Consider the following 56,864-nt stretch of genomic DNA (forward strand, 5'->3'; position numbering starts at 1 on the left):
GCGTTCAAGAAAATTCTTCTATGCTGATGGTGGATGGAATAGGATTGTATGGATGCCAAAAGACTTGAAAGAGAGAGTAAAAGATGCAATTCCACCTGAATTACATGATAAAATTGCAACTGAAGAAGATGCAACCAATACAGAAGAACTTAAGAAATTTCTATTAGAAAAGAATCATCCACTTGCATCTAAGATAAGAGAGATGGAAAAGGCCGTTGAAATGGAGGCTGAAGCTGAAGAAGTGCCGGCACAACAACCAGTACAAATGCCAGCTATGCCTCAATGGATTCCACAAGTTCCCGCTCAACCAGTACAAATGCCTATGATGCCTGCACAAGTTGGCTTCAAAATAACTTTGAAGGGTGTCAGAATAAAGATAAACAAATTGATAGTCAAAAAAGCTGGTGGGAAGTAACTTGACTAATGAGGAAAAGCAAGAGGAAGAATTTGCTAACTCTTTAATTCAATTAATTTCTAATTTATTGAAGCAGAATTATATTGTTGAATTAAATGGTGTTGAAATTAAAGCTGAGAAGCTAATTATTACGCCATCGGAGAGTCAGGAATGAACAGGCAGAATAAGAATAAATATCTGAAGGATCTGTTAAATTTGCTTTCTGATGCAGAGGAATTGGAGTTAACAGACGTTATTATTGATGCTGATGAGCTAGTGGTAACTTATATTCCTCCACAAGCTCCACAAATGCCTGGATACTTTAAACTTTCCTTAGAACCTCTAACTGGTGCTGGTAAAATAGAATTTCTAGTTGAATCATCCCCATTTGGATTGAGATTGCTATCTCCAGTACCTCCTCCATCTATAGAGAAACCCAAGGTTATAGAACTTATTAAAGTCCCATTCAAGTATCCTAAGCTTAAATTTACTGGTAAGATTGCTGAGGTAGTTATTGGAGCCACTAAAAGTGAGGGAGGTACCAGAAGCTATACTGTTAAAATTGGAGGTGCCACTACTCCTCCATACTTCCTATTCGCTGATATACCGCCTAATCCTATTGCAACATCCTTAGATGTTTTCGATATGCCCCGTGCTCCTAGACCAGTAAGAGAAATGTATGGAGATGCAATTGAAATTCCTTCTGAATGGGCTAGAATGGCAGTGGAAAAATATGGCGCACAATTAATTTCTTTTCATTTAATAAGTACTGATCCTGGAATAGAAGACACTCCGATTAATGAAGCTGCTAAGAATGTTGAGGAAGTTTTACAAGCAGTTAAGGTTCCATTGATAATTGGTGGTTCAGGCAATCCTATTAAAGACGTTGAATTGTTTACTAAACTTGCAGAAATTACTGCCGGTGAGCGAGTTGTTTTTAACTCAGTTACCTTGGATATGGATATTGAAAAAACAGTTAAACCCATAAATGATTTTGGCCATGATTTAATAGCATTAGCTTTCATTGACATTAATCAAGCTAAGGATTTATGTAGGAAGTCTTTAGAGGCCGGATTACCTAAGGATCGTTTAATTCTTGATCCAACAACTGGTGCTTTAGGATATGGAATAGAGTATTCATTTAGTGTTATGGAGAGAATTAGGCTTTCTGCTTTGATGGGTGAGGAAGTACTTCAAGTTCCTATGTGCTCAGCTTCATCCAATGCCTGGGCTGCCAGAGAGGCTTCGTCAAAGGCTCCACATTTAGGACCTAGATCTATTAGAGGCCCATTGTGGGAGGCCATAACTGCAATTATAGCAATGCTTGCAGGAACTGATTTGTTCATGATGCTTCATCCAAAAGCCATGCAGACTCTTAAATCATTTGCTAAAGCATTAGAAGCTGTCCGTAAACCTTTGCATGAATTACCCTATGAGGAGTGGATAACAACTATTTTTTAGGTGATTGAAATGCCTAAGAGATTAAATCCTCTTCATGTTTATAGATTTCTTCCCAAGACTAATTGTGGTGAATGTGGAGAAAAAAGTTGCATGGCCTTTGCTAGTAGATTAATTGAACGGGAGGTATCTATTGAGAAGTGTACTCCTCTTTTTAAAGAGAAAAAGTATGCTTCTAAGCTGAAGGAACTATTAAAACTTTTAAGACCTGCAGTTAAGGAAGTGACATTTGGCGTTCCACCGATTCAAATAAAAATTGGTGGTAAAGACGTAATTTATCGTCATGAATGGACTTGGCGTTTTCAAACAGCCTTAATAATTGATGTACATGATGAAATGAATAATGAAGAATTGAAGAAGAGAATTGAATTTGTGGACAACTTCGTGTATGTGCGAATTGGTAGGGAGTTAAGACTTGATGGCTTTGCTATTAAATGTGTATCTGGTTCTGCAGAGAAATTTGCTAAAACTGTAGCAAGAGTTATGGAGTTAACACAAAAGCCGTTTATTTTGTGCTCTTATGATCCTGAAATTCTTGAAGAAGCATTAATTGTATCAAGAAATAGAAAACCATTGATATATGCCGCCAATGAGAAAAACTGGAAGGATGTAGCTTCATTATCTATTAAGTATGAGTGTCCACTTGTAATTTCGACTCCAGGGAACTTGGAGATGTTAAAGTCTCTCTCAACTTCAATAAAGGAGCACTATAATCAAGATGAAATAGTTCTTGATCCTGGAACTTACACCAATTCATCAATAATAGATACGATTAGTGTTTTTACTGCATTAAGATATGCTGCAATTAATGCAGGGGATTCAGCTTTAGGTTATCCCTTATTAGGTGTTCCAGCGGTAGCATGGTTAGCTAGAGAAAAATCCCCTGAGGAAAAAGCCTTTATGGAGGCAGTTCTAGCATGTAGTCTAATGGCTAGATATGCTGATATACTAATATTGCATAGCATAGATGTGTGGTCCATTCTACCATCAATAGTGTGGCGCGACTGTGTGTATACTGATCCAAGAGTTCCACCTTCAGTTAAGCCAGGGTTATATGAAATAGGTAAACCAAATGAAAATTCACCGCTATTAGTTACAGGTAATTTCGCTCTAACCTACTATCTAGTTAAAGATGATGTTGAGAAGGCAAAGACTGATGCATGGCTACTAGTAATTGATACTGAAGGTACAAGTGTTCAGTCAGCTGTAGCTGGTAAGAAGTTTACTTCAGACAAAATAGTTGAATTAATTGAAGAATATAATTTAGCTGAAAAGGTGAAGCATAATAGCATTATATTACCTGGATATGCAGCACGTTTAAGTGGTGAACTTGAAGATATGCTTAAAGATTGGAAAGTATTTGTTGGTCCCAGAGATTCAGCTGGTATTAAAAAGTTTCTAGAGAAAATATGGATTCCAGAGATATTTGGTGAAAGTAAGGGAGAAGCGTGAGTTAATGATTAATTTGAAATTATTAATATTACCGCTTCATAATCAAAAATTAGCTTCTCAAGTTAGTACGTGTAGCAAAGAGTATGTTGAGTCATCTGCCGTGGCATTTTTATCTCCATTTGATATGAAAAAATTAAATCTTAAGGATGGAGACTGCATTGAACTATCCTTCCTCGGGGTTAAAGTGGTAGTAAGAGTCTTCGAATTAGAGAAGTTGAATAAGGGTTTTATTGTGTTACCTCCAAGTCCATGGGCTATGTCTCTTTTGCCTCCTATTATTAATAGTGAGGGTCAGCCGGTTTATGGGAGAATTACTGTTACAGTTAAGCCAGCAAATTGTCCTCCAACTTTCATAGATAATTTAGTTTAGATTAGAGTTTCTTTCAATTTATCAATTCTTCCTAGTTCTATTAATGCTCTCATCTTTCTAGACTTCAAATTAGCTATAAGTTCATCTATTATTTTTCTTGCAACTTCAAATTCTTTCGGTTTAGGTGGAACTGGTGCTGGTGGAGGAATTTCAATTATTCTTGGAGGCGGTCTAATATTCCTTACATATACTTTGGGTGGTGGTGGAGAATATTCTGCAATAACCTTATTTAGATGTTTGATTATCGATTTTGACCATAAATTATCGATATCTTTTATTTTAATTTCTTTTATAGTGATATAAATTACATTTTCTGGGCATGCTTCTTGGCATGCTCCACAGTATATGCAGCTTTTCTCTGAAATTTCTATACCTTTTCCTTTCTTGGGCACATAAATGGAATTTGCGGGGCATATATTCACACAGTTTTTACAACCAGAAGGGTCACATTTGTCTAAGTTTACTAGCTTAATTTCACCTCTTATTGCTCTTTCAACTTTTAATGCTTCTACTGGACACTCTTCTTCACATAATCTACAATATATGCATTTTTCTTCATTGATGGTTATTTTTCCCTCTATTTTTGGTTCTAAAATCTCTCTGGGAGCTGAAGCTTCACACTTAACTTTTATTGCTTCTACTGGGCAAATTTTTTCGCATAACTTGCAGTAATCGCATTTTTCTTCATCGATTAGTATTCCTAGACCGGCTTTAAATAGTGGTGGCTTTGGTTCTGTCCAAACAATTTTTATTGCGTTACAAAGTAGCTCGCATAGACCGCAATATATGCATTTTTCTTCATTGATGCTTATTTCACCTTTAGCCCAAACTTCATCGCTTTCATATTTTACTAATTCCTCCTTTTCAAGTACCCTTATTTTTGCTTCGATTGCTTCTTTTGGACATATTTTTTCACATAAGAGGCATGGTATACATTTCTCCTTATCTATTTGAATATCGCCTTTAACCTTTACATATTCTGGTTTCCCCTCAAATTCTAATGTTAATGCATTTAAAGGGCATATTGCTGAGCATATTGGGCATGCTATGCATTTTGTTTCATCAATAATTATTAATGGAGCTTCCATTTCGCCTGAAGCTACTTCTCTTATTGGCCCAAGCATTATTGCTTCTAATGGGCATACTTTAATGCATAATCCGCATCCATTGCATTTTTCTTGGTGAAATTTTAGTTTTTTAATTAGTTTTTCTGCTTTCCATTCATATTCCATTATATGGTCTATGGATGTTAATTGTAGGGTTGGTTTCTCACTGTTCAATGTACATCCCCTTTTAATTCGCTTCCTAGTGGGCCTATCTCCTTGATTTTCTCAACAAATTTTATAATCTCTTTTGCTACTTCTTCTCCCTCTGAAGCTGCTGCACCTATAATCTTTACTCGTTCTGAATTTATTTTCATAATTTTTAGTGCCTCTTTTAGTGTCTCTATTTTTCTATTTGCTCTTTTTCTTCCAGTTCTATAGTGACAGTCTTGTTCTCTACATCCTATTACTAGGACTCCATCTGCACCATATTTAAGCGCTTCCAGTATGTGTATTGGATTTACTCTTGCTGAGCATACTACTTCTATAACTCTGGTTCCGGTTGGATATGGTATTCTGTTTATTCCTGCAAAGTCTAATGCTTCATAGCCACACCATTTACATGCAAATATTATTATTAATGGGAATTCTTTTTTTTCTTCCAGTATCGCTTTTATCATTTCAGATATTGCTTCATTGCTTAGTTCTACTGTTGGTATTAATGCTCCAGTTGGGCATGTGGCTATACATGCTTGACATCCCATACATGCTTCTTCAATTATCTTAATTCCTTCTCTAGTCATTTTAATTACGTTGTGCTCGCAAGCTAATATGCATAATCCACAGAGAATACATTTTTTGTTGTCTACCCTTGGAGCTTGAACTTCAATTTCCAATTTGTCTTCCATTAGTAATGAGGCTGCTTTAGATGCTGCTAATCCTGCATGGGATACTGTGTCAGCAATGTCTTTGGGTCCTTGGCATGATCCAGCTAAGAAAATTCCATGTATAAATGTTTCAGAGGGTCTCAATTTAGGATGATATTCCATGAAAAATCCTTCTGGGCTTAATGGTATACGTAGGATTCTAGATAATTTTTTATTATCTTCAGCTGGTTTAACTCCTGCTTCTAAAACTACGAGGTCAACATTTATTTGGAAAAGTTCATTTATAGTATTGTCAAAAAATGTTAATTGAATTGAACCATCGTCATTTTCCTTAATTTCACTTGGAACTCCCCTTATGAAATGAATATTTTCTTTCTTTCTAATTCTCTGATAGAACTCTTCGAAACTTTTTCCAGGAGCTCTAATGTCGATGTAAAAAACATATACTTCAACTTTAGGGTTTAATAGTGACAGGTAACATGCATGTTTTAATCCAGCCATACAGCCAAATCTACAACAATATGGTAGGTATCTTTCATCTCTACTCCCTGCACATAAGATTATAGCAGCACGTTTTACTTTTTTCCCATCTGAAATTCTGACTACCCTCCCCCTCGTCGGTCCATCTGGGTTAACTAATCTTTCGAGTTCTATTCCTAATATGACATTTTTAAATCTGCCATAACCGTATTCAGCTAATTCTTCTCTACTAAGCAGACTATATCCAGTGGCGATTATTATGGCTCCAACATTCAACTTGATTTCTTCTTCTTTCTGATTAAAGTCTATTGCTTCCTTATCACATACGCCTATGCATGACATGCATCCAATACAATTTTCAATGTCAATGTAGGGTGCTACTGGAACTGTTTCAGAGACTGGCTTTACTATTGCTTTTCTAAATCCTAGTCCATGATTGTATTCACATGGTAATTCTATTGGACAAACATCTAGACATTTATTACATCCGTTACATTCACTTTCATCAACATATCTTGGTTTTTTAATGATTTTCACTCTATAACTTCCTGGTGTACCTTGAACTTCTTTTACTTCACTTAAAGTGTAAACTCTTATTTTAGGATGTGAATAAGCTTTAGATAATAATGGCCCCAATATGCATATGCTACAGTCTAACGTTGGAAATACCTTGTCTAGTTTAGCCATATGGCCTCCCAGAAATCCTGTTTTCTCTATTAAGTAAACTTGAATATTTTTCTCAGCTAAGTCTAATGCAGCAGTTATACCTGCAACTCCTCCTCCAATTACTAATGCACTTCTAGTTACTGGAACCTTAACTGTATATTTTGGAGTTAGGTATGGTGCTATAGCTAGACCTGCCCTAATTAGATCAAGTGCTTTTTTAGTGGCTTGTTCCGGGTTTTGCCAATGAACCCAACTGCATTGTTCTCTAATGTTAATTACCTTTACATAGCCACCATTTAATCCAGCCTTTTCGGCATTTTCTTTAAACAGTTTCTCATGTAAATGTGGTGTGCAAGAGGCAATTATAATTCTACTTGGTTTTTCTTTTGTAATGATTTCTCTTATTTTTAATAATCCGTCTTCACTGCACCAATGGTCATGAATGTGGCATGCGACGTTTTTTATTTTTGAGATTTCACTAATTATTTTGTCAATGTTTATTACTCCTGCTATGTTTGTCCCGCATTTGCAGATTAGCAGTGCTATGTTATTTCTATTCAACATAATCACCTAAATATTTTGTAGAAGTTTCTTGAGTATTGTTTTCTCACTTTCAACAGGAGGTAGTGGTTTTATGAAGGGTGTTAATTCAATTTCTATACCGTCTGTTCTATAGATCTTTCCGCAATCTTCAATTCCCAGAATTGATCTCGGAATCTTAACTTTAGCTATTTTTGATGTTAATGTTTTTCTTTCACCAATATATATTGTTGGAATTTTTTTAAGTCTTCTAGCTATTGATAGGGGTATGTGAGTGTAGAGATCGCTTTCAACGATTAATGCGGCATCAATTTCATTATTTAAGAGTTTTGTGAATGCATTCGTTATTGAAGGCTCATGTGTGGGATTTCCATCATTAAAGTCGATTGCATGGGGTGCCCCTAATATTTCATATGGAATTAATGCTACACCTAGTGAGTTGACTTCCTCAGCCAATGGGCTTATCGTACTCATTAATCCGGCTGACATAATATCCTTCATCAACTCTACAATTTCTCTATAAATTTCTGCTGCCATAATATTTGTTAGTATATGGTTTCCAACAAATATTGATATGAAACTCGATTTTTTTATATCATCCAGTAAGAGTAGCCATGATTCGATGGTTAACCAGGAATTTTTTTCACCGATAATTTTTCTATCAGCTATTGTTTTTCTAAGTTTTCTGATGAATTTCAGTTCTTCACCTGGTGTTAATGTTATTTTATAGTGCGCTATTTTCATTGAATTGTTTTCCCAATAGTCGACCATTAGTATTGTTCGACTTTCTCTTCCGGTTTTTATTACTTCTCCTCTCGGATAAATGGCATATTTACTTGCATGTCTTAAATGAGTATTCGATAAGTCTATAAAAAAGTACATTATAAAATCTGATTTATCTAAAACATCCTCAAATGTTATTTTTTCTGCTTTGACTTCTTCAATTATTGGTATATGGTAATGACATATACTTGGAGGTGTATCAAATACTCCATTAACCTTCCTTGCTAATTCAAGTCCTAACCTAATAGCTTCATTAGAACTATTTGCAAAGCCATAGATTAATGGTTTTTTGGCGGATGATAATATTTCTACTGCCTTTTCTATTGCTTTGTCAATGTTTTCTTCGCTTCCTTCAAGTCTATTTGTCATGATCTCTTTAATTCGCTTGGCTCCGTGGCTACATGCTCCCCAAACATTAGTAATCTTATTTTCATCTTCGATGTCTAATACTAAGTCATTACATGCTAATGAGCAACCTGTACATACTATATTTCCAATTCTCCTCATGCCACCACCTTAATGGCATCGCTTAAACATACTTGTTCACATATCCTACAATTAGTCCTGTGAGGTGGATATCTTCTACATTTTTTAATGTTCAGTATTTTTATTTTCCCATTAACTACTGTGAATACGACTTCACTTGATGTTGGATTCTTTCCTCTTCCTACTTCTGGGTCAATATTTACATTGGCTGGGCAAGCTATAATGCAGTTTCCACATCCTATACATTTTTCATCATCGATTTTGATTAATGTTTCAGCTGCTTCATATAATGGTTTGAGTATTTCTTCAAGTTTAGCTTTATTTTCCCTATATTTTTCTTCCCTAAATAGTGGCTTGCATTCTTCAAGCTTTACTTCCCTTTGTAAAAGTTTGATTGAAAACGCCATACATGTATATCCACATTCTTTACAATTTGTCTTTGGTAAAAACCTATATATTAACATTGGATTTAGCTTTTTACTCATAACACCGCATCCCTACTTAATTTGATGTATCTATAAAACTACTATTATTCAATTTTAAATGTTGCTACTGCACAAAAAATTAAAATATATTTAATGCAATTGCAAAGTGATGTTATATGTGTGAGTTTAAAGTTTTCATAAGAGATGATGCTGAGTCCAAGAAAGTTGCTGAAGACATTATTCTAGTGAAGCTTCATGGAAGTACACTAGTGCTTAGAGATATTATTGGTCAAGAGATTCAGCTTAAGTCTGCCATTATCACTGAAGTAAACGTGCCTAAGGAAACCTTAGAGTTATATTCAAATCCACTGATAGGTAGAATTCTAAGTTTTATCAATAAATATGAGGAATGTGTTAAGACCAATACTTATAGTGAAGATTTAGAGGAAATTTGGGAGGAAATCAAAGCTGAAGGTTCAAGGATGATAAGGAGCTTGTGGATAAAATTAAAGGGATAGTTGTTTAACTATTTTATTTTTTAATTCATAAATTGACTTGACAGCTAATGACTTAGGTGCATAGTCAATTATAGGAGTTCTTGTCATATCTGCAATTTTTATTCTGTTGTCATATGGAATTAAGTGGAATAATTTTAAGCCATATTTTTCTAATTTTTCTCTTACAAATTTCTCTTCTTCTTCATTGCTAATCTTGTTTGCAATAACACTTATTTCCTTAACTTCTATGTCTAACGCGAGTTTTTCAATTCTTTTTGCTGTTTCAATGGATTTAATGCTTGGTTCAATAACTATTAGCATTAAATCAACTCCTTTAGCAGTTCCTCTAGCTAAATGCTCGATTCCTGCCTCCATATCTAGTATGACTACTTCTCCTCTCTTGAGGATTAAGTGTCTAAGTAAAGCTCTCATAAGAGCATGAGCTGGACAAAGGCATCCTATGCCTCCATCTCGAATTGTTCCCATTACGAGTAGTGTAACGTTATCTGGACATTGTACTCCATATTGTTCGATAATGTCATCGACTTTAGGGTATAATTTGAAAAATCCTGCTTCAAGTGAACCTGGATAAACTTCCATTTTTTTCTTTAATAGCTCCCTGTTGACTGATAATGGTGTGATTTTGCTTGCTTGCTTTTCATTTAGTCCAAGTGTATATGCTAAATTGGTATTGGGATCCATATCTACTGCAATAACTTTTAAACCGCCTCTGCCCATAAGCCTGGCTAGGGTCCCTGCAATAGTTGTTTTACCTACTCCTCCTTTACCAGTTACTGCTATTTTCATCTTGCTTTCCTCATATTTTCATGGCGCTTTATAGCTATTAACATGTTTTGTTGCGATATTTATGGCTAGGATTAAGTATTTAAGAAATATTTCCCCACTTTTTAGGGGTTGTTTAAATGGTAATAAAAGAGGTTGTTTCAAAATTTACTCCTGAACAGAGAGAGAAAATAGGTACAATCCTAATTGACATCATCTTAAAATCAAAAAAGGGGTCAGAGTTATGTAGCAGTGATGCAAGGAAGCTAATAAGACTTTGGCAGGAGGATTTGCTTTTCACTGAAAATGGATTATCGTTTCTTCTAGGAGTGGTAAAGAAACTAGAGCCTGAGAAAACTATTGAAAAATTGAATAGTAAAGGATTTAGTAAATTGGCTGAAGTTTTGAGGGAGGGTTAGGTATGGTATGCTTTGGCGTCGAGTTTGTACCTTATGAACCTTTCTGGAAGACTACTTTTTATGCTATTCAAGCTGAGAAGAGGGGTTTTGACTATATTTGGATTACTGATCACTATAACAATCGTAATGTCTATGTTACATTAACTTCGGTGGCTTTACATACAAGTAAAATTAAGCTTGGAATTGGGGTTACAAATCCTTATCTTGTTAACCCTGTTTTAACTGCCCAAGCTGCAGCATCTATAAGTGAAATTGCTCCAAATAGAGTAGTGCTTGGAGTTGGCCCTGGTGACAAAACTACCTTAGCTAGTCTTGGTGTTGAAATGACTCTTCCAGTCGCAGCAGTAAAGGAATGTGTTTTGATTGCCCGTTCACTTTTCCAGACTGGTAAGGTTAAATTTGAAGGAAAGGTCTTCCATATTCCAAAGGCAAAGTTTAATTTTAAGGTTGCTGGTGAAATTCCAATTTTTATTGGGGCACAAGGTCCACAAATGTTGAGATTAGCAGCGAAGTATGGCGATGGGGTCCTAATTAATGCTTCTCATCCTAAGGATGTTGAGGCAGCTATGAGACATATAGCTAAAGGTGCTAAACGTGCTGGTAAGTCTTTGGAGGAACTGGAAATAGCTGCTTATACTTCCCTCTCTATTGATGAGGATTATGAGAAAGCATTTAGTGCAGCTACTAGAGTTGTAGCCTTTATTGTTGCAGGTAGTCCTGACTTCATATTGAAGCGTCATGGAATCGACATTGATAAAGTGGATGAAATTAAAAGGGCTTTAAGTGAGGCTCGATGGAAGGATGCATTTTCTATGGTTGATCAGAAAATGATAGATGCATTTTCAATTACAGGAACTCCGGAAATTTGTGTTAAGAAAATTGAGGAGTTAATTAAATTCGGCGTTACTCAAGTAGTAGCTGGGTCACCAATAGGCCCAAATGTACGAAAATCAATAGATTTATTCAGTGGAAAAGTGATGTCAATTTTTAAATAAGTTTTCTTCGAGTTCTTTCCCTAACAATTTCCTTTAATTTTTCTTTTAAGTTTAATGCTCTTAAAACAGTCTCTATCCCAATATATGTAGCCCAGTGAATTATAGTGTCTCCTAATTCATAGTCATGTGCTGTTGACGCTATACAATATGATTGATTTAGTGAAGCTATATACCCACATAGCTTATCAATAGATTTTCCTTCTAGATTGACTTCATAGTTAAGTAGCATTCTTGCAATATACCAAGTCGCACCGCATGGTGCTGAGGTTTTTATTTCAATTTCTTTAATTTTTATTTTATCTCCACTTTTTACTGTCTCTAGTTTTATGAATGGTATACCTACTCTATACTTCATAATGAACTTGGTTATAATGGGTTTATCTTTTTTAGGCAATAAAAAACAGGGTGGCTTTGGATTGTCAAATTCTATTCCAAGTTCTTTACATTTTTCTTTAACTTGTTTAGAGACTCCTAATGGTGCATCTTGAGGGTTGTTTCTCAGGATTAATAATGCCCTGATTCCTGATTTCTTAAGTATTTCTGGGAGAGTTAAATAAATGTCGTTATGGAGTCCTGTGGCTATAGCTATTTCCGCTTTAGGAAGTTTTTCACCTATTACTTGCTCTGGCTCTTCTATTATTTCTGGAAGTTCATATACACTTGGAATTTTTACTACATTGATGTTCTTTTTAAAGGAGTATTTCCCATATTTACATTTTACTCCAATACATCTAGTAGAGCAAACATTACAGTGTCCTGGTGTGTTTCTTAGATTTTCTATTATTTTTTCTCCATAGTTCTCAGAAATTATTATGCAAATTTTCATGTCATTTTGCAATGTGTCTATACTTGCTTCTCCAATGGTGAATCCGGGCAGTTTATTTAGTTTAAGTAATTCATCATCAGCTATATTATCATAATCATAACATATCAAGGTTGACACCTATCTTAGGATTTTCTCTTAAGTCTCTTCTCTATGGTTTTTTCAAGTTCTTTATTTAGGCCTAAAGCCCTCAAATATGCTTCTCTTTCAATGTATGAGCCCCAATGTAATATGGTATCGCCAAGCTCAATATCATATTTCATTGATCCGATACATGGTGCTGCATGATGGTGAAGTGCTATAAAATCATACAATTTTTCAAGTTCTCTTTCGTTGAAATCTTTTATTTCATAATTTAACATTTGTCTTGCTACATACCATGTAGTTCCACATGGAGCTGAGATGTAGACTTTTATGACTGTTATTTTTTCGATGTTGGCAATTTTGGTTGTTTCTATTTCTATTAATGGTTTCCCTAGTCTGAAGTCTTTTATAAATTGGTCTATTGTCTTTTTATTGCATGGTCTAAGTGTACAGGATGGTTTTGGAGCTTCAAATTCAATTCCATATTCTCCACATTCTTCTTGAATGCTCCTTACAACACCATAGGGTGCATCTTTGGGATCTTCACGAAGTATTATAAGTGCTTTAATATCGCTTTTTCTTAGAAGATTTGGTAATTCGATGTAAATGTCACTGTGAAGTCCAGTGGCTAGAACGATGTCTGCATTAGGTAGTCTTTGCGGTAGATAATTATACGGATTATCTATTACATCTGGTAGTTCTTGAGGTTTTTTCATTTCAATTACAAGTTCAATATTTTCAGCAAATCCATATTTGCTATACTTACATTGTCTTTCAATGCAGAGATGGCCGCAACTAATACAGTGTCCAGTACTGTTAATCATGTTTTCAAGGACTCTTAGTCCATAATCTCCACTAAAGATCAATATTACTTTTAGATTGCTCGGTCCCCAGACTTCTCTCTCACTGAATTCCCCCACTATCACAGCCTTTTCATTTAGTAATTCGAGTAGCTTCATATCTCTTTGCATTTCTTCCTTTATGATATCACTGATTGTCTTTCTCATTCTTAATTAACCTCACAATTACTATTGGCTTATGTTTGATTGACAATAGCATTTTCCATGTTACTTCATTTGGGTTAACATGGAATCTTTCAGCTATTTCCCATGCAGTAGCCCCTGCACCGCTTCCTCTAATTTTGTCAGCTAAATCTGCAACTCTAAGTATTTCATCAGTATTTAGCTTGACTCCTACAGCTGCAATTGGAGTTGCACGTATTTTCCATTTCAAACTTCTACCTATGATCAGGGCTATTACTCCGAAAAATGGTTTTATGCCTTTAATTGCATTGGGTCTTGAAGTGATGTGTAGTCTGCCAAATGAATATGTTTTATCACTATCAACTATCAGTATGCCAACTTTTTTCCCTGTTTCTTTGTAAATTTTTCTCCAAATTTCCTTAGCTACTTCTATTGAATTTTCGAGAGGAAGACATGCGTAGCTGTATGGTACGTTAGTTAAGTCTATTCCTCCTTCTGAATAATGTTTTAATGCTTGAAATGGTCCTGAAAGTCTGAGGCATATTTGTTTATGGACAGCTCCTTCTTTTATTGGATAGTTTCTGAGGAAATTTATTGTTCTGAGTTTGAATTTACATAATGGACCTAAAATATATGCCCAAATAATTCTCATTAAGATGTAAGTTATAATCATGGAGAATAGGCTTGGCTTGATTTTATTTTCGTCAATTAATCTTCCTTGAGCAACTGCTAGTGCTTTTTCAGATATTACGATGATGTCGCCGTCTTGTGCAATTTTATCAGCAATATAAACTATGTACTTATATATGTTCTCTCCAGGGAGCCAATACTTAGTCTTTACAGCTTTGCCCTTTAATTTCAAGATCATTTCTCCTAATGTATGTTTCATTGAATTGAAAATCGGTTGAACATAAAAGTTTTACTTGTTATTTTTGAAGTGATGGGTCATTTCCAGTAAATTTTCTAAGTCGAACAATTTAGGTATTTATTTAATTATTGTAGTCATGAGGGATTATAGTCATTGTATTTTCTTATAATAAGTGTAGGTGACTAACATCATGACAATAGGATAATCCATTAGTAGAGCTCTCTATTTCAACTTTTGTTAAGAATATTTAACAAACTTTTTGTTTTTAATTAAATTGTTTACTCATAAGTTTTCCAGTTAGACTGTTATTTTAATTCATATTAATTGTTGTATTTAGGTGATAGTATTATAAATTCGGAGATAATTCTATGTATAATTGGTGAGGTGTGTTGAGGCCTATAAGTGTTGATGATTTAGTTAAATTGACCTTTGTCTCTGATCCTCAAATTGCTCCTAATGGAAGTAAAGTTGCCTTTGTTGTGACTAGAATGAATCTTGATGAGGATGAGTATGTTAATAGGATTTGGATTGCTGACTTAGAATCAAATGATGTTTATAGTTTAACGAATGGACCAAAAGACACTAATCCTAGGTGGAGTCCTTCAGGGAAATATTTAGCATTTACTTCGAGGCGTACGTTAAAGAAGGAGGAACGTGGAAGTGAGTTATGGATTATCCGCTTAGATGGTGGTGAACCGAGATTACTTGTGAAGAGAAAAACTGCAATTAGCCGAATTGAATGGCTTCCAGATGAAAATAAGTTGGCTATGCTATCAGATGTCGGTGAGTTGCAGGAAGATGTTAAGGTTATAGATAGATTGCTTTTCTGGTTTAATGGAAGAGGTTTCATTAACACTTTGCGTAGACACTTATTCATTGTTGATGTAAATAGCGGTGAGTTAAATCAAATTACTGAGGGGGAATTTGATGTAAATTACTTTGCAATAAGTCATAAGGGAGATAAGATTGCATATATAGCAAAGTTAGAGGATTCAAAGCCCTATATAACTGACATTTTTGTGTATGATTTGAAGAGTAGTGAGAAGGTTAAGTTGACTGTCTCAAATATGAATATTGATTCATTGTCATGGAGTCCTGATGATCGTAAATTAGCTTTTAGAGGTCATAATTTTAGGCGAGGAACAATTAGTCATAGACACATTTATACTATTGAAATTGAAAGTCGCAAAATTTCTGATTTAACTAGCAATTTAGATAGGAATACTGTTAATAGTTTAAATAGTGATGTTAGAGGGCCTGGTCGAGAGAATGGCCCCATATGGGTTGATGATTATATTTATTTCATCATTCATGATAGTGGCTCTGTTAATCTTCATAGAATTAATACATTGACTGGTAAGGTTGAGAATGTCACTTCTGGGGAAAGAAGTGTTGAATGTTTCTCAGTTACTTCAAAGGATGGTAATCACATTATTGCCTTCACTTCCATGAATGAGCTTATGCCACCTGAATTATACGTAATAAAGAGCAACTTAAAGGAAGTTAAAATAACAAGTTTTAATGATTCGATACTGAGTCAATTGAAGTTGTCTAAACCTAGAAAGTTTAGTTTTAAGGCTAGTGATGGTGTTATTGTTGAGGGATGGATAATGGAGCCATCTTCAGATTATGAGGGTGAGGTTCCCACTATACTTTATATTCATGGTGGACCTAAAACAGCTTATGGTTCATCCTTTATACACGAATTTCATTTAATAACTGCAAGTGGATATGCTTTAGTTTATTTAAATCCACGCGGCAGTGATGGTTATAGTGAAGAGTTTGCGGATATTAGGGGTCGTTATGGCGAAAGGGATTATAAAGATATAATGGAAGGATTAGAATATGCAATTAAGAATTTTGATTTTATAGACGAGAATAGACTTGGTGTTGTTGGAGGGTCTTATGGAGGCTTTATGGTAAACTGGATTGTCTGTCATACGGACAGGTTTAAGGCTGCAGTTAGTATGCGTGGTATTTCCAATTGGTATAGCTTCTATGGAGTTAGCGATATAGGTTACTGGTTTACACTTGATCATATTCTAGGTGGTCTAGATAAAAAACCATTGACTAAGGAAAGTATAGCCAAAATGGTTGAGAAATCTCCATTAACTTATTCTGAAAATGTAAGTACCCCACTGTTGATAATTCATAGCATTGATGATTTGAGATGTTACTATGAGCAAGCATTACAATTCTTTACTGCTTTAAAATGGCTTGGTAAGGATGTTAAACTAGTATTGGTTCCTAAAGAAACGCATGATTTATCTAGAACTGGTAAGCCCAAGCATCGAATCGAAAGATTGAAGCATATAATTGAATGGTTCAATGAGAAATTAAAGAAGAAAGAGTAAAAACAATTATCTATTTTTGGAATTATGTCTTAACACTTTTCCTGGAAATCTTCCCGTATGTTTTTCTTCTTCAATTACTATTTCTCCATTGACGATTACGAAGTGTATTCCTTTAGGGTATTGCATTGGATTTGTAAATGTTGCTTCATCTTTTATTTCCTTGGGATTGAATATCACTAGGTCGGCCCAAAATCCTTGTCTTACAATTCCTCTATCTAATACTCCAATTTTTCTTGCTGGTAGTGACGTCATCTTTCTTATAGCTTCTTCTAGTGTTAAGGTTTTTTGTTCCCTGACATATTTTGCTAGGACTCTTGGATATGTTCCATAGCTTCTTGGGTGAGGCACTCCTTTGCTTAGTATTCCATATGGAGCTAGGGCATATCCGTCTGTGGCAATCATAACCCATGGTCTTTTAATTATTTTTAATATGTTTTCTTCACTTTGGTTGAAGTTTATTATGCCTAGAGACGACTGTCTTTCGACTGCTATTTCTACAAGCTTTATGGCGGTTTCTTCTACTGGTTTTCTCCATTTTTCTGCTACTTGTTTTACTGTTAACCCTTCTAGTGATGGGTCTGCATCAAATCTTGATATTAATGCTCTATCTGCTCCTCCTCTTAACTCCATGACTTTGATAAGTTCTTCTTTTATTTTTTCTCTTGTTTCATGGTTCTTCAATCTTTCAAGCAGTTTTTCTCTTCCTCCTGCATGGGCCCATTTTGGTATCCATGCTAGTAATGATGTGCCACTTGCAGAGTATGGATATTGATCTGCAGTTACTTCAACTCCTTTTTCTCTAGCTTCTTCGATTAACTTTATAATTAAATCGCATTTGTCCCATAGTGGTTTTGCAAGTATTTTTAGATGTGATATTTCTACTGGAATTTGAGCTTTTTCTCCGATTTCTATTGCCTCTCTTATTGCCTCAACTACTTTTCCCCTATCTCCTTCATCTCTTATATGTGATGCATAGATTCCTCCTTTTCTAGCTACGACTTTAGCGATTTCAATTATTTCTTCGGTTTCAGCGTAAGATTGAGGGTCGTATCTTAATCCTGTTGATAAACCGATTGCTCCTTCATCAATTGATCTTTCGGTTAAACTTTTCATCTCTTCCAGTTCATTTTTAGTTGGTTTTCTATTTTCATATCCCAGTACAGCTATTCTTATATTTGCAAATCCAACATATGTTGCTACATTCACTGCAACACCTTTCTCTTCAAGTTTATTTAAATATTCATTCATGTATGTCCAGTCAATTTTTAGTCCATATCTTTCACTAATTTTCATAGCTCTATCCTTCATTTCCCCAAGTATTGGTGCTGCCGAGCTTCCACAATTCCCTATAACTTCTGTTGTCACTCCCTGTCTAATTTTGCTTTCAGCTTTAGGGTTTACAAGTAATGTGTAGTCGGAGTGGCTATGGATGTCTATGAATCCGGGACATACAATTAATCCGTCTGCACTGATAATCTGTTTTGCTTCTTGTTTTATTTTCCTTTTTATCATGATGATTTTTCCATTTCTTATGCCTATATCTGCCTTAAACCATGGATTTCCAGTGCCATCAATAATTTTTCCATTAATTATAAGTGTATCTAACTCCATTTTCTACGCCATTTAAAATTATGTTCAGCTTTTATTTTTAATCGTTGTTAATTTCACTATTTTGTCTATCATTTTCATTCCACTTCCTGTTAGAATAATACATGTATTCTCATATGTGTCTATGTCTTCTATTATTTTTAGATAGGCTGAAAAGGCTGTTGCTGAGGTAGGTTCTACGAGTAAGCCCATTTTAACTAGTTTGCGGAGTCCAACAATTATATCTTTATCAGTAACGACAATTACTTTGCCATTAGTTTCTCTTATTGCTTTAATCATCTCGTTGAGTCTTGGTGGATTGGCTATTCTAATTGCATCTGCTAACTTTGATTTTTTCTTTTTCACTAATTTTTTATTGTAAATTGCATTATAGAGTGGCGTGTATCCTTCAGCTTGTACTGCAATTAGTTGGGGGATTTTATTGATCCATCCAAGATTTATCATTTCTTTGAAGCCCTTGAAGAGTCCTATGAGTAATGTTCCATTTCCTACTGGAGTTATTATTCTTTCTGGTGGTTGCCAGTTGCTTTGTTCAACTATTTCATAGGCGATTGTTTTTATTCCTTCTATAAAGAATGGATTCCATGAATGACCAATATAGTAATCATCTTCTCCTAATTCTATCACTGCTTTCATTGCTGCTTCTTCACGATTTTTTGCTTCGATTATTTGTGCACCAAATGTTTTTATCAAGTTTTTCTTGTTTTTTGGCGCATTTTTGGGTACGTATATCTTTGATGGTATTTCAGCTGTAGATGCATATGCCGATATAGAGGTTCCTGCATTTCCAGATGAATCTTCTACTATTTTTCTTGCCTTTAATAGTACTGCTCTGTTTATTGCGACACTTGCTCCTCTATCCTTAAATGATCCTGTTGGATTTAGGTATTCAAGTTTAAATGATATTAAATGTTTTTGAGTTAGCTTTTTGATTAGCGGTGTTCCTCCTTCTCCTAATGTTACTTTTACTTTTATGTTTAGTGGGATCACTTCCTTATATCGCCACATGTTAAATGGTCTTTCCTTTATTTCATTTTTATTAATGTCTAGTTCTAGAATATTTACTTTAAGTGGACTATGACATTTATCACATTTCCAATATCTGTAGTTCCATGGTAGTATTTCACTACATTTTGGGCATTTTATTTCATAGTTAATTTTTGTTTCCACTTTTTCACCCTACTACTTCTTTGATTACTCGTAGGAAGTTTTCTCCTAAAATCTTCTTTATCTCCTTTTTAGAGTAGCCATGTTCAAGTAGTTTTGCAGTTAAGTTTGGGAGTTTGCTTACATCTTCTAATCCAATTGGCGTTGAGCCTATTCCATCGAAGTCTGAGCCTAGTCCAATGTGATTTACTCCTATATTTTTTTCAATGTGCTCAATATGTTTTATTAAATGGTTAATGGTTACTTTTCCTTCTTTTACTAGGAATTTTGGATAGAAGTTTATTCCTATAACTCCATTTTTCTCTGCTATTGCCTTTAATTGTTCATCTGTTAGATTTCTTGGATGGTCACATAATGCTTTACAGTTTGAATGTGAAGCTATTATTGGTTTCCTATGATTTTCTATGAGATCCCAGAAGCATGATTCACTTAAATGTGAAACATCTACTATTATTCCAAGTTTGTCCATTAATTCTATTGCACGTAATCCTATTGTGGTTAGTTTGCTCTGAGCTCTACTTTCCCAGACTCCATCTGCAAGCATGTTTCTTTCATTCCATGTTAGTGATACTGCTCTTATACCTAGTTTATGGAATGGCTTTAATAGTATTGGATTAAATTGTATTGGTTCTCCTCCTTCAAGTGATATTAAAACTGCTATTTTTCCCTCTTTTTTAGCTTTTATTATGTCTTCATGGTTATCTACTATTATTGTTTTGTCATCTGCTTTTTCTAACTCTGTATATAATGTGGCCATTAATTCTAGTGCTCTTTCAGTTGCTTTTTCAGGTTTGTATGCTCCATCTACATAGATAGCGAAAAATTGACATGTAACTCCTCCCTCCAAGAGTCTTGGGATGTCTATATGTCCAATTTCTCCCCTCTCTATTAGGCTTCTCGTTTTCCAATCTGGTCTGCCTATTCTTGGAGCTAATTGTAATACTGTGTCACAGTGTGCATCTATTATGATGCTTTCTTTATGGATACTCTTTGCTTCACTTAATAATTCCTTATTTATTTCGATCACATCTAGTCACCATTATAACTTGGATCTTAATACTAATATAATCAACATTTTGATTTGAGTTAAAGATAAATATTGAAATGGCTTTAAAGCTTAAAGTTTAGTTGTTGATGGAGGTTGCCGTAGTAATGGGGAAATGAAACAGTTTTTTGACTATGAAAAATTCATTAAAATCTTTGCACAGGCCTGTTTGGCATTTGCTTTCAGCATTGGAGGAATGTTTTCTGGTAGAGTTGTGTCTAATCTTTCACATTTATTTATTAAAATGCCTTGGGTTATTGTGCTTTATCCTTCTGTTTTAACTTTGAGGGGTGATATTGGAGGTATTTTTTCAGGTAAGCTTAGTACTATGCTTCATACTGGTCAAGTTAAGCCTGGCTTCTTAAATAATACTGATGATTTTTATTCGCTTGTTAAGGCTATTCTTATGCTTATTTTTATTGATTCATTAGGTATGAGTGTTTTTACGTTGATTATTAATTTTCTAATAGGGTATGCTTCATTTTTTGATATTGTTTATTTTCTTCTTGTTCCATTGTCAACTTGTTTGTTGGCTACGTTTTTTTCTATGCCTATAACTATGGTTACTGCCTTTGTTAGCTTTAAGAGAGGTCTTGATCCTGACATTATTGTCTATCCTATTATTGCGATTATAAGTGATGTTATTGTGGCTTTATGTTACTTGTTTACGGTAAATATAATTATAGGTCTTGGATTTTTATCCATAAAGGTTCTTTCAACATTCCTACTATTTGTGTTTCTTGTTTTGTTCATTTTTTCTAAAAGTGATTTTTCCTTTAATGTTTATGTTTCAACATTGAAGGAGGCTTCTCCTACGGTTCTTTTAACGAGTCTTGGTGGAGTTTTATCTGGCACTGTTTTAGCTGGCTTGAGGTATACTTTAGAGTTGAAGCCTGAAATTCTAGTTGTTTATCCTGTTTTACTTAATGCTTTAGGTGGTTTTGGCTCGATGATTGGCTCTATCACGACAACTAGACTTGCTCTTGGCTATATTGCATCTAGGCTTTCTTCAATTAGATATCTTCTTCTTGAAATTTTCACTATTGAGTTAGCTTCATTGTTAATGCACGTGGTTTATGGTTTAAGTGGTTTTATTTTATGTCTTTTAACTGGAATTAATGCTTCTTTCTTCATTTTGATGGTGTTGTGTGTTTTTTTCAGTATTTCTGGTCCTGTTTTAATTTCGTTAATTTCCTTTTCTATTGGTGTTATTTCATTTAACAGGGGTTGGGATCCTGATAATTTTGTTATTCCCCTTGTCAGTTCTTGTGCTGATATTATTGGTACGAGTTTAATTGCTTTCATTGTGAGCGTCATGTATTTTAGCATTTAATTTAAATTTATATTACACATATAGTTATGTGTTAAGTGGTTGGGGGTAAACTGATTTAATATGAGACGCAACTCTTTTGAAGAATTAAAAGTGCGCATGAAGCCTATGTCTGTTAGGGAAGTATTAACTGAGATGAAGGATATATGTGGTTTGATGATTGACTTAGCTTATGCTTCAGTTTTGCTTGGAGATGAAGATCTGGCTAATGAAGTTTTGGAGCTTGAGAGGGAAATCGATTCACTGTTATATCAATTGTGGATGAGTGCTGCAATTGCAGTTAGGGATAGAAGTGATGCTGAGGCCATGGCTGGTATAGTTAAGGTTGCAGTGGCTATGGATGAAATTTCAAATGCTGTTTCAGATATAACGCAGATTGTCGTAGCTAAGCTTGGTATTCATCCTGCTGTTAAGGAGGTCTTAGAGAAAATTGAACCTCATTATAGGAGGGTTGTAATTAAGCCTAATTCATATCTTGTTGGTAAAAGTATTGGTGAGCTGGATCTTGATATAAATTTGGGTATTTATGTTATTGCTATTAGGCGGAAGAAGGAATTGATTATTGATCCTGAGGATTATGTTAAATTTGAACCTAATGATGTAGTTGTTGTTAAGGGTCCCCTAGATTGTCTCAATGACTTTTCTATGATTGCTTCTGGTCAGATTAAGGACTTTAAGGAGGTTATTGAAGATTGAGTTTGGAGAAAATTGAAAATCTTCTTTTAAGGTTGCTTGATACTTCTAGGACGATGATTGATTTAGCTTATTCCGCTTTACTATATAACGATAGAGTCTTTGCTGAGGAGGTTTTAAGATTAGAGGAGGAGGTTGATGAGTTACACACTGAACTTGAGCTTGAGGTTCTTAAGTTGAAGCGTCGAGAGGGAGATGAGAGGGGTGTGTTGGGTTTAATTAGGCTTGGTTTGTCAGCTGAAGCTATTTCTGATGCTGCTGCTTCTATTGCAGATGTTGTTGCTAGGGGATTTGAGCCACATCCAATTTTACGTGTTGCCTTTAATGAGGCTGAAGAGGGGATAGCTTTAATTAGAGTTGATGATGGAAGTGAGCTTGATGGGAAATCTCTTGATGAGCTTGAACTCGATGAAATGGGTATTAAGATTTTGGCTGTTAAGAAGCTTGGTGGTAGATGGATCAGAAATCCTCCTGGCAATCTGATTGTTAGTGGTCACGATTTGTTGATGGTTAGTGGTTATAGAGATAGTATTGAGGAGCTTAGAGATATGGCTTCATCAAGTGAGTCTGAGGAGTAGCGGAAGATATTTTCGTTTGTACCTTAATATCTTTATTTATGCTTGATACCACTGTTATTGGAAGCTTTCCTCTTCCATATAGTGAGTTAAATTTTAGGAGGGCTTTACTCGATCAATTGAAGGCTGGATTGGATTATCCTGCTCTACCTCAATTGGAGGATTTCTGTTTAATCTATTTGAGGGAATTTGCTTCTCAAGATTGTGGTATTGATTTTATTGGTGATGTTGCTTGGGTTACTTCTTCATTAAAGCCTCCTAAAGTTAAGAGTCTAATTGATCAGATAGGTGTTGCAGTGAATGTTATTGGAAGGTTTAGAGGTGAAGTGGGTTTGAAGGTTCAAGTTACTGGTCCTCTTACTCTAGCTTCGGTGACTAAGGTTACTGATGATAAGGTTGCATTGAGTTACCCTAGTATTGTTGAGGAATTTATTTATGCTATTTCTGATGTTGTTAGGCAGCTTTCAAGAATTGATTTTGTTAAGATTGTATTTATTGATGAGCCTTCATTGCCTTATGCTTCTTGGATGGGGTTGAATGAAGATTTACTTGTTAAATCGATTAGTTTTCCTCTTGAGGTTGCTAGTAGTTATAATAAGCTTACTGGGGTTCATGTTTGTGGTGATGTTAGAGGTTTTTCCCATATACTTTTACAGTCTTCTGCTAGAATTTTGCATCATGAATTTCGGGGTAATCCCTTAAACTTTAATGCTTATTCTAGGCGGGATTTAGAGTTGTATGATAAACTTTTAGGTTTAGGTTGTATTCAAACTGTTGTTAAGGATGGCGAATTGCCTATTGAAGATGTGATGGATATTGTTAATTTTATTTCTAGAGGTATTGAAGTTTATGGTGTTGAAAATCTATTTATTGCACCTGACTGTGGGTTTAAGGGATTTATGGAAATTTTTGATGTAGATGAAGCTGAAAGAATTGCTTTCATTAAGATGTGTAGGATGGTTGAAGCGGTGAAAATTATTCGTGCATCTTATAGATAAATTTGGATAACTCTTTTAATTTCTTAGAGTTATATTGCTTATTGGGGATTGATATGGGTAGGTTCTCTATAAGTGTTTCAACTTACTTGAAGCGAATTGATAAAGTTAGAAGGGTTTTAGAGGAAAGAGAATTTGATGCATTGATACTTTTCAGTCCGATCCGTATTTTTTACTTGACTGGATATACTGTTATTCCGACTGAGCGGCCTATAATCTTCATTTTGCCTGTAGTTGATGAGCCTGCTTTGTTTGTTCCAAGATTGGAGGAGGACCATTCAAGATTTAGAGTTCCTTACATTAAAAAACGCTTTGTATACTTTGAGTATCCTGGAGTTAAACATCCAATGAAGGTTTTTGCGGAAGTGTTGAAGGAGATGGGTCTGGATGGTAAAAGTGTTGCTTCTGATGCACTTGGATATCCTGGCATTATGGGATATAAGGGGCCGAAAATAACTGACGTACTACCTTCAATTAAGGTTACTATTGCTCCTGAGATCATTGACGATATGCGCCTAATTAAGAGTGAGGAAGAATTAAATTTAATCAGAGAAAGTGCTAAGTGGACTAATCTTGCACATAAATTGCTTCAAGAGTATACTTCTCCTGGGTTGATTGAAACTGAAATTGCAATTAGGGCTAGTTATGAGGCTTCAGTGGCTATGATTAAAGCTCTAGGCCCAGAGTATGATCCTGGAACATCTCTTCCTGCTAGGGCTGGTTTTAGAGGTCAGATTGGCGTGTTTTCAGCTTATCCTCATATGCTTGGTGGAAGTATGATTGTGAAGGAGGGTGATGTTTTAGTTACTGGTGCTGGAGCTAAGGTTGGTGGATATAGTGCTGAACTGGAAAGAACGATGATTGTTGGTAATCCTAGTGAGAAGCAAGCTAAATATTTCAACATAATGGTTAAGGCTCAGAAAGCATCGCTTGACACATTTAAACCTGGAATTAAGGCTTCAGAAGTGAATAAGGCTGCCTTTAAAGTTTTTAAAGAAGAGGGCATTCCAATGGAATATGTACTGCATAGAGTTGGGCATGGGATAGGTTTAGAGGGTCATGAACCACCATGGATTGAGGATGGTGATGAAACCATACTGAAGCCGGGAATGGTCTTTAGCTGTGAGCCTGGCATCTATATTCCTGGCTTTGCAGGTTTTCGACATTCGGATACAGTGTTTATAATGGAGGATGGTGTTGAAGTAGTGACTTACTATCCTAGAGATTTAGAAGATTTAATTATTCCAGTATAGCTTTTATTTGGGGTTTCATTATGCGAATTGGCTTTGTTCAATTTGAGCCTAAGTTTGGTCGAGTGAAGGAGAATGTTGAGAGGGCTGTTAGCTTAATTAAGGGTGTTGATGCAGATTTACTAGTTTTACCTGAGCTTTTCAATACTGGCTATCTTTTTTTAGATTTTAATGAAGCCTATAGTTTATCTGAGCCTGTCCCTGATGGCTTTACGACTGGAAGGTTGATTGATGTTGCTAGGGAGACTAATACTTATATTGTTGCAGGTGTTGCAGAGCGAGTTGAGGGTAAAGTCTTTAATTCAGCAGTGGTTGTCGGCCCTAATGGATTTATTGGATGTTATCGTAAAGCTCATTTATTTGGTAGAGAGAAGGAGGTTTTTTCTCCCGGTGATACTGGTTTCATAGTTTTTGATATTGGGGCTGCGAAGATTGGTGTTATGATTTGTTTTGATTGGTGTTTTCCTGAGGCGGCTAGAATATTGGCTTTGAAGGGTGCTGAAATTATTTGTCATCCAGCGAATCTGGTTTTGCCCTATGCGCCTAAGGCGATGCTTACTCGATCTATTGAGAATAGAGTTTTCACTGTAACTGCTAATAGGATAGGGGTTGAGGAGCGTGGAGGTAAGAGACTTTCCTTTATAGGTTTGAGTCAAGTTACAAGTCCAAGAATGGAGGTCTTGATTCAAGCTGGAGAATATGAAGAGGATGTTGGTGTTGTTGATGTTGATTTGTCCTTGGCTAGAGATAAGTGGATTACCAATTTAAACCATGTATTTAATGATAGGAGAGTAGATTTGTATGGTGATTTACTTCATAAAGTTTAGCTTTAGTTGTTGATGTGTAAATGATTTTAAGCTTCAATTTTAAGTATATTTGGTGATATATTGATTTCAACTGATGTTCTTGTTATTGGTGGAGGAGCTGCAGGTTTAAGAGCAGCTATAGCTGCTCGTGAAGGTGGTGTTAATGTTATTTTAGCTTCTAAAGCACCAATCGGATATGCCTCTTCTACATTATATGCTGGTGGAGGTTTTAGAGCTGCCTTTGGTGATTATAGTTCTGAGAGGCATTTCGAGGAGACTATTGTTGGAGGTAAATTTTTAAATGATCAAGAACTTGTTAGAACATTGGTTTTAGAGGGTCCTGGTAGACTATTGGAGTTAGAGAAATTTGGGGTGAAGGTTCATGTTCGGCCTGGAGGTATTAGAGTTTCAGCTGTTCCTCCAATAAATGGCTATGGCTTAACTAAGCCTCTCAGGGATTATGCTGAAGGTATTGGTGTAAGATTTCTTGAAGGTGTTATGGCTTTAGATTTAATTAAGGATGAAATGGTAGGTGGAGCTGTTTTCTATAATATTACTCGAGGTAATGTTTTTTCTGTAAAGGCGAAGGCTGTTATTTTAGCTACTGGTGGTTACAGTCAAGTTTACTTGCGTACTGATAATCCAATTAGAGTTAGTGGTGATGGTTGTGTAATGGCATTAAGGGCTGGTGCAAAATTAATCGACATGGAGTTTACTCAATTCTTTCCTCTCGGATTAGCTGAGAATGGTCTTCCTGCTTGGCTTTTTCCTGCTTCATCTGGTAGGCTTTTAAATTCTGAGGGTGAGGATATTTTAAGAAAGTATGGTTTAGATGTTAACTTATACACTGCGATAATTCAATTTCGAGATTTAACTTCTAAGATTATTTGGAAAGAGATTAGTGAAGATAGAGGGATTGACAATGCTGTAATATTGGAATTACCTGTGACGCCTTCAGATCAAACTCCTGTTGGTTTTACTGGTATTTCTAAAGTTTTGGCTGAGGCTTTTAATTTAAAGTCGAACAGAATCAAGATTGCGCCAACCGCTCATTTCACTATGGGTGGAGTTAAAATTAATTTGAATGGTGAAACTAGTGTTCCTGGATTGTATGCTTGCGGCGAGGTTACTGGTGGTGTTCATGGTGCTAATAGGCTGGGTGGCAATGCATTAACTGAAGCCATCGTGTTTGGTGCAAGGGTTGGATTGGCAGCAGCTAAGTGGATAAAAGAAGTTGATGAATCATCTACTGTAGATGACGATTTAATTAAATATTATGAGGGTTTAATTAGCTCCTTCAAAGGTGGAAGAGTTAAAGTTAGGGATTTACGATTTAGAGTTAAGAAGACTATGTGGATTAATTGTGGTATTATCAGAGATGCGGAGAAGCTCAATTTGTTATTAAAGGATTTGGAGGAGATTAAAGATGATCTAATTGAAGTTTATGCTTCATCGCGTAGTGAAGTTTTAGAGGCATTTGAATTGAAAAATCTTGTTGAAGTTTCAGAGATTGTGGCGTTTTCTGCTCTGTCTAGAAGGGAGAGTAGAGGTGCCCATTATAGAAGTGATTTTCCTGAACAAAATGATAGGGAATGGTTAAAGCATATATGTGTCTTTCTAGAGAATGGAAAGATGAATATTGGCTATGAACCTGTAGCTTTAAAGTACCTTGGATTAAAGTATTAGTGCTTGTTAGTAGAATCTTTATAGCTAGTTTTCTAATTATTTATTTAGGTTTGAGAAATGTTGGATATACCTAAAGTTCAAGTTCAAGTGCATAGGAAGCTGAAAATGCTAATTGATGAGGCCTTAGAGTTTCCTGAGAATTCTAACCCATTAGTGGAGGCTTCGAGAAAGCTACGTTTTACTGATTTCTCTTCTATTTTAAATGAAAAATCTAGGTTAATTCGAATGTTTAGGGAACTCGCCCTTCCCTTGGAATATGATTTCCGTCCACCATTAAATTACCTCTCAAGTTCTAAATTGAATGAGAATTGGGCTGATCGTGCTTTAAAGAATAGGCTAGTGATTGGTGTTGATACAAGTGAAATTACTCCTTCTCCTCATATTTCACCTTTATTTCTTCTTGTCAATATTGGCTATCAAGCTATTTTTTATGGTGATAAATTGTCTCATTTGCATGGAAGTACTCCATATTTTTATGCTTTAAGGGAGATTATGACTGATAGTGAGTCTGGACAATTTAAGATTGTTCCAGCCTGGCTACTTGAAGTAAAGCGGTTGGAAGATGAACGTAGAGTTATTGGTGAATTATTGAAGTCTTTTCCTGATGTGAATGTTACATTTGCATTTTTTGATGAGAGTTTTTCAGTAAATTATTTAACGGCTAGATCTAGAGAGTTTAGGAGAAGGGTTGTTAAGTCGCTTGTTGAGATGCATAGGAAACTTAGGGATTTAAATGTGCTTCCAATTGGTGTTTTTTATACGAGGTCTAGGGCCTTTACTTTTATGGTTATTAAGTCGGTTTTGTGTGGATCAAGAAGATGTTCAGATTGTATTGAGAGTAGTGATAAATTACGTTGTAGGGAGCTATCTATGATTCGGGATTCCATATTGATGGATAGGGTCATGGATGTTGGTTGGAGATCTCCTTTATTTGAAGTCAAGAATAGAGTTACTGAAGAGAATCCAGATTTAAGAGTTCTTGGCTTTTATGTTAAGATTGATAATGGAAATGTTTTGAGGGTTGAGTTTCCTGAATGGTGTTGTAATTATGTTGATGAAATTCACACTGTAGTTCTAGCTCAATCAATTATTGGTAGGGGGTATCCATACGTTTTAGAGAGAGCTCACGAAGAAGCTTATATTAGTCCAAGGGAGAGGGCATGGGTGTTATCTTATATTGACAAGTTACTTAGAGCTTCAGGTAATATTGGCTTGACATTTTCTGGGAAATTTAGACGAAAGATTAGAGGTGTAGTTTAATATTTTTCTTTTAACAATAAATTTGAGAGGTTGATGGATGTGGATGTGTCTAATAGCGTTGATTGGCTGACTATTTTTTCTAATCCTAGTAATGCCTTTGGAGAGGTTTTTGAGTCTAATAATATGGGTTTTAAAGTTAGAGCTTATAGACACGGGTATGATGCAACTCCTGAGTATGGTTCTATTATAGTTATTAATTGTGGTTCTCACTTAACTATTGGTTTAATTCATTATTCTGAGATGATTGTGGCTCCTGGCCTCCAGGCAATTCCTATTCCTATGCGTGCATTGAGAGATCAAGTTAAGAGTAGATATCCTGATTTGGAGGATAGATTAATTGATACTTATCATGCAGTTTCTATTGGATGGTATCATAATGGATGTTTTTATCAGTCTAGGCCTAGGAGGAAGCCATTAATCCATGATTTAGCCTTCATACCTAATAGGAATTTTATCAGGGCTTTTCATAGTTTCAATGGTGAGTTTAGGGCTGATTATGTTCCTCTTCTTGTTCATGTTCTAGGTACTAGGGAATTTCTATTTCTAGCTGATGCCTTTTTTTCAAGTTTGGCTGAAAACTTCTCTGATGATGAGCGTGTATCCTTATTTAAATCTATCTCAACATCTATGGCTAGATGGGGTGTCGACTCAAATATTTCTCTTGTTTTAGATAGGGCTAGAAAAATCTTGTTGGAGGGTTGAGGTTGGAGAAAATCTTTGCCCGTATTACTGGTGGAGGATTAAGTAGGGGTCTCGAGGCACATATTCTAAGGAGTTATTCCCCTGAAGATATAACTAGTGGCTCCCTAGTAATTATTTCAGGTGTGAAGAGTAGGTATTTAGCTTTAGTTTCAGATTTACAGTTGAAGTCTGGCTCTGATATTGCTACATCGCTTGTTAGGGGCGAGGATGGGTATTCTAATGAAATTAGATTGGCTCAGGAGATTGCTGCAGCTGGACTTATGAGTGAGGGTGTGTTGGGTGCTGAATTAACTTTGATTCCAATAGCAGTTTATAGGAATGGTGTTGTTGAGAGAGCTGATAACATTCCTGGCTTAATGTCTTCAGTGAAGTTTCCCTCTACGAGTGATATCGAGTCCTTCTACGGTAAAATTGACAACAAGGTTAATTGGGGGATTGGTAGTCCTAAGTCGCCCTTCGTGGGTGAAGAATTGAATATTTTAGTTCCAATAAATGTTGATGTTCTAGTTAGAGGTTGTTTTGGTATTTTTGGTAAGAGTGGTACAGGGAAGACATTTTTAGGGAATCTACTGGCAACATATATTGTACTGGCTAATCATGCTGGTGCATTTAAAAAGAAGGTTAAACTTCTAATATTAGATATGCATAGTGAATATGGTTTAATGGTTAAGGATCAGCTTGGTGAAGAGTTTGCTGAAGGTGTTGGATTAGCCTTTAAGCATGATTTTATGAGGCTTTCTCCTGATTGGTCCTTATGTAAGGAGTGTAACTTGGATGTTTTTCAGTTAAGTTATAAGGTTATAAGTGTCTCTGATTTATTGGCTTCAGGTAATGCTCTTGGTTTTACTAGAAGCTTTATGGATCTACTTCCATCGTTGGCTAGATTATTTAAGGATAGATTTAAGGATCAATGGTTAAAGGGCTTATGCGGCTTTATTGAAGAAGAGGATGATGATGTAAAGAAGGAAGTTAGTAAAAAATATGGAATAGGTGCTCTTAATTCCCTTATTGCTGCTAGAGCTAGACTTTCACGTTTATTGAATTATGATTTTATCGTTTGGGATGATGATGTCGAGGTTGATTCTGCCTCTGATACAGTCAATGAATTGTTGGATGGTGATAGAAGTGTTATCATTAGTTTTGGTAGATATGGTGATGATAGAGTTGCTTATATGTTGATTGCTAATATTCTTGCAAGACGTCTATGGCATCTATGTATTCGAAGGATAATGGAAGGTAAGAGATTGAAGTATCGTGTTGTCTTCTTTCTTGAGGAGGCTCATAAATTTCTAGGCCCAGATGTATATTATATGACGCCTTTCGGTAATATTGCTAGGGAGCTTAGGAAGCGGGGTATTGTTTTATGCATTATTGATCAGAGACCCTCACAAATATTTGAGGATGCTAGAGCTATGCTTTGGAATAGCTTTGTGATGTGTTTGACTGAAGCTTCTGATATTGAAGTTGCTTCTAAGGGTCTTCCATTCCCTAAATTGTTTAGGCCTGTTATTGAGAATTTGAAGAGGCAAGAGGCCTTGATTTTTGGTGAGGCAATTAGGATACCATCTGTTGTTACTATTAGGGATTACAAGTCTGCTATTAGTGAGGCTAAGGAAATCTATGTGAAGTTAATTGAGAGTGTTGAGGCTAGAAAGCTGGGTGAATTGTATGGTTATGGGAGGGTTAAGAGATGAGTACTCTTAAATTTCTTCATACAGCTGATTTTCATCTAGGTGTTGGATTGAGAGGTGCCGAGACTAACTCGTTAGTTATTCTGAGGAGATATTCTGATTTTGTTGATCAGCTTAAAAGGATAGGTAATATTGCAATGGAGAATGAATGTGACTTCATAATTATTTCAGGTGATGTTTTTCATTCATTTAGACCTAGTGGTTTCCTATTAAATGAGTTTTCAAGATTTGTTGCACGGTTAACTGAGAAGAATGTGTCTGTAATTGTGATTGCTGGTAATCATGATCAACCTAGGACTTCAAGAACTGAAGCTTATTTAAAGGCTTTTCATGAGATTAGAGCTCCTGGATTCTACTATTTTCAAGCTCCTGGCTCAATTGTTCTTAGAGGTTTTAGAAGTGGTTGTAGAGTTAAATTTGTTTGTTTACCATATCTTCCTCCAAGTGTTTTGGATAGTGTTGAGTATGTTAATTTAGTTGATAGAACTTTATCTGAATTAATTGAGAGTAATGTTGGTGAGTATGATTATCTCGTTGTTTTAGCTCACTTTTTTGTTGAAGGTGCCAAGATTCCCTCTCTTCCTCCTTATCTTCCCATATATGATGTCAGAATCCCCAAAAATGTATTTAGAAAAGATGAGATAAGCTATGTTGCTTTAGGTCATATACATACGTTTCAAGAAGTTTCTTCCAATATGGTTTACTCTGGTTCTATTGAAAGAATGAATTTTGGTGAAGAAGATGAAGATAAAGGTGTTGTACTAGTAGAGGAGATTAATGGTGACTTAAAATACTCCTTCATTGGTTTGCCGTGTCGTCCCTTAGTTACATTACCCAAGGATAAGTTTGGCTTTACTGAGAAATTTTTTGATTTAACTGGAGTTTTAAATCCAACTAGAAAACTTATTGAACTTTTAACTCCCCTGAATATTCCCAGAGATTCTATTGTGAGATTACTGGTTAAACTTCCATACGGTAAGGGTATAGTGAAATCTGAGTTGACGAAGCTTTTGAAGGAGAAGGGTGTTATGCATTGGTTTATGGAGTTCTCTAGAGTTAGATCTGAGGATTCAACTTCTCATGTCTTTTCATTTAAAGATGTAAAGGATGCCTTTAGAGATTATGTTGAGCGTGTATTCATTAAGGGTCAGGGTAGAAATCTCTCAAAGGAACTTGTTGACTTAATTGTTTCAGAGGGATTAAAGATTATTGATAGGGTTGAAAGGGAGGAGATGTCATGATAATTCAGAGAATAAAAGTCGAAAATTTTACAACATATAGGAATGCTGAGCTTGATTTTAGTAGATTGGGACCTACGATTTCTGTTTTTGGTAGTACTGGTGCTGGTAAGACCACTTTCTTTGTAGATGCTATTACAATTGCCCTTTATGGTCGTGCATATGGGCAGTTGGATAAGAAGTTTGCTAGGCAGGTTATCCCTAGATGGGCTTCAAGATCTAGAATTGAAGTTGACTTTGAAGCTTTTGATGGTTCAAAGTATAGGGTGATTAGGATTTTGAGAAAGAATCGTGAAAGTGATGCTTTTCTATATAAGATTAGTGAGAGAGGAGAAATTGAAAAGCTTGTAGCACATGGAGTTAGAGCTGTTGAAGAGGAGGTATTAAAATTAGTAGGTCTAGATTTCACTACCTTTATAAACACCATTGTAGTAAGACAGGGAAAAGTCGCTGAAATAATTAGTAGAGATCTCTCTCCTTCTGAGAGGAGAAAAATTTTTTTGAAAGCTTTTAACTTGGATTTCTCTTCTCATAAAACTATAGCCAGAGAATTGTATCTTGAAGCTAAAGATGAGTTGAATGAAATAGTTTCTAGGATTGAAAGAATTAGAGAGGATATTGAAAAGGAATCTGACATTAAATCTAATATTGTCCAATTAGAATTAAATTTGAAGCGTGTTGATGAACATATTAATCATTTAAAAGAGTTAAAATTGAAAATTGAGAGAAGAATAAGTTCAATTCAAAATGAAAAACTCATAATTGAAAGAAAGTTAGTGGAGTTAGAGGGTATTTATGATCTCTTAGATAAATTTAGAGAGGAATTAAAATCAACTATTAGCGAACTTAATCAATTAGAAGAGTTTATTAAGGTGAAGGATGATCTTGAGAGAAAGCTTAAACTGTTGAGTCAACAACTAGTTTCTCTACAAGAATTGTACGAGCTTGAGAGGGATGCGAATACTATTAGCGGTACTATTTTGCAGTTAGAGCAAATGATTGCTGATAGAGATTCTCTGATTAATAGAATTGAAGAAGCTAAGAGAAGAATTCCTAAACTTGAAGAGGAGATTTCCAGATTGAAAATTAAATTAAAGCGATATGAAAATCTCGAGAATAGATTAAATAAGGTTGATGTGGAGATTTCAAGGCTTGAGGGATATTCTAAATTTATTGAGGAAAGTATTTCTGTTTTGAGAGATAGATTAAGGGCTGAGATTAGATGTCCAGTCTGTAATACTTCCTTAACTAGGGAGAAAGCTGAGGAAGCAATTTCACATTTAAATGAAGAAGTCATTAAAATCAAGAAACATATTGAGCAATTGAAAATGGATAAACGTTCAATAATTCTTGAAATTAAAGGTTTAGGTGATGTTAAGGAGGAGTTGAGGCGGAGGGAAATTGAACTTTCTTCTCTTAATGCTAATTTAAAAAGTTTAATAGAGCGATTAGAATCTTCTAATTCTATCCTAGCTAGAATTAATGAAGAGAAAGCTAAACTTGAGTCCATTAAATCCAAGTTTTCAAAAATTTCTGGTCGCTTTTCTCTTCTCTACGGTATCATGTTGAAGCTTGGTTTAGTTGAAGATAAGTTCCTGAGCGCTAAGAAGGAATATGATGAGTTGCAGAGAAAATTACTTGAAGTGAGTCAAGCTTCAGGCCGTATTGAAGAGGTCTTAAATCGTAAAGCTAGACTAGAGAAGCAAATTGAAGAATTAAGCTTAAAGATCAATAAATATCCAAAAATAGAGGAATTAAGATCCCAATTAGACAAATTAACTTCAGAGTTAATTTCTCTAACAACTAGACTTGACGAAGTTAACTTGGAATTACAAAATGAGAGTAGAGTTAAAGGAAGTATCGAGGCTCAATTAAGCCAATTAATGTTACAGTTACGTGAGATAAATGAATTGAAAAAGAGGCTTAGAGAATTAGAGGATAAGCAAAGCATGCTGGAGAAAAAAGTGGAGGCATATAGGATTTTATATCAATTTATATTTCATGAGAGGGGATTGCCGTTAATGTTACTTAAAACTTATATTAAGAGAGTGGAAGAGTGGGCTGACAATTATATCTCCCAATTTCTTCCTGGAAAAAGTATTAGAATTGAAGCTAGTGAAGATGCTGTTTCTATAATTGTTTATGATGAAACAACCATTAGGGATTTAGCTACCTATTCGGGTGGAGAGACTGTTTTATTGGGATTTGCTATTAGACTTGGTATAGCTAGAGCTTTAGCTGAGAGGGCTGGTGTTGTTCCTCGATTTTTAATTATTGATGAAGGTTTTGGTCCATTGAGTAGAGAGTTTAGGGAGGAGTTGCTTAAAACTCTAAATGAACTTCAGAGGGATTATCATTATATAGTGGTTATATCGCATGTAGATGAAGTTAGAGATAGCCCTTATTTTGAAAGTCAAATTCACATTTATAAGGATGATGATGGTTTAAGTCATATTGAAGTTTTAAGATAGTGTGCGAAAGATATATTATACTTTTCGTAAAACCGAAAATTGATGTCAAGAACACATTTAAAGCGTACTTATGAGGATTACCTTAAAGCTATCTATATTTTATCTGATAAGAGTAGAAAGTGGATTTCTACTTCTCAGATTGCTTATTCTCTTGGTGTCTCGCCTTCAACAGTTACTGAGACTATTCAGAGGTTAGCCCAGAATGGTTTATGCCACTATATTCCTTATAGAGGAGCTAAGTTAACTGAGATCGGTGAGAATGTAGCTAAGGTTATAATTTCTAAGTGTAGAGTCTTGGAGCGTTTATACCATGATATATTAAATGTTGAGTTAACATCTGAAGTCTTAGCTGAAATATGTATTATTGAACATGTATTGACGGTTAATAGTTTAAAGAAGATTTGTGACTTATTAAATTATCCTAATGAGTGTCCTCATGGAAATATTATTCCTTGTGATCGTTTGTGTTTAAGAGATGGCAAATGTATTGCGGAGGTTTCTCTATGATTTTTAAGAGAAGAAGAATTGAGAAGTTGATTCCATGTATACTTGAAGTAATTACCATTTTTAAGAAGAATGGTGTTGTACCTTCAACCGAACTTATAGCTAAAAGACTAGGTGTTGGTGTCGACTTAGTTGAGAATGCACTTAAAGTTGCTTTTGAAAGGGGCTTGCTTGTTCCTAACACTTTAGATTTGACTAATAATGGAAGATTGCTCCTATTTCAGCATAGGGCAAGTTTCCTTCATGACAAATTTCTGCATAGATTTACTTTTCCCTGGCGAAGTTTTTCTAGGTTTAAGGATGGTGATAGTCATTTGACTTTTAAACATGGAGTAGATCGTGAAGGTTTAGCTCAGTTAAAAAGTTCTTTAAGTTCATTTGTGGGTAGAATTGAGGAGTTGAGGCCTCTTTCTTCTCTTCCTCCTGGAAGTAAGGGTGTTGTTGAATTTGCAGTTGGGGGTTATGGTTTTCTTAGAAGATTGGCTGACATGGGTTTGATTCCTGGCACTGAAGTTACTATTGTTAGGAATGCACCCTTTGGTGGACCAATTATTGTTTATGTTAGAGGTAGTTCTATTGCTCTTGGTAGAGGTGTGGCTTCTAAGGTCTTTGTAAAATTGATTGGTGGTTGAAGTGTCTAGTAAGCGGATTGTTTTAGCATTAGCTGGTAATCCAAATGTTGGTAAGAGTGTTATTTTTAATCAGTTAACTGGTGCCAGTCAAACAGTTGGGAACTGGCCAGGTAAAACTGTTGAGAGAGCTGAGGGCAGACTTTATTTTAGGGGTTATGAAATTCATGTTATAGACCTACCTGGTACTTACTCCTTGTCAGCTTATTCTCAAGAAGAGATTGTTGCTAGAGATTATATTGCCATTGAACGGCCTGACGTTGTAGTGAATATTGTAGACGCGTCTGCTTTGGAGAGAAATTTATATTTAACAATTCAGCTTTTGGAGCTTGAGTCACCGATTATAGTTGCTTTAAACTTGATGGATGTGGCTACTAAGAAGGGTGTCAAGATTGATGTTGATGGTTTATCCAAAATTTTGGGTGTACCTGTTATTCCTACTGTTGCTATTACTGGTCATGGTATTGATAAATTGCTTTCAACTGTTATTGATGTTGTTGAGGGGAGAGTTAAGTTAAATCCATTAAAGGTGAAGTATGGTAGGGAGGTAGAGGAGAAGATTCAAAGTTTGTCTAGGGCTATTTTGAGAAATATTCCTGAGATATGTTCCAAGTATCCTGCGAGATGGATTGCTGTTAAGTTGTTGGAGCGTGATGAAGAGGTTATAAGGAAAGTTTCATGTTGCTCTAATGGCTCTCTTATTTTATTGTTGGCAGATGAGCTTGCTGATGAGCTTGAAAGACTTCATGGTGAGCCTTCCCCGATTATAATTGCTTGTGAAAGATATTCAATTATAACTGGCATTATTTCTAAGATTCAATTGGTTACTCCTATTTCCAGGGTTACTTGGTCTAAGAAGCTTGATTATGTTACGACTCATCCATTTTTTGGATATATTATTTTAGTTTTTGTTATGTCGACTGTTTTCTCCATAGTGTTTCTGGGTGGTAGTCTTTTGGAGGAATTACTTTCATTTTTATTTGAAGATATTCTGTTGTCTTATGTTGAAGAAATAATTTTTCTTTTATTTCCACCCATTATTGCGGATGTTTTTTTGAAGGGCTTTTTCACTGGTATTGTTGCTGGGATTACTATTGCAGTTCCCTATGTTTTCACTTTTTATATATTGCTGGCTATCCTGGAAGATTCAGGTTACTTGCCTAGGGCTGCCTTCTTAATGGATAATTTAATGCATAAGATTGGTCTTCACGGTAAAGCTTTCATTCCATTATTACTTGGGTATGGTTGTAATGTTCCTGCTTGTATTGGATGTAGGATTATGGAAACTGATCGTGAGAGATTTATTCTCGGTTTTCTTGTTGTTTTAATTCCATGTGCTGCTAGAACTGTTGTTATTTTAGGTTTGGTGGGGAAGTATATTGGTATTTTTACTGCTTTATTGCTATATGTTATTGATCTTTTAATTGTTATTCTGCTTGGACGGTTATTATCTAAATTTTTGCCTGGTAGTCCTATTGGATTGATAATGGAGATGCCTGATTATCGTATGCCTCTTGTTAAGACTGTTCTCGTTAAGACTTGGGTTAGAACTAGGGATTTCATATATGTTGCACTTCCATTAATAGTTGCTGGAAGTGTTGTTTTAGAGTTTTTAAGATTTTCTGGAATTATCTGGATAATATCTTCTATGTTTGGTTTTATTTTTCAAGGCTTGCTTGGTCTTCCACCTGAAACAGCTATTCCTTTAATATTTGGTATTTTGAGGAAAGAGTTAACGTTAATTATGCTTCTAGAAGTCTTCAACATCAGTGATTTAAGTTTAGTTTTATCATCTTCACAAATGATTGTATTTTCAATTGTGACAATGCTTTATGTACCGTGTATTGCAACTGTAGCAGCTTTAGTTAAGGAGTATGGTGTTAAGAGGGCACTGTTAATTTCTGTCATGAGCATATTGTTAGCTTTCATGGTAGGTTTAATTGTTAACAAGACTTTGTATGTTCTAGGCATTAGTTAACCTTTTATTCTACTCTTTTCAATTTTAGTTGGCGTCGATGGTGATAGTATGGAGCGCGAAATAAAAGTTGTAATTTATGGAATGGGAGAGATTGGCAAGAGAGTTGTAAGAGTTCTTTCAGAGAAAAAGGGTGTTAAAATTGTTGGTGCAATAGACATTGCTGAAAGTAAGATTGGAAGAGATGTCGGTGAACTTGCAGGTTTAGATAGAAAGCTTGGTGTAATTGTTTCACCAGATGTAGATAAAGTTTTAGGGGAAGCTAAACCTGATGTAGTTATACATATGACACAGTCTTACTTCAAGAAGGTTTATCCACAGCTCGTAGAGATAATCGAGTATGGTGCTAATATTGTCTCTACTTGTGAAGAGTTATCCTACCCTTACATTGTTGATGAGAAATTGGCGAGGAAGCTTGACAGTCTAGCTAAGGAGCATGGAGTAACTGTGCTTGGGACAGGTATTAACCCTGGCTTTCTAATGGATACATTAGTTATAACTTTGACTGGTGCATGTGTAAAGGTTAATAAGATAAAGGTTACACGTGTAATTAATGCTTCTACACGTAGAGAGCCTTTCCAAAGGAAGATCGGTGCTGGTTTGTCGGTTGAAGAATTTAATGATAGAATTGAGAAGAAGATAATTAGTGGACATGTAGGGTTAGAGCAGTCTATTGCTTTAATAGCTAGTGCATTAGGATGGAAGCTTGATAAAATTGTAGTTGAAGATGTTAAGCCTGTGATAGCTGAAAAAGAGGTTAAAACTGATTATCTAGTGGTTAAACCTGGTGAAGTGGTTGGCTTAATGCAGATTGCTAAGGGTGTTGTTGAAGGTGAAGAGAAAATTATTCTTGACTTCAGAGCATTTGTAGGTGCACCGGAGGAATATGATGCTATTGAAATTGATGGTGTTCCACCTATAAATGAAAAGATAATGCCATGTGTTCATGGTGATTGGGGTACAGTTGCCATGGTAATTAACTCGATTCCAAAGGTTATCAATGCTCCGCCTGGATTAAAGACTATGAAGGATCTTCCAATACCTTCAGCGACACCATTAGATTTACGTGTTTATTTAAAGCCCTAAATTTCTGCCTTTTTCATCTCTACATTTTTTAGTATTTTTTTGTATGAATATTTTGGATATGAGCTTATGGTGGACTTTATGGTTAATGTATTAAAGCTTAATCCTAAAAAGCTAGATTACTGGGCACTTAAGAAGGCTGCTAATGTCATTATTAATGGTGGATTAGTTGTTTATCCAACTGATACTGTTTATGGTTTAGGGGCTAATCCCTTTAATGTAGAGGCGGTTAATAGGGCAATCAAGGTTAAGCGAAGAGGTAGAAGGCCTATGCCAGTATTAGTTTCTAGTATTAATATTGCTGAGAGACTTGTATATGTAAATGATTTGGCTTTATCTTTAATGAGCACTTTTTGGCCGGGGCCCTTAACTATTGTTTTGCCTAAGAAGTCTGTTGTCCCTGATATTGTTACTGCTGGACTTGCGTCTTTAGGAGTTAGAATGCCTAATTATTCTATTACTCTCAAGTTGATAGAACTTTGTGGTGGACAGCTTTTAGGTACGAGTGCAAATTTATCTGGTTATCCTCCACCTAAAACTGCATCTGAAGCTATTTCTCAGATTGGTGATATGGTCGACTTAGTTATTGATGCTGGTAGTTGTCCTATTGGTGTTTCTTCTACTGTTATCAATTTAGTTGAGGGAGTTAAAATTGTCCGGGAAGGGGCAATTAAATCGGAGATATTAATGAATTTTATAAAAAGAAGGGGATTTTAGAGTGTTATTCTGATTTTTTCAAATTTAATTGATGGTGCTATGAGGAAGCTTATTTGTTCAATGTCATCTCCTTGCCCAGTATATTTAGATAGTAATTCTTGAAATGTTCCTGCTACCATGCATCCCCTTAACAGTCCTGCTAATTCTCCATTTATTATGGCATATGCTGGATTTGCTGAGACTGAGAATGCTCCTGTTGCAATGTTTGTGCTATGTGCTCCCATTACTCCTCTTATTAGTACTCCTTCCTTTATTTCTCCTATTAGTTCTTCTAGTTTCATTGTTTCTCCACTTATTATTTGGTTCCTTGGTGATATGGATATGGGGGTTCTAAATTGTCTTGAGGCATTACCCGTACTCTCCTTATTTTCTTTATACGCTGTATAACTGTCATAGAGGTATCCCTTAAGTATTCCTTTTTCAATTATTATGTTTTTTCTTGATGGCACTCCTTCAGCATCTACTGGTGCTGTTCTTAAACCACCTTCTAAGGTACCGTCGTCAATTACTGTTAATTTTTCTGATGCAATTTGGGTGTCGATTTTATTTGTTAGATATGATTTTCCTTCTTGTACATTGTATGCATCTATTGCTCTTATAAACCCGTATCTCATTAGACTTACAAGTGCTCTTGGCTGGATTATTACAGTTTTCTCTCCACCTTCAATTTTAGCTTTCATGAGTCCTAACTCAGCATATTTAATTGCTTCTTCTTGGCATATTTTTATATTGATTTGGTTGAGTATTCTTCGTTCCATACTTTTTGTTCCAACACTTCTTAATCCTTCTTTTTCTGCTATGATGTATACTCCAGTTCCTACGAAACTTTCTTTAAATGATACTTCTATACCCAAGCTATTGGCAATGGCTTTTTCTCGCCATGTAAATGAATATCCTGATATTACTGTGTTAAAGTTTGGATTTTTCTCCATGGTTTCACTTAGTACTTGTCGTATTTCTTCAAATACATCGTCAATTGGTGGTGTTAATACTTTCTCATCAAATATTCCCTTTACTTCTGTTGGTTTTTTAGGTGTGGGTAGAGATTTGAAGTCTAAGTCGGGTTCCTTTATTCTTGCTAATTCAATGGCTTCTTTTATGCTTTTTATTATACTTTCTTCTTCAAGTATTGTTGTATATGCGTATGCAATGCTTTTTCCAACTGCAACTCTTATTCCCATTCCCTCTATCATTTCGCTTGTTGCTCTTCTATCCTTTATTCCTCCAATTTTGTCATTAGTTGCTTGAATGGATGTTGAGAATGATCTTGATGCATATGCATCTGCTTGGTTTGCTCCCATTTCTATTGATTTTTTAACTGCGAATGTTACAGCTTCAATTAGCTTCATTATGCTCTACCTCCTACAATTATTTCTTCAATTTTCATGTGTGGTCCTCCACATGTATTTCTCATTGATTGTCCAGCTTTTCCACAGAAGCTTGGATATATGTCAAAGTCTTTTGCAACTCCTGAAACATTCTTTAATGTTTCTAGTATGAATCCGCTCATACTGAAGTCTCTTAGATGTTTTGTTACTTCTCCATGCTCAATTAAATATGCTTCTTGTGCTCCAAATTGAAATATTCCCTCTGCAGAGCTTACTTGTCCTCCTCTTCCACCTATTGCGTATATTCCATATTTTATGTCTTCAATTAGTTCTTCGAAGGTCATGTCTCCTGGTTGGAAGTATGTATTTGTCATTCTTACTATGGGCGGGAATCTATAATCTTGTGCTCTCGCATTTGCCGTTAATGGTAAGCCTAGCTTATTTGCTGTCTCTCTGTTTGTTAAGTAGCCTTTGAGTATTCCATTTTGAATTAATACTTTTCTTTGTGCTCTAATTCCTTCATCATCATAGACGTCGCTTCCAAATCTACCCATTATAGTGGCGTCATCAATTAATGTTACATATTCTGATCCTACTTTTTCTCCTATTTTTCCTCTTAGTACACTTATTCCTCTTAATACGCTGTCTGCTTCAGATGCATGTCCTATGGCTTCATGTGCTAATAGTCCTGCTAGGACTCCATCCACGACCACGGTGAATCTTCCTGCAGGTGCTGGCTTTGCCTTTAATAACTTTAATGCTTTCTCAGCTGTCTTTCTGCTTCTTTCATCAATTTTCATTTCTTCAATTATTTCGAATCCGCCAAGCATTGCAAATCTATCTCTATATGATTGAATTAAACCTGCTTCTCTAGCAAACGCCCATATTCCGAAGAATATCCATGAATTCTTAATATGGATTGCTGTTCCCTCACTTGTACAAATAATTTTTTCCTCTGCATAGTCTCTATAGTTTGATGTTGCTTTAATGTTTGGTGCAACATTTCTGGCTGCTTTATCTGCTTCTAATAGGACTTTTATTTTCTCGCTTATTGATATTTCTTCTAGTGGTTCTTTTACTTTTACTTCGACTTTGTCTATGACTATTGGTGATGGGGCTAGTTGTATTGGTTCAGTATCTATACTAGCCTGTTTTGCCATTTTTATTGAGTTTTCAAGGGCTTTAAGTAGCCCCTCCTTTGTGATGTCATTTGTTGTTGAAAATCCCCATCCACCTTTTACTAGTGAGCGTATTGCTACACCTCTTTCAATTCCCGGTGTAGCTGAAATAACTTTTCCGTCACGGACTTCTATTCTTGTGCTAAAGAATTTCTGATATCTTGCTTCAACATATTTTGCGCCTTTCTCTCTTCCAGTATTAACTATCCATTCAAGGAGATCCTTCAATGGTTCCCCTATTAAATTTTAGAAGCATTAATCTTATAGTTTTTTTGAGTTTATTCTAGTGGGCCTATGGGTTGTTCGACTGTTGGCATAGCTAGTTCTGCTATTTCTGCTATTACTTCTGGTATTACTATGGTTTCTCCTGGTTTTTCTGCACTTAAGCCATAATATTTACCTTTGGTTATTTTTGCAACTTCCATTAATAATGCGGTTGGTGTATAGCTGAAGGTTGTTCTATCTGCTCCGTAATATATTCTCTTGAATATTTCGTCTGATCTGTGGTCGGTGTTTATGATTATGGTTCTTATCTTTGCCTTTGCTATTCTTTTTGCTACATCTATTACATCTGCTTGTGCTGAGTTTAGGAATTTTCTTCTATTTTCATATGATAGTGGTTGTTCTAGTGGTACATTTGCTATTCCATCTGATATTATTACGAGTACTGGGATTATTTCTCTGCTTTTCAGTTTCTCTAGCCTTAATATTTCATATGCCTTTAGCATTCCTGCAGCTAGTGGTGTGAAGTCGCTTGCTCCAACTCTTAATAGTTTTTCTGTAACTGCTTTAAGATTGGTTGTGGGTTGTTGGAGGACTTCTGCTGTTTGCCCCTTGAATACTATTAATCCAACCTTGTCTCTATGTCTGAATGCTCCTTTATGTAGTCCTCTAATTGCATTTTTCACATTTTCAAGGGATACTATCATTGACTCACTCATGTCGAGTAGTATTACTATGCATAGTGGCTGTCTATATTCTCTCATTTTTACTCTTATGTCTCTTGGCTCGATTTTTATTGCTAGCTTTGATGGCCTCCTTATTTTTTGGTATGGTGCTGCTGCTCTTAATGTGGGTCCTATTGCAATGTCCCATGGCTTGTCTCTTGGCATGGCATGTTTAACATATTTTCCTCTTCTTAGCCATATTCCTCTTACTACTTCTGCCCGCTTTCTTTTCCCTCTCATGTGTTCTGGTGTTAATTTTAGTTTGACGGTTCCTGGCGGCGGCAGCAGTCAGTCGAATATGTTTTCTGCCAGTTTTCTTCCTTTATCAATTGCAGCTTTATATTTTTGAAGTATTGTTGCTCCAAATAGTGAGATGAATTGCCATGCTCTTTTCCCAAAGACTTGTGGCTTTGGTTGACCTGCAACTACATGCTCTTTTATTAGTAATCTATGCGCCTTTACATATTTTGATTCTCTTATTGGAGGCTCTTTTACTCCTACTACTACAAATTCCCCTCTTCTTGTTCTGCCTATTCCCTGTAATATTAGAAATAGTAATAGGGAGATAGCTGCCCATAGGAATAAGTCTTTGCGCATCATATTTATCACAGTTTCTAATGGTATGTTCAGGAATCCTGAAAAGGCTATGGATCCTGCTGCAAAGGCAAAGTAGAAGAATAAGTAGTATAATGTTATTATTAAGATTATTCCAATTTTCCTTGGTATAGCGTAGCTCTTCCGCCTTATTCTGGGTGGTGTTACACGTGTTGGCAGTTTTCCTGTTTCCCCTACTTTAATTTTTATTTTTTTAATTTCTTCTTCCTCTTTGTCTTGTACTTTTTCTTCAGTTGTAATTGTTGTGAGTAATTGTTCTTCTAGTTCTTCTGGGGGTAATGGCCCCTCTATTTTTGCTTTTCGAGATCTATGGGCTAGGGCTAGTTGTGCTGCTTGTATTAGGTCGTCGAGGGTTACTTCTAATCTTTCATTTAATGCTGCTATTGCCTTTGCTGCTCTTATAATGGCAATATCTGGTCTATGACCGTCAACCATTAGTTTTAAGCAAAATTCAGCGATTTTCTCTTGAATTTCATCTGGTATCTTTATTTTTGGAAGTATTTCTCTTGCCTTGAGAATTTTCCTTTTTAACTCTTCTTGTTTTGGCTGCCATTTAACCATAAATTCTAGAGGGTTTTCTTCAAATTCAGTGTTTCTCAAAATTATCTCCATTCTCTTCTTTGGATCCTTTACTTCTTCGATTTTTATGCATAATGGAAATCTGTCTAATATTTGTGGTCTAAGCCATCCTTCTTCTGGATTCATTGTTCCAATAAGGATGAACTTGGATGGATGTGATATGGTTATGCCTTCTCTTTCTATATAATTCCATCCTAATGCGCATGCATCTAGAATTAAATCTGTTAAGTTGTCGGGGAGAAGATTTACTTCATCTATAAAGAGTATTCCTCTGTTTGCTTCAGCTAGTAGTCCTGGCTGCAATGTTTTTATTCCTTCTTTTATTGCTTTTTCAATGTCTAGTGCTCCTACAACTCTATCTTCAGTTGCGCTTAGTGGGAGTTGGATGAAGGGCATTTTAATTTTCTTTACTGGTAATTTTCCTTTTAACTGGTATTTTGCTCTACATTCATCACACATGAGTTTTGGGTTATGTGGGTCACAGTTAAATGGGCATCCATCTATAACTTCTATTTCTGGCGCTAGGTCTGCAAGTGCTCTAACAGCTGTTGATTTTCCTGATCCCTTTGGACCTACTATTAGTAATCCACCGATATTTGGGTCCACTAGGTTTATGAGGAGAGCTAACTTTAATTTTTCTTGTCCAACTATCGCTGAGAATGGATACACTATTTTTCTTTTTTGCATAAAATCCTTACCGAATGATTTTTCTCTAATCAGACTAATAAATGCTATTGACTAGAATTATTGGAGGGATGGTTGATTGAAGGTTGGTATAATTTCAGATACACATGACAATTTGGATGCAGTTTCATCTGCTATAGATGTTTTTAATAAGAGTGGTGTGGATGTAGTTCTTCATGCTGGTGACTGGTGTGCTCCATTTACAATGGTTAACTTAGCTAGAGTTGGCTGTAAAGTATACGGGGTCTTTGGAAATGTTGATGGTGAGAGGGAGCATATGAAGGCCAAGGCAAAGCAAGTAGGAGTTGAAATACTTGGTGATTTTGGAGAATTAGGGTTTAATGATGTGAAAATTGCTTTAATTCATGGTAAGATTGAGAGAATTGTTGAGGCCTTGGCTAAATCTGGGTTATATAATGTTGTTGTTAGAGGTCATACTCATAAAGCTGAAGTTAAGCGGATAGGTGGCTGCTTAGTGATAAATCCTGGTGAGGCCTGTGGCTATGTGACTGGTAGGAGAAGCATTGCTATACTTGATATCAAAACGATGGATGTTAAGATAATAGATTTACTTTAGGTGTAAAGATGCTTTTTAAAAGAAATGTTTCGACTAGATCTAATTTTCATGATGAGTTATTTAAAATTGATATGCATGTACATAGTTCTTGCTCTGATGGTCTGCATAGTCCACTCAGTCTAGTTAAATATGCTAAGAGGAAGGGATTAAATGGTATTGCAATTGTAGATCATGCACCTAAATCAAATATTGACATTGTAATTAAACGTAGATTTAAAATTTATAGAGATGCCGCTACAACGAGCGACTTCATTATTTTGCCTGGAATTGAGTTTTCATTTAGGGATGGTCATATATTGGCTGTTTTCCCTGACTTTAACTATGATTTCTCATTTAGTGAAGTCAATAATATCAGTGATCTTCATAAGGTTGCTAGCGTTTTTGATGGAATTTTAATTGCAGCTCATGTTTGTAGAGGTACTGGCTTGAGAGATAAATTGTCTGATTATATCAATTATATTGATGCTGTTGAAGTATATCCATTCTCCAGTAATTTTAGATTTATTAGTAATTTGAATATTCCTTGTGTTGCTGGGTCTGATTCTCATACTCTTTTAACTTTAGGTTTTGCATTTACAGTTTTTCGTGGCGAGCTTAGAACTACTTATGATATTTTAAAGGCAATTAAGAGTGGAGATGTGTATCCGGTTTTTTCGAAGCCTTATTTTTTGAGGCGTATATTGGATTGTTCTAGATGGCTTTTTCCTAGCTTCATTTTAGGGCAGTTCTCTTGTTAAGTGTATTTTGATACTTGTTTGAAGGCTTCTGGAATTTTATTCAATACATCTGTAGCTGTTATGTGGAATCCAATCTCATCTACTGCTAGATCTCCAGCTAATCCATTTATGAAGGCTGCTGCTGTTGCTGCTTTGAATGGCTGATTCTTCCATGCAAGGAAAGTTGATATTATTCCTGTTAAGACGTCTCCTGTTCCTCCAACCGTCATTCCTGGATTTCCAGTTCTATTTACCTTTACTTTTTCTCCATTTGATATAATGTCATAGTGTGCTTTTAATAGAATTGTTATTCCAAGTTTTCTTGATTGTTCTTTTACTATTTCCATTCTATTTATCCATCCTTTATTTTCTTCTGGTGGTAGTTGTATTCCAGTTAGAATTTTAAATTCTCCTGCATGTGGTGTTATTACTCCATTTAATCCACTTAATATTTCCTTCTTCTTTGTGCAGATTTTTATTGCATCTGCATCTATTACTATTCTTCTATTTAGTTTTTTGACTTCATTTATCAATTTTAATGTTGGTAGTATTGTTTCTTCATTTAAACCTAGTCCTGGACCTATTACTATTGCATCTGCTCTAACTATTTGAGTTAATGCTTCTTTTAAACCATTTTTATTGAAGAATTCTCCTTCATAATCTCTGACTATCAGGTCTGGTGAAAAACTTCTTATTGCTTGTGAAATAGCTTTAGGTGCAATTATTATTGCTAAATCTGCTCCTGTTTTCAATGCTGCTAGTGCTGCTAATGCTGGTGCACCTGAATAATCTTTACTTCCTCCTATGACTATTATTCTTCCATAATCTCCTTTATGTGTATATGGATGTCTCTTTTTAATTGAAATTATTACATCGCCTGGACCTGCAAATAATTCTGCTTCTCTTGGTACTCCGACGTTTGCCACTATTAGTTCTCCTACATATTCTCTTGCTTCATTTTTGAGTAGTCCAATCTTCGGTTTGTGGTGGGTTATGGTTAAATGTGCCTTTACAGCTACACCCATGATTTCACCAGTATTTGGATCTATTCCTGTTGGCAAATCTATTGAAACAATGAACTTTCCATTATCTCTAGCTTTGTTTATTAATTCTACTATTTCTGCTATTGGTGTTCTAATTTTTCCTTTTATTCCTGTGCCTAAGAGGGCGTCGACTATTATGTCTGACTTTAATAGAATTTCTTCTATTAAGGATAGTTGTGATGTATCTGTAAATATTGTTTTTTCAACTGACCATTCCATTTCATCGAGTATTCTCCAGTTTTTCTTCGCTTCTAATGTTTTTATTTGGACTGGTTTTCCAATTAGAATTACATTTACATGTGCTTCTTGATTGGCTAAATGTCTAGCTACTACGAATCCATCTCCACCTTTATTTCCGAGATGGGAAATTATGGAGATTTTTTTGTCTTTTATATTTACCTTTTTCATTATTGCTCGTGCTGTTTCAGCTCCTGCATTTTCCATTAAAATTAGCCTTGAAACTCCTAGGTATTCTGAGTTAATGTCTATTGATCGCATTTCTTTGACTGTCACTGCTTTATGCGGCATTTATCATCCCAAATAGTATATGGTATTGTGGAGTTATAATTTCTTATTTTGATGTTCAATATAGCTTAATTTTACATTGTAGTTTTCTTTAAAATTAAATATTGTCTTGAGAGTCTAGCTATTCTTCTTCCATTTATTTCGTGGAAGCATCTTACACAAATATACTTCAATTCTCCTCTACTTGTTATATATTCATATAGTGGTCTTAATTGGCTTCCAGCTTTAATTAAATCGGCTCTAGTTAGTTTTCTTCCACAGATGTTGCATCGATATTTTGTTTGTCTATTGTAATTTTTTCTTCTGTACACCATGTCACCTAGATATTTAATTGTTGAAGTGATAATAAAATGTTATTTAAACGTTTAAATAAATCTATAATATTTATTTTCAAAACATCAAACCCTATATTTTGACTGTCTTTCTCTTTTATTTTTATATGTTTGTTTAAATTTTGATTCTGCTTTGTATTAATGTTTTTAATTCTTTATGTTAAAACTGATTTTTCTTTGCATATCTATTTATATTTTAATGTAACAATTGTATTATGGCCTTGAACATAATGAGTAAGCTAATTTGTGAAATATTAAGGGCTGCTCCAACTACTATTGATAAATTAAGTGAGAGACTTTCTCTATCTCCATATAGGGTGAGAGAGCTTATTGTTAATTTAATTGAAATGAAGTTGATAACTTTAAAGATTGAGAATGATAAGCTATTGATTGAGCCTATTAACAGGTTGAAACTTGCATTATATGCTATTGAGCAGGGTGCTAATGTTAAAACTGTTTCTCTTTGTTTGAGTTGGAGGGAATTTGAGGAGATCTGCGCCTTTGCCTTTAATGCACATGGTTATGTTGTTTATAGGAATTTCAGGTTTAAGTGTAATAATAGAAGATTTGAAGTCGACGTTATTGGTGTTAGGAAGCCTTTAATTTTATGTGTAGATTGTAAGCGGTGGTCTACTGGTAGATTTTCTCTTTTACATAGAAATGCTATTAATCATTTACATAGAGTTGAAATGCTTTCAGTTTGTCTTCCTGCTCTTAATCGACTTGAAGTTTATGATTGGAATGAAATTCTTCTGTTACCTGTAGTTTTAACTGTTCATGAGGATAGGGTTAAGTTTTACGATGGTATTCCTATAGTTCCTGTCTTTAAATTTAATTCTTTTCTATCTGAGTTTGAGGCATTTATCTCTGATTTAAGAATAGTGCGAGTTAGGAAAAGCTAATTATTTTTTCCCTGAATTAGTTACTTGAAATTTAAAATTAGTGTTAATGGTGAAATACTTGGCTGTAAAATTTCGAGATCTATGTCTGATATGTGAAGAGCTTTCAAAAATATCCAGTAGAATTTCAAAGATAGATTTGGTGGCAAGTTTTTTGAATAAATTGAATTCTAATGAGATAGCCCCTGCTGTGAGAATGATTATCGGAAAGGTATTTCCAGCTTGGGATCAAAGAGAATTTGAAGTTAGTGGGACAACACTTTTTAAGATTTTGAGAAATTTAACTGATATATCTCCTAGTGAGTATTTAGATTTTTTTAATAGGACTGGTGATGTGGGTTCATGCTTTAAGGCTGTGTTGGAAGTTAAAAGGAAGCCTGTTCAGAGACTATTGTTTGAGAAGCCGTTAACTATTCTTGAGGTTTATAGGGTTTTTGATGAGATTGCTAAGACTACTGGTGTTGGTTCTAGGAGGAAGAAGGAGAGATTATTAGAATCCCTGCTAAGTAGAGCTTCTCCGTTAGAGTCTAAGTATATTGTTAAGTTGATTATTGGTGAAAGGAGACATGGATTTGGTGAGGGATTGATGGAGGAGGCTATTTCTAAGGCTTTTAACGTTCCAAGTGATTTGGTTAGAAAGGCGAATATGCTAATAAGTGATATTGGACATGTTGCCATAAAGGCAAAAACTTCTGGTATTCAAGGTGTGGGGAATATCGGCATAGTTGTTTTCCATCCGATTAAACCTATGTTAGCTGAGGATGTTAAGAGTTTAGAGGATGCATTTTTAGAGTTTGGTGGTATTGCTGCATTTGAGATTAAGCCTGATGGAGCTAGAGTTCAAATACATAAAGAGAATAATAGAGTTGAGATCTATAGTAGGCGGTTAACAAATGTAACTAGTTCGATACCTGAAGTTATCGAGACAATTAGAAATGATGTTTCTGCTAGGAAACTAATTGTTGAAGGTGAAGTTATAGCTGTTGGATTGGATGGGAAGCCCCTACCTTTCCAATATGTCATGAGACGATTTAGGAGAGTTAAGGGTGTAAGGGAAATTATGAATGAAATTCCAGTTAAACTCTATTTATTTGATGTTCTCTATGTTGATGGCCGCAGTCTAATAGATAAGCCATACCTTGAGCGAAGAGAAATACTTGAAAGTTTAGTTCCTAAATCCATTCTCATCGATCAGATAGTTACTAGGAAAATTGATATTGCAAGAAAGTTTTTTGAATCTGCCATTGAAAATGGCCATGAAGGAGTTGTAGCTAAAGATCTAAAAGCTCCATACACTCCTGGGATTAGGGGTAAGAAGTGGCTTAAAATTAAAGCTACACCTAAAACTCTTGACCTAATAATTGTAGCAGCTGATTATGGTTATGGCTATAGGTATAAGTGGTTGAGTGACTATTATTTAGCTGTAAGGGATGAGGAGAGTGGCGAACTTCTAGTTATTGGTAAATGTTTTACTGGTCTAAGTGATGAAGAGATTAAATGGATGACTGAACAATTAGAGAGGATCACAATTATGAAGAGGGGGAGAACAGTTGTTGTTCAGCCTAAAATAGTTGTAGAAGTTGCATTTTCAGAGATTCAAAAGAGTCCAAATTATGAGAGTGGATTTGCTTTGAGATTTGCTAGGATTATTAGAATTAGAACTGATAAATCTCCTGAAGAAGCTGACACCATCCAAAGGGTTAAGCAGATTTATGAAGAGCAATTTAAAAGAAAATCGAGGAAAAGCAATCACTTATAAGATGAAATTTCTAACCAAACAAGAATGTTTTAAGTCTCTAGATAAATAGAGGGATAATGCTCTGGAGATGAAGTCAAAATAAGTTATTCTTTGAATTTCTGGGTTCACTTAGAGGTTGCTTGTGTCTCTCCAAATGTATTATTTTAAAAGATACGAAGAATGTTGAAGAGTTAATTAAGCTTTTGAAGAAAGATTTCTGTGAACTTTACCTTTCATCCAAGTTTTAAATTTCCTCTAGAATCCCCCTTGCAGATTGAATCATTCTCCTTGCAGAGTTAACTTTAGCTTTTGCATACATTTTCTTTTCCTTCAATATTGCTTTTTCAGCTTCATCTAGGAGTTCAAGGGCTTTCTTATATCTTCTTCTAGCTTTTACAACTTTCTTTCCTTCTCCAGCTAATAACTCTATTTCATCTCCAATCGCTATTGCTTCAGCATAAACTTCTTCAAGCTCATCTTTAATCTCCTTTATCTCCGCCTTTTCTTCTAATGTTTCTCTCATATCTTCTCTTCTTAATTCGCTTATTTCTTCTTCAACTTCTCTTATTGCTCTTGCTAATAGTTTTGAGAATTCTGTTGCATCTTTCATGGCTGTGTTGAATCCATCAATAAATCCATAGGCTCCACCAACTGTTGCACCTGCCAGGGCATTTATCACAGTATCTTTATCTCTATTAAGTAGACTACTTGCAATAGTTGCTAGTCCTGCTCCAGTAAATACTCCCCAAAATGTTCTTTTAATTATCCCTCCAGATTCTACTTCATATATAATTTTAATATCTTTTCCCGGTGGAGTTGCGATGATCATTTGCCCTTTCTCATCTTGGTATGCTACTTTCATTCTTGCAAAATTTTTTGAAATTTCCTTGTCTGTTATAGCTGTACCATTAAGAGCTAATTGTGACATTAATCTTTCAATAAAGTTTTCAAAGTATTCTGATAGGTTTTGAATGTAATAATAAAAAGAGGAAACTTTTTTCATTATTTATTACCAACTATATTTGATAGGTAGAATACATAGATCGTCCCTTATTATGTTTTCGATAAGGCTAAGTAGAGTTCTGCCTAGAATATGTTCTGAGTAGATTTGATTTGGTGGTTTTGACCTTGAGTTTAAGTGAAATCTTTAATTATATTGATGAGAATTGGAGGCAAGCAGTTGAGGATCTAAAACTTCTATGTGCTCAGCCTAGTGTTTCTGCTAGAAATGAAGGTCTAAATGAATGTGCCAATCTAGTTAAAAAATTATTGGAGAATACTGGTGTAAAAGTTAAATTACTCACTATACCTGGTGCTCCTCCACTAATTTATGGTGAATTGAAAACAAATTCAAACAATAAGACATTGCTCTTCTATAATCACTATGATGTCCAGCCACCTGAACCACTAGAAGAATGGCGTCATCCACCCTTCAACCTAGTAATTGAAAATGACAAAATTTATGCTAGAGGTGTATCGGATAATAAAGGCAATATTGTTGCTAGGATTCATGCAGTTAAAGCTATTCTAGATATCTTGGGAGAGCTTCCAGTTAATGTGAAGTTTGTAATTGAGGGTGAAGAAGAAATTGGAAGCCCTCATCTCCCGCAATATATTAGAAAATATGGTGAGTTGTTCAAGGCTGATGGAGGGATTTGGGAGAGTGGCTCTAAGAATACAAAGGATGAATTAACAATTTATCTGGGGGTTAAAGGTATACTTTATGTGGAGTTAACAGCTAGAGGACCGTCTAGAGATGTCCACTCTGCGGCAGCAACATTGATACCAAATCCCGCATGGAAGCTTATTAGAGTCCTTTCTATCCTAAAAGATGAAAATGAGAGAATACTAATACCTGGTTTCTATGACGATGTTATTCCTCCATCAGAAGCAGAACTTGAATATGTAAAGAAAATTGAATTTGATAGTGAGAGATTGAAGAAGAGTCTAGGCTTAAAAAGTCTCTTATTAGGATTAGAGGGCTTTGAAGCTCTTAAGAGAAACCTATATACGCCAACCTGCAATATCTGTGGATTAATTTCAGGATATACTGGGCCAGGTGGAAAAACTGTTCTTCCATCAACTGCAATTGCAAAGCTTGACTTCCGATTAGTTCCAAACCAAAACCCAGACGACATATATGAGAAATTAAAGAAATACCTGGCAATGGAAGGTTACAATGATATTGAAGTAAAACTAATTGGGAAACTACATCCAGCAAAAACTTCACTTAACTCAGATATAGTTAAAGCCACAGTAAAGGCTGCAATCAAAGTCTACGGTAAACCACCAGTAATCTATCCTACAATGGCTGGTTCAGGTCCAATGTACCTATTCATTAAAAATCTAGGAATACCTATCTCTTCGACAGGTGTTGGTTACTATGGATCAAGGGCCCATGCTCCAAATGAAAACATCAGAATAAAAGACTTCGTAGAAGGAATTAAACACGTGGCAGCGATAATCCTTGAATTCTCTAAAATATAATAATTATTTGGTGAATCTATTGAAAATATACACGTTAAATGAAAAGCCAAATTATTTCCATAAACTCAAACTCCTACTGAACAAGTCACTGAAAAATGACTTTATAACAAGTCACATGCTAATGAGATGCACATTCAAAGACCCAAACTATAATCCAAAATTAACATTCCTAGCAATAGATAATGACGAGCTAATAGGAGTTCTAATAGGCGTTGAAAGAGTCAAAGCCCCAAGAGAAGTAATAGAAGAACAAAGAGACATTGCCTGGATCAAAGTAATAGCCATCCATCCAAAACATAGAAACAACAGAAATATCTTCAAAACTCTCTTAGCCACATTTCTAAATGAAATAAAAGACAAAAATGAAGTTAGAGTATCAAACTTTGCTAGCTGGCACTTCCACCCAGGAGTAGACATTGAATACGAATATTATCTGGAAGAGTATAAGGCATATGGCTTCATAAAATATGGAGAAGTAATAGACTATGAAATAGACTTAAAAAACTTTTACATTCCCAATAGAATCAAATCCATAGAAAAAAGACTAAAAGAAATAGGAGTATCCTTTAAGTTAGCCAACAAGAAACAATTAATCAAAATTAAAAAATGGATTAAAAACAATTTTTCACCATACTGGGCATTCGAAGCAGAAACAGCAATTAAAGAAGAACATGGAGGACTATGGCTCTCTCAAGATAAAAACAACAATATCCTAGGCTTCTCAGCATATGGAGCACTAGAACCAAACTGGTTCGGCCCAATAGGAGTCCAAAAAACCATGAAACACCTAGGCATCGGCTCAGTTCTCCTTTTTAAATCACTCAAATCACTAAGATTAAACGGTATGCGACATGCCATAATACCATGGACAAAACACCTATTCTTCTACTCACAAATACCAAAAATATCCGGAATAAGACATTATTACCTCCTAAAGCTAACACCATAACTCAACTATTCTTAGTCTAAGCTAACAAAAACCTAACACAGCAAATAACCAAAGACTAAAGAAACACACCTAACACAGCACCCACATTAACTTAAAATCTATAATTTACTATAACATAAGTCCACCCTACATATCAACATCACCTTGCCAACAAATACAAAACAACCTACACCACCCTTAATAACTTCAAATTTTCAAAAAAGCAATCAATAGAACTCCTCTTAACCAAACTAACAAATTCAATTATTCCATTACAAATCGCAAAAGTAAATTAAAAAATCAAAAACTAAAAAGTTAAAAAAATCAAGAAACACTAAAAATAAAATAATATAAACAATCCATTTAAAAAACAATAGAAAAACTTAACAACACCAAAAATAATAAATAAATACAATAAAAAAACAACCAAAAAATTAAACAAAACATCATTTAAATTCTCTTCATTTCCCAATTTACAAAAAACTCAAGGTCCAGTTTTGTAAAAAAGAAAAAATTTTAAGTGAGAAATGCAAAATTCTATATAGAAAAAATTAAAGGAGAGGGGGGTTAAATAAAAATGAAATTTAACCTTGGAAAAGGAGATCCAGTTGATGATCCTGTTCCATAAATGATTACTACACAATTTCCCTGAATTTATTTTAATTTCCTAAGTAAAGTTTTTATTGTAGTTTGAAATAAGTTAAAAAAGAAGAGGTACAAGAATATGTCGCTTTTGACGGAATCTTATCTAGATAAATATACTCGATACTTAAACTTATTAAATGAACCAACTGCAAAGTTGATTAGTGTCTTATCAAAAGTTAATCCGAGAAATATCTCTGAAGTTGCTAGAGCTACGGGATTATCTCCTTCATTAGCGCATTATCATTTAAAGAGATTGATGAAAAACAGACTATTGCGTATCTCTGCAAAGATAAATCACCATAAAATAGGCTTAAGACCAGCAGAGGTATTTTTTGAGATCACTTTAAACAAGAGAAAATTTATAAGAAAAATAATTTCTGATCATGATTACTCTTATTATATAGCGTCATGTCATGGTAGATTCAATGGTTACTATACACGTTTTATTATTCCTTATGGAAAAGAAATTGAATTTCAATTTTTTTTGAATGAATTAGTTAGATGTAATCTAGTTAGGCAGTATGATCTCATCTGGATTAACTCTGTTATATATAATTCTAAGTGGTTCAACTGGTTTGATTTTAGAAGGAAGCGATGGATGTTCAGATGGGATGACTGGATTAAGGAGATTTGTACCAATTCGGAAAAAATCGATATAGATGATGATAACTTGCCTTCTCCAATCACTCCAGACTATGTAGATATTTTCATTTTGAAGGAACTATACAAAGATGCTTGTATAAGTTTTAAGGAAATTGCAAAGCACATTAGCCTAACCGCTCCAGCTATTCGATACCACTATTATAATCATATTGTTCGTTTTAAATTCATAAGTGGTTATCGACCTGTAGTTCTTCCATATCCAATGATAGCTTCTAATCTTTACATTTTCAAGATAATTTTTGAAAATTCTTCCTCACTTAAACGTTTCATAGTTTCTCTGAACGGTAAACCGATTTCGATGGCAGCCGCTTTAATAATGGGAAAAAACGAAATTTCTATGACTGTATATTTGCCCAAGACTGAACTATCCAACTTTATAAATACTCTAATTAGCTTATCTGATATCGGGATAATAAGTGATTTCACCTATGTGACTTTAAATCTTAAGGATTATACTCATGAAACTATTCCTTATCAATGCTTTAAAGATGGAAAATGGACATACAACCATGAGCTATACATGGCTAATATTAGAAAGGCGGTTGAGCAAGTCGAGAGGATTTATAGTTATAGTTTATAATGTTTTTTGACCGTTAGAGTTATTTTTATTTTTTATCTATTTGTAGTGGTGATTTTATTGGTTTTGTGGCATGATGTTTTGGTTAGCGTTTGTTGCTGTGTTTCTTCTTAGTTTGATTATTTCTCTTGGGGGTTTTGCGTGGTGTCATGGGAGTCTCTATATGGTAGATTGCTTGATGTTGGTGT

Annotated in this window: 51 protein-coding genes (1 of these 51 only partly in view); 33 read left to right on the forward strand and 18 right to left on the reverse strand. The window is 35.1% G+C overall.

Features of this window, described 5'->3' with window-relative positions; genetic code table 11:
* The 5 genes in view from cdhC to ACW8TM_RS00790 are tightly spaced (at most 9 nt apart) and all read left to right on the forward strand, a layout consistent with a single transcriptional unit that may run on beyond the window.
* Positions 1 to 415, forward strand: the final stretch of a protein-coding gene (gene cdhC, locus ACW8TM_RS00770) for a CO dehydrogenase/CO-methylating acetyl-CoA synthase complex subunit beta (protein WP_491531361.1). It extends 1,019 nt beyond the left edge of the window; the window shows 415 of its 1,434 coding nt (coding positions 1,020–1,434); its start codon lies off the left edge, out of view; it ends in the stop codon at positions 413 to 415.
* Between the two features lies 1 nt (position 416).
* Positions 417 to 569: a hypothetical protein gene (locus ACW8TM_RS00775; RefSeq protein ID WP_491531362.1), complete on the forward strand. Its 153-nt coding sequence runs from the start codon at positions 417 to 419 to the stop codon at positions 567 to 569.
* Positions 566 to 1,855, forward strand: coding sequence for a CO dehydrogenase/acetyl-CoA synthase subunit delta (cdhD, locus tag ACW8TM_RS00780; RefSeq protein WP_491531363.1), 1,290 nt, complete (start codon positions 566 to 568; stop codon positions 1,853 to 1,855). The genes ACW8TM_RS00775 and cdhD overlap by 4 nt, the downstream gene beginning before the upstream one ends.
* A 9-nt stretch (positions 1,856 to 1,864) precedes the next feature.
* Positions 1,865 to 3,304: an acetyl-CoA decarbonylase/synthase complex subunit gamma gene (gene acsC, locus ACW8TM_RS00785; RefSeq protein WP_491531364.1), complete on the forward strand. Its 1,440-nt coding sequence runs from the start codon at positions 1,865 to 1,867 to the stop codon at positions 3,302 to 3,304.
* Positions 3,282 to 3,674 (forward strand): hypothetical protein, encoded by a 393-nt coding sequence (locus ACW8TM_RS00790; protein ID WP_491531365.1) that lies wholly within the window; start codon positions 3,282 to 3,284, stop codon positions 3,672 to 3,674. The genes acsC and ACW8TM_RS00790 overlap by 23 nt, the downstream gene beginning before the upstream one ends.
* Here the strand turns inward: ACW8TM_RS00790 and ACW8TM_RS00795 are convergent.
* From ACW8TM_RS00795 to ACW8TM_RS00810, 4 genes are read right to left on the reverse strand one after another with little or no spacing between them, the layout of a single operon-like run.
* Positions 3,671 to 4,954 (reverse strand): 4Fe-4S binding protein, encoded by a 1,284-nt coding sequence (locus ACW8TM_RS00795; protein ID WP_491531366.1) that lies wholly within the window; start codon positions 4,952 to 4,954, stop codon positions 3,671 to 3,673. The genes ACW8TM_RS00790 and ACW8TM_RS00795 overlap by 4 nt on opposite strands.
* Positions 4,951 to 7,311 carry a hydrogenase iron-sulfur subunit gene (locus ACW8TM_RS00800; RefSeq protein ID WP_491531367.1) on the reverse strand — a complete coding sequence of 787 codons (2,361 nt, stop codon included), beginning with the start codon at positions 7,309 to 7,311 and terminating at the stop codon, positions 4,951 to 4,953. The genes ACW8TM_RS00795 and ACW8TM_RS00800 overlap by 4 nt, the downstream gene beginning before the upstream one ends.
* A 9-nt stretch (positions 7,312 to 7,320) precedes the next feature.
* On the reverse strand, positions 7,321 to 8,580 hold the full coding sequence (locus ACW8TM_RS00805) for a molybdopterin-binding domain-containing protein (protein WP_491531368.1): 1,260 nt from the start codon (positions 8,578 to 8,580) through the stop codon (positions 7,321 to 7,323).
* Positions 8,577 to 9,044, reverse strand: a complete 468-nt coding sequence (locus ACW8TM_RS00810) for a (Fe-S)-binding protein (protein ID WP_491531369.1) — start codon at positions 9,042 to 9,044, stop codon at positions 8,577 to 8,579. Before ACW8TM_RS00810 ends, ACW8TM_RS00805 begins: the two co-directional genes overlap by 4 nt.
* 116 nt (positions 9,045 to 9,160) lie before the next feature.
* Here ACW8TM_RS00810 and ACW8TM_RS00815 point away from each other — a divergent pair, with 116 nt between their 5' ends.
* Complete coding sequence (locus ACW8TM_RS00815) at positions 9,161 to 9,502, forward strand: CooT family nickel-binding protein (RefSeq protein WP_491531370.1); 342 nt, start codon at positions 9,161 to 9,163, stop codon at positions 9,500 to 9,502.
* Here ACW8TM_RS00815 and ACW8TM_RS00820 read toward each other — a convergent pair.
* The gene (locus ACW8TM_RS00820; RefSeq protein ID WP_491531371.1) at positions 9,491 to 10,288 is read right to left on the reverse strand and encodes an ATP-binding protein; all 798 of its coding nucleotides are present in this window, start codon (positions 10,286 to 10,288) and stop codon (positions 9,491 to 9,493) included. The two genes, ACW8TM_RS00815 and ACW8TM_RS00820, sit on opposite strands and share 12 nt — an antisense overlap.
* A 116-nt stretch (positions 10,289 to 10,404) precedes the next feature.
* Here ACW8TM_RS00820 and ACW8TM_RS00825 point away from each other — a divergent pair, with 116 nt between their 5' ends.
* Together ACW8TM_RS00825 and mer are read left to right on the forward strand one after the other, a co-directional pair.
* Positions 10,405 to 10,683 carry a hypothetical protein gene (locus ACW8TM_RS00825; protein WP_491531372.1) on the forward strand — a complete coding sequence of 93 codons (279 nt, stop codon included), beginning with the start codon at positions 10,405 to 10,407 and terminating at the stop codon, positions 10,681 to 10,683.
* A 2-nt stretch (positions 10,684 to 10,685) separates the two neighbouring features.
* Complete coding sequence (gene mer, locus ACW8TM_RS00830) at positions 10,686 to 11,678, forward strand: 5,10-methylenetetrahydromethanopterin reductase (RefSeq protein WP_491531373.1); 993 nt, start codon at positions 10,686 to 10,688, stop codon at positions 11,676 to 11,678.
* Here mer and ACW8TM_RS00835 read toward each other — a convergent pair.
* Genes ACW8TM_RS00835 through ACW8TM_RS00845 form a run of 3 tightly spaced genes read right to left on the reverse strand, consistent with a single transcriptional unit; the run spans position 11,671 to position 14,430 of the window.
* Positions 11,671 to 12,612, reverse strand: a complete 942-nt coding sequence (locus ACW8TM_RS00835) for a DUF166 family protein (protein WP_491531374.1) — start codon at positions 12,610 to 12,612, stop codon at positions 11,671 to 11,673. The two genes, mer and ACW8TM_RS00835, sit on opposite strands and share 8 nt — an antisense overlap.
* A 14-nt stretch (positions 12,613 to 12,626) precedes the next feature.
* Positions 12,627 to 13,592, reverse strand: coding sequence for a DUF166 domain-containing protein (locus ACW8TM_RS00840; RefSeq protein WP_491531375.1), 966 nt, complete (start codon positions 13,590 to 13,592; stop codon positions 12,627 to 12,629).
* Positions 13,573 to 14,430, reverse strand: a complete 858-nt coding sequence (locus tag ACW8TM_RS00845; RefSeq protein WP_491531376.1) for a coenzyme F420-0:L-glutamate ligase — start codon at positions 14,428 to 14,430, stop codon at positions 13,573 to 13,575. The genes ACW8TM_RS00840 and ACW8TM_RS00845 overlap by 20 nt, the downstream gene beginning before the upstream one ends.
* A 395-nt stretch (positions 14,431 to 14,825) precedes the next feature.
* Between ACW8TM_RS00845 and ACW8TM_RS00850 the strand changes: the two genes are divergently transcribed.
* Complete coding sequence (locus ACW8TM_RS00850; RefSeq protein WP_491531377.1) at positions 14,826 to 16,790, forward strand: S9 family peptidase; 1,965 nt, start codon at positions 14,826 to 14,828, stop codon at positions 16,788 to 16,790.
* 6 nt (positions 16,791 to 16,796) lie between these two features.
* Here the strand turns inward: ACW8TM_RS00850 and ACW8TM_RS00855 are convergent, their stop codons facing one another.
* From ACW8TM_RS00855 to ACW8TM_RS00865, 3 genes are read right to left on the reverse strand one after another with little or no spacing between them, the layout of a single operon-like run.
* The gene (locus ACW8TM_RS00855; protein ID WP_491531378.1) at positions 16,797 to 18,401 is read right to left on the reverse strand and encodes an N-acyl-D-amino-acid deacylase family protein; all 1,605 of its coding nucleotides are present in this window, start codon (positions 18,399 to 18,401) and stop codon (positions 16,797 to 16,799) included.
* Positions 18,402 to 18,425: 24 nt separating this feature from the next.
* Positions 18,426 to 19,568: a threonine synthase gene (locus ACW8TM_RS00860; protein WP_491531379.1), complete on the reverse strand. Its 1,143-nt coding sequence runs from the start codon at positions 19,566 to 19,568 to the stop codon at positions 18,426 to 18,428.
* A 4-nt stretch (positions 19,569 to 19,572) separates the two neighbouring features.
* Entirely contained in the window at positions 19,573 to 20,592 is a 1,020-nt protein-coding gene (locus tag ACW8TM_RS00865) for a dipeptidase (RefSeq protein ID WP_491531380.1), read from the reverse strand.
* A gap of 133 nt (positions 20,593 to 20,725) precedes the next feature.
* Between ACW8TM_RS00865 and ACW8TM_RS00870 the strand changes: the two genes are divergently transcribed.
* The 17 genes from ACW8TM_RS00870 to ACW8TM_RS00950 all read left to right on the forward strand — a co-directional run bounded on the left by ACW8TM_RS00870 (position 20,726) and on the right by ACW8TM_RS00950 (position 40,215).
* Positions 20,726 to 21,943 carry a magnesium transporter gene (locus ACW8TM_RS00870; RefSeq protein ID WP_491531381.1) on the forward strand — a complete coding sequence of 406 codons (1,218 nt, stop codon included), beginning with the start codon at positions 20,726 to 20,728 and terminating at the stop codon, positions 21,941 to 21,943.
* A gap of 60 nt (positions 21,944 to 22,003) precedes the next feature.
* Positions 22,004 to 22,636 (forward strand): potassium channel family protein, encoded by a 633-nt coding sequence (locus ACW8TM_RS00875; protein ID WP_491531382.1) that lies wholly within the window; start codon positions 22,004 to 22,006, stop codon positions 22,634 to 22,636.
* A gap of 2 nt (positions 22,637 to 22,638) precedes the next feature.
* Positions 22,639 to 23,211 (forward strand): potassium channel family protein, encoded by a 573-nt coding sequence (locus ACW8TM_RS00880; protein ID WP_491531383.1) that lies wholly within the window; start codon positions 22,639 to 22,641, stop codon positions 23,209 to 23,211.
* A 38-nt stretch (positions 23,212 to 23,249) separates the two neighbouring features.
* Positions 23,250 to 24,206 carry a uroporphyrinogen decarboxylase/cobalamine-independent methonine synthase family protein gene (locus ACW8TM_RS00885; RefSeq protein WP_491531384.1) on the forward strand — a complete coding sequence of 319 codons (957 nt, stop codon included), beginning with the start codon at positions 23,250 to 23,252 and terminating at the stop codon, positions 24,204 to 24,206.
* Between the two features lie 53 nt (positions 24,207 to 24,259).
* Positions 24,260 to 25,456: a M24 family metallopeptidase gene (locus ACW8TM_RS00890; RefSeq protein WP_491531385.1), complete on the forward strand. Its 1,197-nt coding sequence runs from the start codon at positions 24,260 to 24,262 to the stop codon at positions 25,454 to 25,456.
* Between the two features lie 20 nt (positions 25,457 to 25,476).
* A complete protein-coding gene (locus ACW8TM_RS00895) occupies positions 25,477 to 26,280 on the forward strand; it encodes a nitrilase-related carbon-nitrogen hydrolase (protein WP_491531386.1) in 804 nt (267 codons plus the stop codon).
* Between the two features lie 60 nt (positions 26,281 to 26,340).
* The gene (locus ACW8TM_RS00900; protein ID WP_491531387.1) at positions 26,341 to 27,945 is read left to right on the forward strand and encodes an FAD-binding protein; all 1,605 of its coding nucleotides are present in this window, start codon (positions 26,341 to 26,343) and stop codon (positions 27,943 to 27,945) included.
* A gap of 57 nt (positions 27,946 to 28,002) precedes the next feature.
* Positions 28,003 to 29,205: a DNA double-strand break repair nuclease NurA gene (locus tag ACW8TM_RS00905; RefSeq protein WP_491531388.1), complete on the forward strand. Its 1,203-nt coding sequence runs from the start codon at positions 28,003 to 28,005 to the stop codon at positions 29,203 to 29,205.
* Positions 29,206 to 29,250: 45 nt separating this feature from the next.
* Positions 29,251 to 29,907, forward strand: coding sequence for a hypothetical protein (locus ACW8TM_RS00910; RefSeq protein WP_491531389.1), 657 nt, complete (start codon positions 29,251 to 29,253; stop codon positions 29,905 to 29,907).
* A gap of 2 nt (positions 29,908 to 29,909) precedes the next feature.
* A complete protein-coding gene (locus ACW8TM_RS00915; RefSeq protein ID WP_491531390.1) occupies positions 29,910 to 31,601 on the forward strand; it encodes an ATP-binding protein in 1,692 nt (563 codons plus the stop codon).
* Positions 31,598 to 32,839 (forward strand): metallophosphoesterase family protein, encoded by a 1,242-nt coding sequence (locus ACW8TM_RS00920; RefSeq protein WP_491531391.1) that lies wholly within the window; start codon positions 31,598 to 31,600, stop codon positions 32,837 to 32,839. The genes ACW8TM_RS00915 and ACW8TM_RS00920 overlap by 4 nt, the downstream gene beginning before the upstream one ends.
* A complete protein-coding gene (locus ACW8TM_RS00925) occupies positions 32,836 to 35,307 on the forward strand; it encodes an AAA family ATPase (RefSeq protein ID WP_491531392.1) in 2,472 nt (823 codons plus the stop codon). Before ACW8TM_RS00920 ends, ACW8TM_RS00925 begins: the two co-directional genes overlap by 4 nt.
* 42 nt (positions 35,308 to 35,349) lie before the next feature.
* Positions 35,350 to 35,814, forward strand: a complete 465-nt coding sequence (locus tag ACW8TM_RS00930) for a metal-dependent transcriptional regulator (RefSeq protein WP_491531393.1) — start codon at positions 35,350 to 35,352, stop codon at positions 35,812 to 35,814.
* The gene (locus ACW8TM_RS00935) at positions 35,811 to 36,443 is read left to right on the forward strand and encodes a FeoA family protein (RefSeq protein WP_491531394.1); all 633 of its coding nucleotides are present in this window, start codon (positions 35,811 to 35,813) and stop codon (positions 36,441 to 36,443) included. The genes ACW8TM_RS00930 and ACW8TM_RS00935 overlap by 4 nt, the downstream gene beginning before the upstream one ends.
* 1 nt (position 36,444) lies before the next feature.
* The gene (feoB, locus tag ACW8TM_RS00940) at positions 36,445 to 38,418 is read left to right on the forward strand and encodes a ferrous iron transport protein B (RefSeq protein WP_491531395.1); all 1,974 of its coding nucleotides are present in this window, start codon (positions 36,445 to 36,447) and stop codon (positions 38,416 to 38,418) included.
* A gap of 48 nt (positions 38,419 to 38,466) precedes the next feature.
* On the forward strand, positions 38,467 to 39,501 hold the full coding sequence (locus ACW8TM_RS00945) for an NAD(P)H-dependent amine dehydrogenase family protein (RefSeq protein WP_491531396.1): 1,035 nt from the start codon (positions 38,467 to 38,469) through the stop codon (positions 39,499 to 39,501).
* A 78-nt stretch (positions 39,502 to 39,579) separates the two neighbouring features.
* Positions 39,580 to 40,215 (forward strand): L-threonylcarbamoyladenylate synthase, encoded by a 636-nt coding sequence (locus tag ACW8TM_RS00950; RefSeq protein WP_491531397.1) that lies wholly within the window; start codon positions 39,580 to 39,582, stop codon positions 40,213 to 40,215.
* On the opposite strand, the gene ACW8TM_RS00955 is transcribed toward ACW8TM_RS00950, so the two are convergent.
* From ACW8TM_RS00955 to ACW8TM_RS00970, 4 genes are read right to left on the reverse strand one after another with little or no spacing between them, the layout of a single operon-like run.
* Positions 40,212 to 41,564, reverse strand: a complete 1,353-nt coding sequence (locus ACW8TM_RS00955) for a TldD/PmbA family protein (RefSeq protein ID WP_491531398.1) — start codon at positions 41,562 to 41,564, stop codon at positions 40,212 to 40,214. The two genes, ACW8TM_RS00950 and ACW8TM_RS00955, sit on opposite strands and share 4 nt — an antisense overlap.
* A complete protein-coding gene (locus ACW8TM_RS00960; RefSeq protein WP_491531399.1) occupies positions 41,564 to 42,949 on the reverse strand; it encodes a TldD/PmbA family protein in 1,386 nt (461 codons plus the stop codon). Before ACW8TM_RS00960 ends, ACW8TM_RS00955 begins: the two co-directional genes overlap by 1 nt.
* A 50-nt stretch (positions 42,950 to 42,999) precedes the next feature.
* Positions 43,000 to 43,908, reverse strand: coding sequence for a vWA domain-containing protein (locus ACW8TM_RS00965; RefSeq protein WP_491531400.1), 909 nt, complete (start codon positions 43,906 to 43,908; stop codon positions 43,000 to 43,002).
* A gap of 48 nt (positions 43,909 to 43,956) precedes the next feature.
* Positions 43,957 to 45,549 (reverse strand): magnesium chelatase ATPase subunit I, encoded by a 1,593-nt coding sequence (locus ACW8TM_RS00970; RefSeq protein ID WP_491531401.1) that lies wholly within the window; start codon positions 45,547 to 45,549, stop codon positions 43,957 to 43,959.
* A gap of 76 nt (positions 45,550 to 45,625) precedes the next feature.
* On the opposite strand from ACW8TM_RS00970, the gene ACW8TM_RS00975 reads away from it, so the two are divergent.
* Positions 45,626 to 46,123 carry a metallophosphoesterase gene (locus tag ACW8TM_RS00975; RefSeq protein WP_491531402.1) on the forward strand — a complete coding sequence of 166 codons (498 nt, stop codon included), beginning with the start codon at positions 45,626 to 45,628 and terminating at the stop codon, positions 46,121 to 46,123.
* 8 nt (positions 46,124 to 46,131) lie between these two features.
* On the forward strand, positions 46,132 to 46,860 hold the full coding sequence (locus ACW8TM_RS00980) for a PHP-associated domain-containing protein (RefSeq protein WP_491531403.1): 729 nt from the start codon (positions 46,132 to 46,134) through the stop codon (positions 46,858 to 46,860).
* On the opposite strand, the gene ACW8TM_RS00985 is transcribed toward ACW8TM_RS00980, so the two are convergent.
* Both ACW8TM_RS00985 and ACW8TM_RS00990 read right to left on the reverse strand, forming a co-directional pair.
* Positions 46,857 to 48,410 (reverse strand): NAD(P)H-hydrate dehydratase, encoded by a 1,554-nt coding sequence (locus ACW8TM_RS00985; protein ID WP_491531404.1) that lies wholly within the window; start codon positions 48,408 to 48,410, stop codon positions 46,857 to 46,859. The genes ACW8TM_RS00980 and ACW8TM_RS00985 overlap by 4 nt on opposite strands.
* A gap of 71 nt (positions 48,411 to 48,481) precedes the next feature.
* Positions 48,482 to 48,718 carry a hypothetical protein gene (locus ACW8TM_RS00990; protein WP_491531405.1) on the reverse strand — a complete coding sequence of 79 codons (237 nt, stop codon included), beginning with the start codon at positions 48,716 to 48,718 and terminating at the stop codon, positions 48,482 to 48,484.
* A gap of 251 nt (positions 48,719 to 48,969) precedes the next feature.
* Here ACW8TM_RS00990 and ACW8TM_RS00995 point away from each other — a divergent pair, with 251 nt between their 5' ends.
* On the forward strand, positions 48,970 to 49,641 hold the full coding sequence (locus ACW8TM_RS00995; RefSeq protein ID WP_491531406.1) for an NERD domain-containing protein: 672 nt from the start codon (positions 48,970 to 48,972) through the stop codon (positions 49,639 to 49,641).
* A gap of 58 nt (positions 49,642 to 49,699) precedes the next feature.
* Entirely contained in the window at positions 49,700 to 51,397 is a 1,698-nt protein-coding gene (locus tag ACW8TM_RS01000; protein WP_491531407.1) for an ATP-dependent DNA ligase, read from the forward strand.
* 223 nt (positions 51,398 to 51,620) lie between these two features.
* Here ACW8TM_RS01000 and ACW8TM_RS01005 read toward each other — a convergent pair whose 3' ends face one another.
* On the reverse strand, positions 51,621 to 52,379 hold the full coding sequence (locus ACW8TM_RS01005; protein ID WP_491531408.1) for a hypothetical protein: 759 nt from the start codon (positions 52,377 to 52,379) through the stop codon (positions 51,621 to 51,623).
* A 125-nt stretch (positions 52,380 to 52,504) separates the two neighbouring features.
* On the opposite strand from ACW8TM_RS01005, the gene ACW8TM_RS01010 reads away from it, so the two are divergent.
* The 3 genes from ACW8TM_RS01010 (at position 52,505) to ACW8TM_RS01020 (ending at position 56,679) form a co-directional block, all read left to right on the forward strand.
* Complete coding sequence (locus ACW8TM_RS01010; protein WP_491531409.1) at positions 52,505 to 53,863, forward strand: M20/M25/M40 family metallo-hydrolase; 1,359 nt, start codon at positions 52,505 to 52,507, stop codon at positions 53,861 to 53,863.
* A gap of 19 nt (positions 53,864 to 53,882) precedes the next feature.
* Positions 53,883 to 54,812, forward strand: a complete 930-nt coding sequence (locus ACW8TM_RS01015) for an N-acetyltransferase (protein ID WP_491531410.1) — start codon at positions 53,883 to 53,885, stop codon at positions 54,810 to 54,812.
* A 703-nt stretch (positions 54,813 to 55,515) separates the two neighbouring features.
* Positions 55,516 to 56,679, forward strand: a complete 1,164-nt coding sequence (locus ACW8TM_RS01020) for a winged helix-turn-helix transcriptional regulator (protein WP_491531411.1) — start codon at positions 55,516 to 55,518, stop codon at positions 56,677 to 56,679.
* Positions 56,680 to 56,864: the final 185 nt, after the last annotated feature.

The sequence above is a fragment of the Candidatus Culexmicrobium sp. genome (assembly GCF_058356305.1).

Coding starts and splice junctions, on each gene's coding strand:
- cdhD (WP_491531363.1), top strand. CDS start 566: ATGAACAGGCAGAATAAGAATAAATATCTGAAGGATCTGTTAAATTTG.
- acsC (WP_491531364.1), top strand. CDS start 1,865: ATGCCTAAGAGATTAAATCCTCTTCATGTTTATAGATTTCTTCCCAAG.
- ACW8TM_RS00805 (WP_491531368.1), bottom strand. CDS start 8,580: ATGAGGAGAATTGGAAATATAGTATGTACAGGTTGCTCATTAGCATGT.
- ACW8TM_RS00810 (WP_491531369.1), bottom strand. CDS start 9,044: ATGAGTAAAAAGCTAAATCCAATGTTAATATATAGGTTTTTACCAAAG.
- ACW8TM_RS00815 (WP_491531370.1), top strand. CDS start 9,161: ATGTGTGAGTTTAAAGTTTTCATAAGAGATGATGCTGAGTCCAAGAAA.
- ACW8TM_RS00820 (WP_491531371.1), bottom strand. CDS start 10,288: ATGAAAATAGCAGTAACTGGTAAAGGAGGAGTAGGTAAAACAACTATT.
- ACW8TM_RS00825 (WP_491531372.1), top strand. CDS start 10,405: ATGGTAATAAAAGAGGTTGTTTCAAAATTTACTCCTGAACAGAGAGAG.
- mer (WP_491531373.1), top strand. CDS start 10,686: ATGGTATGCTTTGGCGTCGAGTTTGTACCTTATGAACCTTTCTGGAAG.
- ACW8TM_RS00840 (WP_491531375.1), bottom strand. CDS start 13,592: ATGAGAAAGACAATCAGTGATATCATAAAGGAAGAAATGCAAAGAGAT.
- ACW8TM_RS00855 (WP_491531378.1), bottom strand. CDS start 18,401: ATGGAGTTAGATACACTTATAATTAATGGAAAAATTATTGATGGCACT.
- ACW8TM_RS00870 (WP_491531381.1), top strand. CDS start 20,726: ATGAAACAGTTTTTTGACTATGAAAAATTCATTAAAATCTTTGCACAG.
- ACW8TM_RS00875 (WP_491531382.1), top strand. CDS start 22,004: ATGAGACGCAACTCTTTTGAAGAATTAAAAGTGCGCATGAAGCCTATG.
- ACW8TM_RS00885 (WP_491531384.1), top strand. CDS start 23,250: ATGCTTGATACCACTGTTATTGGAAGCTTTCCTCTTCCATATAGTGAG.
- ACW8TM_RS00890 (WP_491531385.1), top strand. CDS start 24,260: ATGGGTAGGTTCTCTATAAGTGTTTCAACTTACTTGAAGCGAATTGAT.
- ACW8TM_RS00895 (WP_491531386.1), top strand. CDS start 25,477: ATGCGAATTGGCTTTGTTCAATTTGAGCCTAAGTTTGGTCGAGTGAAG.
- ACW8TM_RS00905 (WP_491531388.1), top strand. CDS start 28,003: ATGTTGGATATACCTAAAGTTCAAGTTCAAGTGCATAGGAAGCTGAAA.
- ACW8TM_RS00920 (WP_491531391.1), top strand. CDS start 31,598: ATGAGTACTCTTAAATTTCTTCATACAGCTGATTTTCATCTAGGTGTT.
- ACW8TM_RS00925 (WP_491531392.1), top strand. CDS start 32,836: ATGATAATTCAGAGAATAAAAGTCGAAAATTTTACAACATATAGGAAT.
- ACW8TM_RS00930 (WP_491531393.1), top strand. CDS start 35,350: ATGTCAAGAACACATTTAAAGCGTACTTATGAGGATTACCTTAAAGCT.
- ACW8TM_RS00935 (WP_491531394.1), top strand. CDS start 35,811: ATGATTTTTAAGAGAAGAAGAATTGAGAAGTTGATTCCATGTATACTT.
- ACW8TM_RS00945 (WP_491531396.1), top strand. CDS start 38,467: ATGGAGCGCGAAATAAAAGTTGTAATTTATGGAATGGGAGAGATTGGC.
- ACW8TM_RS00950 (WP_491531397.1), top strand. CDS start 39,580: ATGGTTAATGTATTAAAGCTTAATCCTAAAAAGCTAGATTACTGGGCA.
- ACW8TM_RS00955 (WP_491531398.1), bottom strand. CDS start 41,564: ATGAAGCTAATTGAAGCTGTAACATTCGCAGTTAAAAAATCAATAGAA.
- ACW8TM_RS00965 (WP_491531400.1), bottom strand. CDS start 43,908: ATGAGAGGGAAAAGAAAGCGGGCAGAAGTAGTAAGAGGAATATGGCTA.
- ACW8TM_RS00970 (WP_491531401.1), bottom strand. CDS start 45,549: ATGCAAAAAAGAAAAATAGTGTATCCATTCTCAGCGATAGTTGGACAA.
- ACW8TM_RS00980 (WP_491531403.1), top strand. CDS start 46,132: ATGCTTTTTAAAAGAAATGTTTCGACTAGATCTAATTTTCATGATGAG.
- ACW8TM_RS00985 (WP_491531404.1), bottom strand. CDS start 48,410: ATGCCGCATAAAGCAGTGACAGTCAAAGAAATGCGATCAATAGACATT.
- ACW8TM_RS00995 (WP_491531406.1), top strand. CDS start 48,970: ATGAGTAAGCTAATTTGTGAAATATTAAGGGCTGCTCCAACTACTATT.
- ACW8TM_RS01005 (WP_491531408.1), bottom strand. CDS start 52,379: ATGAAAAAAGTTTCCTCTTTTTATTATTACATTCAAAACCTATCAGAA.
- ACW8TM_RS01020 (WP_491531411.1), top strand. CDS start 55,516: ATGTCGCTTTTGACGGAATCTTATCTAGATAAATATACTCGATACTTA.